Here is a 56,478-nt window from a genome sequence, read left to right on the forward strand (position 1 = left end):
ATAGAACAGCACACCTGAATAGGTGCCCGACGTCGGTGCGCTGAGCTTGACGGTCGCCGTGCCGTTCATGCTAACGCCGGAGGTATCGGCCAGATAAATGACGACACCCTCGCCGGAAATATTTGCATTCGAGCTCGCTTTGAAATCGCCTCCCTCAATGACGTATATCCCGGGCGAGAGGGTTACATTGCCGCTCAAGCTGAGCCCCTTGCAGTATGTTCCAGGTTGCAAGGTTGACTGATTGCCGTTTTGACAAGGGTTCGTGGCCGGCGGCGCCGGCAGGTCGGCAAAAGGATCAGCAGCGGGCAGCGCCTGAGTTATCAGGCTGGCGCAAACGGTCTTCACGACGTTGCTCAACGAAACACCGCCTGCCGATATCAGGCAATCGACATCAAGGCTTGCCGATCCCTGAAGTTTGATGGCGTCCGGAGCTATCGAATTCGACATGACGGAGCAGCCTGTCAGTTTTGTGGTCGAACTGCCGGAAAAGAGCGCCGCTTTCGAAGCGGAAGGATCGACCGTCAAAATGCAGGCTTTTGAAGCATCCGTAATAAGAGCCACCGCCCTTGCTTGTGCGCCAACTGCGTTTTGCGTGAATATCGACGTAAAGAACCGATCGAGGGTCTGATGAACGACCACCTCAACCGCCTTTTTTCCGACATTTGGACCGGCTGACGGAGGCGAGAAGACCTCTATTGTACCTGCTGACGGTCCCCAGCCGTTCGTGGTCGCTGACGCTGTCGCTGCGGAGACAATCTTTGGCGTGTCGGATCCCGAAACCTTTTCCAAAGCGCCAGCATAGGCGGCCGCATCCGCCACCGCTTGTAGCTTCAGGCTGCTGTAATACCAATAGGAAGTCTCGATACCGAGGCCCGCACCGCCGACGACAATCGGCAAAGACAGAGCAAAAATAGTAGCAACGTTGCCGCTCTCGCCGATCGGTCGCATAGCGCGGAAAAAACACCTAAAAATGCGGGCACGCCAGTCCATTTCCCTATTAAAGCAGGATTGCATAAAAGAATGACTAAGAATTTCCGTACATTTCTTGGCTGCGATCCATCCAGGCTTAACGGCCCGTTCCGCCGCTTCAACGCGGGCCTTTGGCGCCACAGGACCCTCGTTAGTCCTTCGGCCGGGTGCATGTCTTCATAGGAACAATTCTGGTTTCCGGGGTCATGCGCAAGAAAAGACCGCCGCGGCCGGTTTCGATTGGCAATGGGTTGCCGTTCCCTGCTATTCCCGCTTCAAATCAAAAAGCAGTGGACGTTCCAGTATGACCAATGTCGCCTTGACCGGGCTTGCCCGCGATCTTGCCAAGCGCGCCGCGGAAGGCCGCCCGGTGCGCATCGGCGTTATCGGTTCGGGCGAGATGGGCACCGACCTGGTGACGCAAGGCATGCTGATGCCGGGCATTTCGGTTTGCGCGATCTCGACGCGCCGCCCGCATACGGCGCGTGAGGCCATCCGCATTGCTTATGGCGACCAGGCGATGGCAGCCGAAGCGGACAGCGCTTCGAAGGTCAGCCAGGCGATCGAAAGCGGCAAGATCGCCGTCACCTCGAACGAAATGCTGGTCACCAATCCGCTTATCGATGTCGTCATCGATGCCACCGGCAAGCCCGGGGTCGCCGCCGATTTCGACCTGATGGCGATGCAGCACGGCAAGCACCTGGTGATGATGAATGTCGAGGCCGACGTTACCATCGGCTGCTATCTAAAGCAGCAGGCCGACCGGCTCGGCGTCGTCTATTCGGTCGGCGCCGGCGACGAGCCGTCGAGCTGCATGGAGCTGATCGAGTTCGCCTCGGCGCTCGGCTACACCATCGTCTCCGCCGGCAAGGGCAAGAACAACCCTCTCAACCACGACGCCGTTCCCGACGACTACCGCGAGGAGGCGCTGCGCCGCAACATGAATCCGCGCATGCTGGTCGAGTTCGTCGACGGCTCGAAAACCATGGTCGAGATGTGCGCCATTGCCAACGCCACCGGGCTGGTGCCCGACGTTCCCGGCATGCACGGCCCCAAGGCCGATCGCGACGAGCTGGTCAAGGTGCTGATCCCGCGCGAGCAGGGCGGCATTCTGTCGAAGAAGGGCGTCGTCGACTACACCGTCGGCAAGGGCGTGGCGCCCGGTGTCTTCGTCATCGTCGAGGCGACGCATCCGCGCATCATCGAGCGCATGGACGATCTGCATATCGGCCACGGTCCCTATTACAGCTTCTTCAGGCCCTACCATCTGACCTCGCTGGAAGTGCCGCTGACGGCCGCTCGCATCGCGCTTTACGGCAAGCCCGACATGGTGCCGCTGCCGCGGCCGGTGGCCGAGGTCTGCGCCGTGGCCAAGCGCGATCTGGCGGCAGGCGAGGTTTTCGATGCGATCGGCGAGACCTGCTACCGCTCCTGGACCATGACCGTCGAAGAAGCCCGCGCCCATCGCGCCGTGCCGGTCGGTCTGCTCGAAGGCGGCAAGGTGCTGAAACCGGTGAGGAAAGGCGAATTGCTCACCGCCGACAATGCCGCGCCCGACCCGACGACCAGGCTATTCGCCTTGCGCCGGCTGCAGGACGAGATGCTGTATGGGCGTGACGCTGTCGACCGGTGAGCTGTCGCGGTGCCTTTGGCCGGGCCCACTGGCATTGTCATTACAACTCTCTATATTGTATTGACGATGAAGGCGGAGGCGATCACATGAATCTTCAGATCAGGGACCCGCGCGCACGCGAACTGGCGCGAGAGCTTGCTGCCAAACGCAAGATTTCGATGACCGAAGCGGTCATCGAAGCGCTTGAATCCGAGTTGAAGCGGGAGAGCGGACGCATTCCCCTGGCTGAGCGGCTTGCTGCCATTGCCAACGACTTCAAGGCCAAGGCAGGCCAAGGTGGTCGGGCTGTGACGAAGGATGAGATCGATGAGATGTGGGGCCATTCCTGATGTTCATCGACACCTCCGTGGTTGTCGCGATTCTTTCAGGCGAAGAGGATGCCCGCGAGTTGAGTAACCGCATTGAGGCAGCGCCCGCGAGGATAACTTCGGCGTTGGTGGTGCTTGAAGCGGCGATGCGGCTTTCGACGATGCTTGCCGTGCCGCCGGTTGTCGCCGGAGATGCGATAGAGGCGTTTCTTCGCGAAGCCGAAATCGAAATTGTGCCGATCGACGCCAGCGATGCCAAGCTCGCGATCCAGGCGTTTTCAGACTACGGAAAGGGGCGCGGACATCCCGCCCAGCTCAACTTAGCCGACTGCCTTTCTTATGCCTGCGCAAAAAGTCATGGCTCCGCACTGCTCTACAAGGGCAACGACTTTTCGCATACCGACCTCGCGTAATCCGCAACCGGCTGTTACTTCCCCAGCTCTATCGACCGCAGCCGCGCCGCTTCCACCGCCTCGGTGAGCAGGCGCGTCAGCCGGTCCTCGCCCATCAGTACTGCAAGGGCCGCAGCCGTGGTGCCGTTGGGGCTGGTCACCTGCTGTCTGAGCACGCCCGGCTCCTCGCCGCTTTCGGCGGCCAGCGAGGCGGCGCCGTAGACCGTCTGCATTGCCAAGAGCTTGGCAGTCCTGGTCGGCAGGCCGGCCTTCTCGGCTGCCACCGTCAGCGCTTCGATGAAATGGAAGATATAAGCCGGCCCCGACCCGGAGACTGCCGTCACCGCGTCCATCAGGCCCTCGTCATCGATATCGGCCACTTGCCCGCCCGCCGAAAGCAGGTCGGCCACAAAACGCTTGGTGTCCTCGGAAACCAGCCTGTTGGAAAACACCACCATCATGCCCTTGCCGATTGCCGCCGGCGTGTTGGGCATGCAGCGCACGATCGGCGCGCGGTCGCCGAGAATGCCTTCGAACGTGGCGACCGGCGTCCCGGCGGCGATGCTGAGGAAAGTGGTTCGGCCATCGTTGAAGCGGATGTAGCCAGCCGTGACGTCGCGGATCACCTGTGGCTTGACCGCAAGGACGACGAGGGCCGGCACGGCGTTGGCCGGTATGGCGCCAGCATCCGCGCCGGCAGCGCAGCCCAGTGCTTCGGCACGCTTGCGCAACTCGGCATTGGGCTCGACCACGAACACCACCGCCGGAGCCAGCTTGCCGGCTTTCAGCCAGCCCGAGAGCATGGCGTAGCCCATATTGCCGCAACCGGCGAGAACAAGCCTGACCGTCATCGAAAGCCTCCCATATTGAGATGGCTTCCCCATAGACGTTCGCGGCAGGGCGGGGAAGCCCTGTTGGGACCGTGATCAGGCGGAAACCCCGACCTTGCGGTTGGGATGCGTATGTAGTCGCGCAGCCGCGCGGCGACCAAATTAACCTTTTATTTCCTATGCCTGTTTAGCATCGCTTAACCAGTGGCGGTCGCTACGTCCCAGCCCGAGGGGAAGGCTCCAGAAACCATGGCTTATAGGAAAAATCGTGAACACTGGAGGAACGAGCAGTCCTTGCTGTCGCTCGTCGAGGCGGTGCGCGGCGAGGACGAAGCATCGCTGGTTTTGCTAGAGGACCGCGCAGGCCCGTCATGGCGCGAGGATGCCGCCACACGCCATCGTCTTGCCCGCTCGCGCCGCGAAGCGTGTGCCAGTCCGATCCTGTTGGCAGCCGCCGGCATAAGCCAGCCCGATCCTGATGAGCCAAAGGCCGGCACCATACTGATGGAAGAGGCTGCAGCTGCCGATGGGTTTTTCGACCCCGCTGGCTCCCTTGGCGGCCCCGATGCCGGTTCCGCCGATCACGCAGCATACCGGGCAGCGCCGCCTCCCGCTCAGCCGGTCGAGGTCGCGCGTACCAAACGTCCTGGTCCGATCGGTGCCGTGTTGTCGGCGCTGAGCCGGCTCATGCCTGGCAGAGCGCCGGAGGAGATGGCGTCCGGTGAGACTTCCGCCGCGACAAATTCCACCGCAGCGATGCCACCTGCGTTCCACCCGCAGCCGCTCTATGCCGGTCGGGCACCTTATCCGCAGCAACCCACGCCGCCGCATTCGGCCCATACTCAGGCCTGGTCGAGGAAGGCAAATCAGGCCTCGGAAGCCGCCGATCAGCAAAGCCAGATCGAGGAAATCCGCGCCAGCCTGCGCGAATTCCGCGAGGTCGTTCGCGAGCTCACCGAAAACCGCGCGCGCCGCCGCTATTTCTGAGCGTCGAATAAAACATGCCGGTTTCGAGTTAACGGCATGGGACGGCGCATTGACGGGATTGCCCGGCTCGATTTTCGTGAAAATGCCGCGCTGCATGTCCGCCCGCAGCGCATGGTTCTGGGCAACGGCCTGCATAAAAGATATCTGGAGCGCGCCGCATGGATGTTTTAACGCGGCAGGCTTACGCGATAGGCGTCGAGGGTGGTTCATGGCTGAGTTGATTGACGGAAAAAGCGTCGCCGAAGACGTGGTGCGGCGGGTCAAGGCCCTGACCGCCGAACTGGCGGAAAAGGGCGGACGGCAGCCCGGTCTCGCCGTGGTCATCGTCGGCGAGGATCCGGCGAGCCAGGTCTATGTCGCCTCCAAATCCCGCACCGCCAAGGAATGCGGCTTCCATTCGGTTCAGCACACGCTGCCGGCCGAAACCTCCGAGCCGGACCTGTTGAAGATCATCGGCCAGCTCAACGCCGATCCGGCCATCAACGGCATCCTCGTGCAGCTTCCGCTTCCCGGCCATATCGATTCCGGCAAGATCATCCAGACCATCGCGCCGGAGAAGGATGTCGACGGCTTCCACTTCATCAATGTCGGCAAGCTCGGCACCGGCGAACTCGAGACCGCCTTCGTGCCTTGCACGCCGGCCGGCTCGATGCTGCTGATCGAACGCGTGCGCGGCAAGGACCTGTCCGGTCTCAATGCGGTCGTCGTCGGGCGTTCGAACATCGTCGGCAAACCGATGGCCAATCTTCTGCTTGCCGCCAACTGCACCGTCACCATCGCACACAGCCGGACCAGGGACCTGCCGGCGCTTGCCCGCACCGCCGATATTCTGGTCGCCGCCGTCGGCCGGTCTGAAATGGTCCGCGGCGACTGGGTCAAGCCTGGCGCCACTGTCATCGATGTCGGCATCAACCGCGTCGCCGCACCTGAAAAGGGCGAAGGCAAGACGCGCCTCGTCGGCGACGTCGCCTTTGCCGAAGCAGCGAAGGCGGCCGGCGCCATCACGCCGGTGCCTGGCGGCGTCGGACCGATGACCATTGCCATGCTGATGGCCAACACGCTAGCTTCCGCCTATCTCGCAGCCGGATTGAAACGGCCTTCCTTCTGACCAGAAAGCAGCGTCCTTGCCGAACCTCACTGTTCCCTTAGAACGGCCGGTCACCAATGATCCCGTTCAGGGCGGGCGGCAGTTCGGGTTTCTGTTGGTCGACAAGTTCTCCATGTTCTCGCTGGCCGCGGCAATCGACACGTTCCGGTCGGCGAACCGGCTGCTCGGCCGCGATTTCTATGGCTGGACTACGGTGTCGGCCGACGGCGACGCCGTCATGGCGTCCAACGGCCTGCCGCTCAAGATCGACTACGCGGTTGCCGATCTGCCGCCGGTCGATATCCTGTTCGTCTCGGTCGGGCTGACGACGGAATTTCCCGGCAAGAGCAAGGTGCTGGCAGCGCTGCGCAGTTGGGGCCGGCGCGGCAATGCGCTCGGCGCGCTTTCGGTCGGTTCCTATTTGCTTGCCGAAGCAGGCCAGCTCGATGGCTATCGCTGCACCATCCATTGGGAAAACCGCGCCGGCTTCCTCGAACGCTTTCCGGACATCAACTGCACCGGCAACGTCTTCGAGATCGACCGCAAGCGCTACACCTGCGCCGGCGGCACCACATCGATCGACCTGATGCTGGAGATCGTGCGCGGTGATTTCGGCTCGAGCCTCGCCAATGGCGTCGCCAACCAGTTCCAGCATGAGCGCATCCGCTCGGCCGGGGACCGCCAGCGCGTCGGCCCGGAACGCGACCTGACCGGCAAGTCGGAGAAGCTGCGCCGCATCGTCGAGCTGATGGCCGACCATCTCGACGAGCCGCTGTCGGCGGTGCAGCTCGCCAAGTCGGCGGGCCTGTCGGTGCGCCAGGTCGAGCGCCTGTTCCTGCGCCATCTCAGTGTGACGCCCGGGCGCTATTATATGCGGCTCAGGCTCGAGCGGGCGCGCGAATTGCTGCGCCAGACCAACATGCCGATCCTCGACGTGGCAATCGCCACCGGCTTCACCTCGCATTCCTATTTTGCCCAGAGCTACCGGCTGCAATTCGGCCGGCCGCCTTCCGAGGAACGCCGCACGGCCTATTGAGGGTTTGGCAGAGAGGCGACGCAGCTTCGTACTCCGTCCGGGCTTGTGTCGCGACCCGGCGTCAAATAGCTTTCCGGCGCCGAGCGGCGGCGACTGACGGGGGAGATTTTTGATGGCGGGATTTGTGCAGAGCGTCGCTGCGGCGGCCCTGTTGCTGCGGACGACGGGGTTCGGCTTCGCCGCCGATCGCGTCATCGTCATTCTCGATGCCTCCGGCTCGATGTGGGCGCAGATCGACGGCAAGCCCAAGCTCGAAATCGCCCGTCAATCACTGCGGAACGTGCTGCAATCGGTCCCGGCCGAGGAGGAAATAGGCTTCATGGCCTATGGCCATCGCGAGAAGGCCAGTTGCGACGACATCGAACTCATCGTGCCACCGCAGGCAGGCTCGGCAAGTGCGATCTCAGCCGCGGCCGACAGCTTGAAATTTCAGGGCAAGACGCCGCTGACCGCTGCGGTCAAGCAAGCGGCGGAAGCATTGAAATACACCGAGGACAAGGCGACGGTCGTTCTCATCACCGATGGCATCGAGACATGTAGCGGCGATCCCTGTGCGCTCGGCAAGGAACTGGAGGCTGCTGGCGTCGACTTCACCGTCAATGTCGTCGGCTTCGGCCTGACGGCGGCCGAGGGCAAGCAGGTCGGTTGCCTCGCCGACAATACCGGCGGCAAATATATCGAAGCGTCGGATGAAAACGCATTGCAGGACGCCCTCGTCGAGACCGTTGCGCCTCCGCCACCCGCCCCTGAACCGATTCCCGCCCCGCAGCCTGCTCCCCAGCCGGCGCCCGCCCAGCCGGCGGAGTCCAATTTCGTGCCCACCGTCGTGCTTGCCGAGGGTGGCGATCCCGTCACCGACGGCAACGCCTGGGAGATCTACAAGGCGAATTCCGACGGCACGCGCGGCGATCCCGTCACCACCGAATATGGCACCTACAAGGGCAATCTGGAGCCGGGCGACTATATCGTCGTCGCGCGTGCCGGCGAGGCCAGGGCCGAACAGAAGATCAAGATAGAGCCTGGCCAGGTCGCCAAACCGCACTTCAACCTGAATGCCGGCACGCTGGTCATCCACCCGCGGCCAAGCGAAGGAGCGGACGTTGATGACGGCGCGGCTGTCGTAATCGGCTATCCCGGCGTCGACACCCCGCCGACCTATTACGGTGACACGAAAGTCGTGCTGCCGGCCGGTGACCAGAAGGTGACGGTCACGATCGGCCAGGGCATGGTTATCGAGACGATCCCGCTTGCCGCCGGCAGGGTCATCGACAAGGACATCATCGTCGGCGTCGGGAGTATCGTCGCCAACGCCTATTATGCTGCCGGCGGCGACAAGGCCGAGGGTTCGGGCGTCGGCTTCAAAGTGCTCCAGGCGAAAAAGAACGTCGACGGAACCAGGCAGGAGGTGACTTATGCCTACGGTCCGGACAGCAAGTTCGATCTGCCGCCCGACGATTATGTAATGGTCGCGACGGTCGACCTTGCGGTGGCCGAGCAGCCGTTCAGCGTCAAGGTTGGCGACCATCAGGATCTGAAGATCGCGATGAACGCCGGCATGCTGACGATAACCGCGCCAGGGGCCTCGAAGATCGAGATATTCGAGGCCAGGAAGGCCATCGACGGAACCCGCAAGTCGGTCGGCTACGCCTACGACCAGAAGTATCAAGCCACCCTGTCGGCCGGCGACTACGCGGTGGTTTCGGAGAAATCGGACAACAGCTCGAGGGAAGGCACGGTAACGGTCAGGGCCGGCGCGCGAGCCGAGCTGACCGTTCAGTAGATCTAAGGGAGAGCGGCCACCAGCCGCTCTTCCATGGTCGAAAAGTCATGCCGTACCGAAGGCGCTGGCGCCATGGTCGGCGCGTCCCACCAACTGCCGGAACCCGGCGAAAAGCTCGCGGCCGAAGCCGAATTCATTGCCTATGAGGTCGCTGTCCGCGGGGCGGCGCAGTGCGAAATCGCCGGCTGGCACCAGTACCTCCAGCGTCCCGGCCTCGGCGTCGAGCCTGATGATATCGCCGTCATGGATCCTGGCGATAGGCCCGTCCTCCGCCGCTTCCGGCGTCACGTGGATCGCCGCTGGCACCTTGCCTGAAGCGCCCGACATGCGGCCGTCGGTGACCAACGCCACATGCTGGCCGCGGTCCTGCAGGATGCCGAGCACGGTGGTCAGCCTGTGCAATTCCGGCATGCCGTTGGCCTTCGGTCCCTGGAACCGAATGACGGCGATGAAGTCGCCGGTCAGCGACCCCGCCTTGAACGCCTCGTTCAGGCCTTGCTGGCTGTCGAACACCTTGGCCGGCGCCTCGATGACGCGCCGCTCCGGCTTGACCGCCGATGTCTTGATGACGGCGTGGCCGAGATTGCCCGAAAGCACTTTCAGACCGCCGCTCGGCTGGAACGCCTTCTTGAACGGCGCCAGCACCTTCTCGTCCCCGCTCTCGCGCGGCGAAGCCTCGCGCACGACGCCGCCGTCCGCACCGAGCTTGGCCTCGACCGCGTAGGGGCGCAGCCCTTCGCCCCACACCGTCTGCACATCCTCGTGCAGGATGCCTGCGTCGAGCAGTTCGCGGATCAGGAAGCCGAGCCCGCCGGCGGCGTGGAAGTGGTTCACATCGGCAAGGCCGTTCGGATAGACTCGCGCCAGCAGCGGCACGGCTTCCGAGATGTCGGAAATATCCTGCCAGGTAGTGGCGATGCCGGCCGCCGCTGCCATGGCGATCAGGTGGATGGTGTGGTTGGTCGAACCGCCGGTGGCGTGCAGGCCGACGATGCCGTTGACGATCGAGCGCTCGTCGATCATCCGTCCGACCGGCGTGTAGGCGTTGCCGAGCGCGGTGATCGCCAGCGCCCGCTTCGTCGCTTCCCTGGTCAGCGCGTCGCGCAGCGGCGTGCCGGGATTGACGAAGGAAGCGCCAGGCGTGTGCAGGCCCATGATCTCCATCAGCATCTGGTTGGAATTGGCGGTACCGTAGAAAGTGCAGGTTCCCGGCCCGTGATAGGATTTTGATTCGGCTTCGAGCAGTTCGGCCCGCCCGGCCTTGCCCTCGGCATAGAGCTGGCGGATCTTGGCCTTTTCGTCGTTCGGAATGCCGGTCGTCATGGGCCCGGCCGGGATGAAGACCGCCGGCAGATGGCCGAAGGTCAGCGCCGCGATCACCAGCCCGGGCACGATTTTGTCGCAGACGCCGAGATAGACGGCGGCATCGAACATGTTGTGCGACAGGCCGATTGCCGCGGCCATGGCGATCACGTCGCGCGAGAACAGCGACAGCTCCATTCCGGGCTGGCCCTGGGTGACGCCGTCACACATCGCCGGCACGCCGCCGGCCACCTGGGCGATGCCGCCGGCCTCGCGCGCCGCATCCTTGATCAGCGCCGGAAACGTCTCGAAAGGCTGATGTGCCGACAGCATATCGTTATAGGAGGTGATAATGCCGAGATTCGGCACCCGGTCCCCGCCAAGCGCTACCTTTTCGGAAGGGCTGCAGACGGCAAAGCCATGGGCCAGGTTGCCGCAGGACAGCACGGCCCGGTTGGCGGTGCGGTTCGAGGCTTCGGCGATGCGGCCGAGATAGGCCTCGCGACCGGGCTTGGAGCGCTCACGGATGCGCTGGGTGATGGCTTCGATATCGCGTCTTGCGGTCATGGCGGTCGGTCCTTTCAGGCGAGGTCCCGCAAACACCTTCCGGCTATTGCCGGGACCTGCAGCCAAGTTGAGATCAGGGTGCCCAGAAAACCTCTACGGGCTTTTGAGTGGCATCGAGCACGGCGCGAATGGGCTTTCGTGCTCCAGTTCCAAGCGCGGCCTCGAATGCGGTGCGTTTTTCCGCGCCCTCGATATGCAGCGCGATGAAGGCGGCATTGATGATCCGCGCCAGTGATAGCGTCAGCCGTGGCTCGCCGGCGCTTGCCGCGTGAACCGGAAGCACGATCTTTTGCGACGACGGATCGAGCAATCTTGCCAGGTTGTCGGCATCCGGAAAGAACGAGGCGGTGTGGCCATCAGTTCCCATGCCGAGCACAACAACGTCGAGTGGCCAGGGCAGCACTTGCAGCGCCTCACTGTCGGAGACCGCTGCACCCTCGATCGTTGCCGCGGCGTGGTAGAGCGGCACGAAATTCGCGGCGGCGGCCGCGTTCTGCAGCAGGTTGGCGGCAACCAGGCCGGCATTGGAGCGCGGCGATGAGGGCGGCACGAAGCGCTCGTCGACCAATGTTATCGTCACCTTTTCCCAGGCGATCGGAACGGTCGAAAGCGCCGCGAAGAATTTCGCCGGCGTCGTGCCGCCCGAGACCGCAAGCAGCGCCATGCCGCGCTCGGCGATCGCCTTTGAGAGACGGCCGGCGACGTGGCCGGCAAGCGCTGTCGCCAACTCCTGGCGTCCGGCAAATTCGTGCCAGTTGTAGGCGCCGCCTAATTGCTCTCGTGCCATGTCCGCCCGTCGCGTTCGATCAGCGCAATCGAGGCCGAGGGGCCCCATGTGCCGGCGGTGTAGCCTTGCGCCTCTTGCCTGCCGCTTTCCCAGGCGTCCTGGATCGGGTCGATCCATTTCCACGCCGCCTCGACCTCGTCGCGGCGCATGAACAGCGTCTGGTTGCCACGGATGACGTCCATGATCAGCCGCTCATAGGCATCGGGGGCGCGGCCGTCGAAGGATTGCGCAAAACTCATGTCGAGCGGAATCTGGCGCAGCCGCATGCCGCCCGGCCCCGGATCCTTGATCATGATGAACTGCTTGACGCCCTCGTCGGGCTGCAGCCTGATGACCAGCTGGTTGGCGGAGATCGGCCCGGCGCTCTCGCCGAAGATCGAATGCGGGATCGGCTTGAATTCGATGACGATCTCCGAAACGCGCGTCGCCAGCCGCTTGCCGGTCCGGAGATAGAACGGCACGCCCGCCCAGCGCCAGTTGCCGATCTCGGCTTTGAGCGCAACGAAAGTCTCGGTGTTGCTGTACTTGCCGAGCTCCTCGACATAGCCTTTCACCGGCCCGCCGGCCGAGGCGCCGGCACGGTATTGTCCGCGCACCGTGTGCTTCGGCGCTTCGTTGCCGTTGATGCGCTTCAGCGCCCGCAGCACCTTCAGCTTTTCGTCACGGACGGCATCGGCGTCCATCGACGACGGCGCCTCCATGGCGACGAGGCAGAGCAGTTGCAGCATGTGGTTCTGCACCATGTCGCGCAATGCGCCGGCCTTGTCGTAATAAGTGACGCGGTCTTCCAGGCCGACTGTCTCGGCCACGGTGATCTGCACATGATCGACATTGGCGGAATTCCAAAGCGGCTCGTAGAGCGCGTTGGCAAAGCGCAGCGCCATCAAATTCTGGACCGTCTCCTTGCCGAGATAGTGATCGATGCGGAAAATCTGGCTTTCATGGAAGTCGTCGCCGACCAGGTCGTTGAGCGCGCGCGCCGAAGCTAGATCGCGGCCGATCGGCTTTTCCAGCACGATGCGCGAATTCGGCGTGATCAGCCCGTGCTCCTTCAGCTTGTGCGAGATGTCGCCGAACAGTGCCGGCGCCACCGCCAGATAGAAAGCGCGGATGTGTTCGCTGTCGCCGATCGCCTTCTTCAGCCTGTCGAAGCCGGCACCTGTGGTTGCATCTGCCGGGACATAGGAAAGCCGTGCGAGGAACGTCTTCAGTTCCGTGGCGTCGATATCTTCCGGCTTCACGTGGTCGGCAATCGCCTGCCTGGCGAAAGACTGGAACTCCTCGTCTGTCATCTTCGAACGCGATGTGCCGATGATGCGCGTCGGCTCGGAAAACTGGTGGTCGCGCTGGCGGTAGTATAGCGACGGCAGAAGCTTGCGTTCCGACAGGTCGCCGGTGCCGCCGAAAATGATGAAGTCGAAAGGGTCGACGGGAATGATCTGGCTGGTCATGGTCTGTCCGCTCTGACGCCGGTCGCGATAACGCGGCTGATATAATCTAATCGATTTAAACTTGCCAGTGCCATTGCGTCACATCCGCGTGTGCTCTTGACACCGGCGCTGGCCGGCGGCTTGTCGGCAAGCGATGCTTCCGGGAGCGTTCGCAGGTGCAGCATAGAGCGGGATCAAGGCGAAAGCCAAAGGAGAAATCGGCAATGGACGCACATCTTTCGATGGCCTGGCCAAACGCGTCATCGATCGCTTTCAACGATGAGTGAGAAAAGCATGCGCCTCAAAAACAAGGTCGCCATCATCACTGGCGCTGCCTCGGGCTTTGGCGAGGGCATGGCCAGGCGCTTTGCCGAGGAGGGCGCGCGCGTAGTCGTCGCCGATCTGAACGCCAAGGGCGCAGAGCGCGTTGCCGGCGAGATCGGCGAAAAGGCGATCTGGACCCAGACCGACGTTTCGCTGCGGTCCGAATTCGACGACATGGTCCATGCCGCAATGAGCGCCTTCGGCCGCATCGACATCATGGTCAACAATGCCGGTTACACCCATCGCAACGGTGACATGCTGGAAGTCGACGAAGCGACCTTCGACCTGATCACATCAGTCAACATGAAGGCGATCTACCACGCAGCGCTTGCCGTGGTGCCGGTCATGGAACGGCAGGGCGGTGGCGTCATCCTGACGACGGCCTCCACGGCCGGTATCAGGCCGCGGCCCGGCCTCACCTGGTACAATGCATCGAAGGGCTGGGCGATCACCGCGACCAAATCGATGGCGGTGGAACTCGCGCCGAAGAACATCCGCGTCAACTGCCTCTGCCCAGTTGCCGGCGAGACCGGCATGCTCGCGAAATTCATGGGCGCCGACACACCCGAGATCCGCGAGAAGTTCCGCGCGTCGATCCCGCTCGGCCGGCTTTCGACGCCGCTCGACATAGCCAATGCCGCGCTTTGGCTCGCTTCGGACGAGGCGGCTTTCATCACCGGCGTGGCGCTGGAAGTCGACGGCGGGCGTTGTATTTGAACGGTCCGGTTATCCGGCGGAGGACCGGCTGATGGCGAGCGACCCGCAATCGCTCTGCCGGCCCTACGCCCCGGTTTTGACGTAGCTCTTGTAGATCCAGCCGCGCTTGCCGTTGTAGACGATCTGGCACCATTGCTTGCAGCTCATCACTTGCACCGATGTCTTGGCCGGCACGGTGAGAATGGCGGCCGCATTCTTTTTTGGGCCGGTGCGCATGGTGACGGATCTCAGGATGTGTCCGGTACCGGCAGTATTGGCTTTTCCGGATTTTGCCTTGGTGCTGTTGTCGTCTTCGCTCGCGGTCTGCGTCGGCAGTTGCGGCTTGGGCGTTGGGATGGCGGCGGTCTGCGCGCCATCGGGCCCGCTGTTTTTCGTCGAGCTGCCGGGAGCCGCGACCTTGGCAAACAATGCCGCAGCGTCGGGTTTTGCTGCCGGGTCGGCGAATGCCACCGAAGCAGACGATTTATCGGTCGCCTGCTCGGTCTGGCTTGCCAGCTGGTCGGATGCTGCCGTGGCGGCGGCCGATGCCGTCTTTGGCCCCGTCCAGCGCGGATCGTTGGGAGCCAGCGCTGGTATCTCGGCTTCCGCTGCGGCCACCGCTGGGGAAACCGCATCTGCCTTGCCCGTCGTCCGCGGCGCCGCAGCAAGCTTGGCAGGCATGATCTTCGTCGTCTTGACCGGGATGGTCGGAACGATCTGCTCAGGACTTGCGGCCGCTTGTCGCTCATTTGCCGGCAATGCCAGCCACAGTGCCACCGCGGCAACGCCGAGCAGTGCGGCCGTGCCAAGCGCGGCTATCACCAGATGCGCGTTCGACCGGACCCCGTGCCAGAACGTCGGCCGCATATCGTAACCGAATTGCATCGCAAGGCGCCGTCGTTCCGGCGCGCCGAAACTGAAGGGCTCTCTCACACTTGCCACCTCCATTTGCGGGCCGATGTTCTTACGACCCATGCCGGAGAGCCGGCATTTCGATCGGCATCGGTCCCAAACCAAAAGCGGGCAGGCCCGCAAAAATTCCCCGTTCAGCTGCCCACGAGCATCATCTTTCGCCCGCGATTGTGGCATCACTGCGCCCTTGGCTGGAATTCTGCGCCCTGGTTAAGGATTCTGCAACGTCTGGTTAAATCCTGTCCCGCAACGCGTACCAGTTGAGCGCAAGAAAGAGCAGTGGCGCGCGCAAACGCCGGCCGCCGGGGAAGGGTGGAATTTTCAGGTCCTCGATCAGCTTCAGCCGGTCGCGGTTGCCGGCGACCGTCTCGGCATAAAGCTTGCCGAAAAAGTTCGACAGCATGACGCCGTGGCCGGAATAACCGCCGATCGAGGTCACATTGGGCATCACTTCGCGCACGAACGGCTTTCTCGGCATGGTGATGCCGACATAGCCGCCCCAGCCATGGGTGATCTCGACGTCCTTCAGTGCCGGATAAATCTCGGCAATCTGCCGGCGGATGTGGATGTGGATGTCCTTGGGATCGTTGACCGCATAGATCTCGCGCCCGCCAAACAGCAGCCGCCCATCCTTCGATTTGCGGAAATAGCGCACGACGAAGCGCGAATCGTCGACCGCCTCGCCACCTGGCAACACTTTGGAATCGGCTCCCAGCGGTACCGTCGCGCCGATGAACGAGCCGATCGGCATGATATGCGCGGCACTCACCGGTTCGAGCGTGCCGCCATAGGCATTGACCCCGATCAGGCATTTAGCGGCGGCGATCGTGCCCTTCGGCGTCACAACCCTGACCTTGCCGCCGCCGGAGGTGATGCCGGTTGATGACGTCTGCTCGAATAGCTTTGCGCCGGCCTCTGCCGCCACCTTTGCGGTGCCGATGACCAGTTTCAGCGGATGGATGTGGCCGGTGCCGGTGTCGCGGGTGCCGCCGAAATAATGCGTCGAGCCCAGCCGCTCGGCTGTCTCTGCGGCATCCATGAATGAGATGTGCGGATAGCCGAAACGGCTCGCCACGATCTCGGCATGCGCCTTGTAGTCGTCGACATAGCGCTTCTTGTGCGCCACCGACATCTGGCCGGGCATATAGTCGATCTCGATCTGGTGCATCGCGGCGAAGTCGAGGAGATGCGCCTTGGCCTCTTCGGCCAGGTCGAACAGCGCCTTGGCGCGGGAAAAGCCGTATTCCGCTTCCAGTTCCTCTGCCCAGGCCCGTTGTCCGGTGCCGAGCTGGCCACCATTGCGGCCCGATGCGCCGTCACCGAAACGATGCGTTTCGATAAGCACGACATCCGCGCCTGTCTTGGCGAGATGAGCCGCCGCCGACAGACCGGTAAAGCCGCCGCCGACAATCACGACATCGCATGTCCGGTCGCCGTCGAGCGTCGGATATTCGGGCCTTGGCCCGGCCGTGTCTTCGTACCAGGAGCGGCCGGGGGAGATTGGGGATTGGTAAGTCATGATGCTCGGCTAGGGCAGTAGGGCAGTAGGTGTCTATTCAGCCGACAGCTTGCGGATCAGAAGCCGCAAGAGCTTTCCTACGCTCTCGCTGTGGGGCATCAATGACTCGACCGCCTCGCGAGAGGTAATTCCAACCCTTTGCGCGATTAAAAGGTGTGTCTCCAGTTCCTTGAGTGATCCCTGGGCGATCCTGAGAAACTGCTGGTAGGAAGCTCGGCTTTCTCGGCCGTAACCCTCGGCGATGTTGGCGGGCACCGACGTTGCTGCCCGACGCACCTGACTCGTCAGCCCGTAGATCTCGTTTTTCGGCCAAGTCCTTGTTACTTGGTAGATTGCAACTGTTAGGTCCATGGCTTGCTGCCAAACGATCAGATCCCTGTACGATGCGATCTTGTCCGTCATCCTTGCCCTACTGCCCTACTGCCATATTGCCCTACTCCCCTACTCCCCTACTCCCCTACTCCCCTACTCCCCTACTACACATTCAGCAGCAAATACTCCCTCTCCCACGGGCTGATCACTTCCATGAAGGTCTCGAATTCCGCTCGCTTGATCGCCGCATAGGTGGCGGCAAATGACTTGCCGAGCAGCGCGCCGAGTTCTTCGTCTGCCTCGAACAGGTCGACGGCTTCGAGCAGGCTGCGCGGCAGGTCGATCTGGTCCTCGTTGGCGGTCGTCAGAACCGGCGGCTCGGCCTTGATCTTGTTGGTCATGCCGATCAGTCCGCAGGCAAGCGATGCCGCCAGCGCCAGATAGGGGTTGGCGTCGGAGGAGGGGATGCGGTTTTCGACGCGCCGCGCCGCCGGGTCGGAGCGGGGCACACGGAAGGCCGTGGTACGGTTGTCGTAGCCCCATTTGTTGTTGACCGGCGCCGAGGCCGACTGCGTCAGCCGCCGGTAGGAATTGACATAGGGTGCAAACATTACCAGCGCGTTGGGCACATGTTTCTGCATGCCGCCGATGAAGTGGAAGAAGGCGTCGGTCTCCGAGCCGTCCTCCGCCGAAAAGACGTTCTTGCCGGTCTTCTTGTCGATGATCGACTGATGGATATGCATGGCCGAACCGGGCTGCCCTTGGATCGGCTTGGCCATAAACGTGGCGTAGATCTCGTGCTTGAGCGCCGCCTCGCGGATGGTTCGCTTGAACATGAACACCTGGTCGGCGAGCTCGATCGGATCGCCGTGACGCAGATTGATTTCGAGCTGGCCGGCGCCCTCCTCGTGGATCAGCGTGTCGATCTCCAGGCCCTGGCTTTCGGAGAAATGGTAGATGTCGTCGATCAATTCGTCGAATTCGTTAACCCCGGCAATCGAATAGCCGGCGCCGCCGCCGATCGGCCGCCCCGATCGACCTACTGGCGGGGTCAGCGGATAGTCCGGATCGGGGTTCTTGCGCACCAGGTAGAACTCGATCTCGGGTGCCACGACCGGCCTCAGCCCACGCTTGTCATAGGCGGCAAGCACGCGCTTCAGCACGTTGCGCGGCGTGAACTCGACCGAGCGGCCGTCCTGGTGGACGAGGTCGCAGATAACCGCCGCGGTAGGGTCCTCCTCCCACGGCACCACCGTCAGCGTCGAGAGGTCAGGCATCAGCTTGAGGTCGCCGTCGTCCTCCGGATAGTGGAAGCCGTTGCCGTCCTCCGGATAGCCGCCGGAAATCGTTGTCATGAACACCGCCGAAGGCAGCGCCAGCGAGGTGTTGGAGGTGAACTTCTTCGATGGCATCATCTTGCCGCGCGCAACCCCGGCCTGGTCGGGTGTGATGCATTCGATATCTTCGATGCCGCGCCATTCCAGCCAGGCGCTGACTTCCTTCCAGTTCTTGACGCCACGTTGGTTTTTCACGAAGGCAGGCGTGCGGGCGCGTCCTCCGCGGCTCGACGGACGGACTTCCTTTTTTGCAGGCGGCATCAATCACCAGATTTGTTGCAGATTGTGGAGTATAGCCGTTGCCGGCGACGAAAGGGAAGGGGAGCCGGCTGGCGTCCGCCTCGATTAACCGGGGGAACACAACGACTTCCGGATAAAAGCCTCCTGGTCTAGGGTCGGCCTCCCGCAACGCTGCAATTAATGGTCCCCATGCAACACAGCCGCAAACTGACGACGATCGGCTTCGACGCCGATGACACGCTGTGGCAGAACGAACAGTTCTTCCGCGTGACCGAGAAGCGCTTTGCCGCACTGCTCGCCGATCACGCCGAGGAGGACCGGATTTCAGCAAGATTGCTGGAGGCCGAGAAGCGCAACCTCGCGGTCTACGGCTTCGGCATCAAGGGGTTCACGCTGTCGATGATCGAGACGGCGATTGAGGTCACCAACGGCCAGGTGCGGGCCTCGACTATCGCCGAAATTCTCGCCGCGGGCCGCGAGATGCTCAGCCATCCGATCGAGCCGCTTCCGCATGCGCGCGAAACCGTGGAAAAGCTGGCCGGCGCCTACCGCCTGGTGCTGATCACCAAGGGCGACCTGTTCGACCAGGAACGCAAGCTCGCGCAATCCGGGCTGGGCGAGCTGTTTGATGCCGTCGAGATCGTCAGCGACAAGAGCGCGGCCACCTATAGCCGCATCTTCAGCCGCCACGGCGACGGCCCGGAAAAGGGTATGATGGTCGGCAACTCGCTCAAATCGGACGTCGTGCCGGCCATCGAAGCCGGCAGTTGGGGCATCCACGTTCCGCATGATCTGACCTGGGTGCTGGAACATGTCGAGCCGCCGGTCTCGGCACCACGCTTTCGCCAGATAGCCAATCTCGGTGAACTGCCGGGCTTGATCGAGCGTATCGGCGAGATTGATTGATCAGGTCTGCAGCCGAGGCATCACGGTAGGCGTCAATTGCGGCTAATTGCGATCAGCCGGTCGATCACCGGCTGCAGCCGTTCGGTGGTGATCGGCTTGACGACCACTGCATCGATGACGCTGGACAGGCCCAGGCTCTCCGGCGTGCCGGTCTTGACTGAAAGCAGGATCACCGACGGAAGCGATCTGCCTGACGCCCTTCGCAGTGCATCGATACCCGACAGCAAGGCGTCGCAGTCCCCATTCTCCGCACCGCCGTCGAGAACGACAGTCCCGGGAATCAGCGCGTGCAAGGCCTTTGCCGCGGTTTCGGGAGTTTCCGAGATCGGTTTGAGGCCGGACCGCTCCACGATTTTTGAAACCACGACGCGGTTGATCGGTGATTTTCCGACCACCAGCACCCGCGAGAAATCCGGGAGCATCCGCGTCTCCATGTCCCGGCTAACGAAAGGCAGCTGTTTTGCAGTCTCGATATCGCGATTCGCTGGGCACATGGCGGGGCAGGCCGTTGTTCAATGTTTCAATGCAGGGTTGAAACTCGAGAGGTAATTGGCGTGAGATCACTGCTCATGTCAAGCTCAAATGGCGTATCAGGAGAATATCGCAAGAAACATTAAAATTAAAATTAAGTGCTTTTCTTTGCCGCCGCCCGAAGAAGAAGTTGCCACCACAACCGGGCAGGCTCAGCTAAGTTTGGCTTTGCAGCGCGAACGCACCAACTCGCAGCCGTAGCCGGGTTGACGTAAGGTTGGACGAAGGCGAGTCAGGCCTGTCGCGAGCTTGTCGTATCGCCTCGCCGAACTACCCTTCCTCGTTGGCTAAGCACGTCTCTTTGACCGACGGGAGATGACGATGGAACTCGTGACTCACAAGAAATTCAAAAATGGCCGGTTGATGCCATGGGGAAAGGGTACGATCGTTACCGGCGCAAAGGGGTTTATCTACCTTTCCGGAAACACCGCGACGGCCGAGGACTACGATCCGATCGGCAAAAGCGGCGGCGCCGCCATTGGCGATGCAGCGGCACAGTGGCGCGCAATTCTCACCAATATCAAATCAGATCTGGAGGAGCTTGGCAGTGCGCTCGAGCATCTCATCCGGCTGACCTTCTTTGTTAAGGGGCCATTTCCAGATGGCGGCGTGCTGAGCTCGCCCAATTTTCGCTTGGACGTCTTGGACGAATTCTTTGCCGTGCACTGCCCGAAGCACTGCAGCTACAACAACCCGCCGCCCTCGGAAGTTATTGGCGTTGCAGCGCTTGCGCAGCCTGATCTTGTCATTGAAATCGTTGCATTAGCGGCTCTGCCGGATTAGGCAAAGCCGCGGCCTGCAAGGTGCGATAGCATGCGCTCAAAAGAGGCGCGGTGCTATCGAGTTTGTCTGTCGTGGCTCCGCTGTGTGACGATGACCGGGATCAGCAGATCGCCCCAGTTGCCGTCGCCGCCATGGTGTCGTGCCGAGCGCACCAGTTCGACCGAGACGCCTGCCTCGACCGCCTTCATCACCGACTGATTGAGCCTGTGCAGATCGTTCGCCAGCATGCGGATGGTCGCCTGCTGGTCGACATTCATGCTGGTGGCCTGCTCTTCGGCCCGTTCCTTGACGCGGCTTATCGAAGCCATTGGTCTTCTCCCTGTGTTGCCATGACTGTTGTGTTGCCATGCCCGTTTGGGCGTTCCCTCTGTTTGTCTGCTATTCCGCCGCCGGCCTGAATTGGGCGCGCTCGGTCGATCCCTGCATGGCCGTGGTCGAAGACTGGCCACCGGTGATCGCCATCGAGACGGCATCGAAATAGCCGGTGCCGACCTCGCGCTGGTGCTTGCTGGCGGTATAGCCATTGGCTTCCGCGGCGAATTCCGCCTGCTGCAGTTCCGAATAGGCGGCCATCTGCCGCTCCTTGTAGCCGCGGGCGAGCTCGAACATGCCGAAGTTGAGCTGGTGGAAACCTGCCAGCGTAATGAACTGGAACTTGTAACCCATGGCGCCGAGTTCCTTCTGGAAGTTCGCAATCGTCGCGTCGTCGAGATTCTTCTTCCAGTTGAAAGACGGCGAGCAATTATAGGCAAGCAGCTTGCCCGGATGGTGCTTGCGCACACCCTCGGCAAACGTCCTGGCCTGCGCCAGATCGGGCTTGGAAGTCTCGCACCAGATCAGGTCCGCATAGGGCGCATAGGCGACGGCGCGGGCGATGCAGGGCTCGATGCCGTTGCTGACATGGTAGAAGCCCTCCGCCGTGCGGCCGGCGCCATAATCGACGAAGGGCCGGTCGCATTCGTCGATGTCGGAGGTCAAGAGCTTTGCCGCTTCAGCGTCGGTGCGCGCCACGACCAGCGTCGGCGTGCCCATGACGTCGGCGGCAAGCCGCGCGGCGTTGAGGTTGCGGATGTGTGCGGCGGTCGGGATCAGTACCTTGCCGCCGAGATGACCGCATTTCTTTTCCGAAGCCAGCTGGTCCTCGTAATGGACGCCGGCCGCACCCGCCTCGATGAACGCCTTCATGATCTCGAAGGCGTTGAGCGGCCCGCCGAAGCCGGCTTCCGCGTCGGCGACGATCGGCGCGAACCAGGTGTCGACCGACAGCCCGTTGCCTTCCGAAGTCTCGATCTGGTCGGCGCGCTGTAAGGTGCGGTTTATGCGCTTGACCAGTTCGGGCGCGGCATTTGCGGGATAAAGCGACTGGTCCGGGTACATGGCGGAAGCGGTGTTGGCATCGGCGGCGACCTGCCATCCTGACAGATAGATCGCTTTCAGCCCGGCCCGCACCTGCTGCATCGCCTGGTTGCCCGACATGGCACCCAGCGCGTTGACGAAATCCTCTTCATGGATGAGCTGCCACAGCCGGTTTGCCCCCATTTCGGCGAGGCTCTGCCGGATCTGCACCGAGCCGCGCAGCCGCTTCACGTCGTCCGGCGAATAGGGCCTTTCGATGCCATCAAAGCGGCCTTGCGGCGCCGACGGGACGAGGTTGTAAAAGTCGGTCATTGATCACTCCAGGCGGTTTTGATGCCGGTTTAGGAAGGCGTCGCAGAGGGAAAATATGTGCGCCATATGTGTGACACCATTTACACGTCGGCACGACGCAAGCGAGGTAAACCTCCTGATCAGTCATAAAATAAGGGAAAACCTGTGTTGTGTTTGACTGATGAGAGCTGTAAATCTGTCATGATTGTAAAGGCAGCCATGCCATCGGCGGATGTAAATTTCTGTCAAGGAAACTCGATTGGCCGACCACAAAATCTTTGCCGGGCCGCGCATTCGTCGCATCCGCAACGCCAAGGGGCTGACCCAGACGGCGATGGCCGAAGGGCTCGGCATCTCGCCGTCCTATCTCAATCTCATCGAGCGCAACCAGCGGCCGCTGACGGTGCAACTGATCCTGAGGCTGGCATCCGTCTACAAGGTTGACCCGCACGAACTGCAGGGCGAGGCGCGGGGATCGGTCGCCGATTTGAAGGAAGTGTTTTCAGATCCGTTGCTGGCCGGCGAACTGCCGGGCGACCAGGAACTCATCGAGCTTGCCGAGGCGGCGCCCAACGCTTCCGCCGCTGTGATAAAACTGTTTCGCGCCTATCGCGAGCAGGCCGAGCGATTGTCGGATCTCAACGAGCTGCTCGCGCGTGAGGGCAAGGCCACCGCACTCTCCGGTGCCCGGCTGCCGATCGACGAGGTGCATGAGATTTTCGAACGCCGGCCGAACCATTTTGCCGCGCTCGAAGAGGAAGCCGAGGCATTCACGTCGGTGCTCGATCCTGGCGACGATCTGTTCAGTGCGTTGAAGGTTTGGCTGCGGCGTGAATTCGGCATCGTCGTTAAGGTACTGCCGGTCGCTACCATGCCCAACTGGCGGCGTCGCTATGACCGTCACTCGCAACGCCTGTTCCTGTCCGAGCGCCTGTCGCCATTCGATCAGCTGCGCGAGGTGGCTATGGAGGCCTGCCTGATCCGCATGAGCGTCGCTGTCGCCGCCGAGATCCAGGCGCTGAAGCTGACCACGGACGAAGCCCGCCGGCTGGCGCGTTTCGAGCTCGGCCGCTATGCCGCGCACGCTCTGATGATGCCCTATCAGCCTTTTCACGCCGCTGCGGTCCGCACCCGCTACGATATAGACATGTTGCGGTCGCGCTTCGGCGTTTCCTTCGAGCAGGCGGCGAACCGGCTGACCACGCTGCAGCGGCCGGGTGCGTCGGGTGTGCCGTTCTTCATGCTCGAGGTCGACAGTGCCGGCAATCGGTTCCGCAAGGCGGGCAGCCACGGCTTTCCGCAAAGCCGCTTCGGCGGCGGCTGTCCGAAGCTGCCGGTCCATGCCGCCTTCGCCCAGCCCGGCCAGATCCTGGTCGAGGCAGTGGAAATGCCCGACGGCGCGGCGTTCCTCTGCATGGCCCGCACGCTCGAAGGGCCGCAGGGCTCGTTTGCCGAGCGCCCGCGGCGCACCGCGCTGCTGCTCGGCTGCGACATCGGTTTTCGCGACGAGGTCGTCTATGGAGCGGCATTGCCGGGGCCGGCCGCCATCGGCAAGACCGGACAGAGCGCCGCTGCGCTGGCGACGCCGGTCGGCCCTGCCTGCCGGCTGTGCGAACGCATCGGCTGCCTCGCCCGCGCCGAGCCACCCGTTACACGCCCGCTCGGCCTCGACGAGATGGTCACGGGACTGTCGGCGTTCGATTTCCAGTGATTCGGCTCCAGCAATATTGCGGCTGAATCTTCGACCAAAGGACCTCATCTGTTCCTGCGGCGGCAACCAGTAAGCTGGTTCGCGGTTGCCGGCCAAAATATTGGTTCAGCCAAAATATTGATTCAGCCGAATATTGATTCAGCATTGACGGTACGGTATCAAAAAAAGAACTGCGCAACGGTCGGGGGATCAATGATGGGCAGGACAGTTTTTTGGCTTGGCTTGGCGCTCGCGTTTTCGGCCGATCCCGCATTGGCTGAAAAGTCCTCGGATTTCTTCAATTCCTATCAACACTACAATGATGCCGGCAAGGCGTTCCTGGACAAGATCGATCCGAAGACCGGCGCGATAAATCTTGCCGAAGGCATCCATCTCGACCTCAAGGACAAGTTCTATTTTCTGGACAAGAAGGACACGCTCTCCGTCCTCACCGAAGCCTGGGGCAATCCGCCCGACTCTGGTTCCGATGCCCTCGGCATGATCTTTCCAGTCTCCCATGATCCCATTGCCGACAACAATTGGGGGATAGAGCTGCGCTGGGAAAAGATCGGTTACGTCGACGACAGCGACGCCGCGTCCATCGATTACAATGAACTGCTGCGCAACATGCAGTCAGACACTCTGTCCGGCAACGATCAGAGGGTAAAGGATGGCTATGCGCCCATTACGCTGATCGGCTGGGCGTCGCCGCCCGTTTATGATGCGGCCCACAAGCGCCTGCACTGGGCCAAGGAGCTGCAATTTGGCAACGATGCCGCCCATACGCTCAACTACGACGTCCGTTTCCTTGGCAGGGAGGGCGTCTTCGTGATGAGCTATATCGCGACGGTGGAACAATTGCCGGAGATAAGGCAAAGCCTGGATGAAGTGCTTGGCCTCGCGGACTTCAATACCGGCAAGACATACGCCGATTTCGTGCCGGGCGTCGATACGGTTGCGGCGATTGGCGTCGGTGGCCTGATTGCCGGCAAGCTGGCGGCGAAAGCAGGTTTTTTGCTCGTGGCGCTGATCGCGCTGAAAAAGTTTGGCCTGCTCCTGCTGATTCCGCTGGCCGGTCTCTGGCGTTTTATCCGCGGCAACAAGAGCACCTCGTAACGCATCATCGACAGGTCGCCTCGGATCATCGCCGGGCGAGGGGCGAGGCGCCCTCATCAGTGCGCCAAACGGAACATCGAACTGGATCACGCCCGGCCTTCTGCTTTGCGTTACGCGAATTAGGCACGTCTCTGTCGTCCATTGCACATCGTGCTGCTCCGAATTCGCCGACAGTCGTACCCATGACCGATACCGCATCATCTCCGGTTGCCGCTTCGCCGATCGTGTCGCCGCAAGGGGAACGCGTCGGCTTCCTGCTGGTATTCCTGTCGGCGTTGATGTGGAGCTTCGGCGGCAGCATTGCGCGCTTCATCGACAACGCCGACAGCTGGACGGTGGTGTTCTGGCGCTCGGTCTGGGCCGCCGCCTTCCTGCTCTGCTTCATGGTCTGGCGCGACGGCTGGCGTGGCACGCTGAAGCTGTTTCGCGGCATGGGCCTGGCCGGCCTTGCGGTGGCGTTCTGCTTCGCCACGGCGTCGACCTCTTTCGTCGTGGCGCTTGCCTATACCACGGTCGCCAACATCCTGTTGATGCAGGCCGGCGTGCCGCTTCTGGCGGCGCTGTTTGCCTGGGCGCTGTTTCGCGAACGGGTGGCGGTGGCGACCTGGGTGGCGATCGCCGCCGTCATTGTCGGCGTCGCCATCATGGTGTCGGAATCGCTCGATGGCGCGGTGTCGCCGATCGGCGACGGGCTGGCGCTGCTCATCGCTGTCATGTTCTCGATCGCCACCGTCATCACGCGCCGCTTTGCCCATGTGCGCATGACGCCAGCGACCTGCCTCGGCACGATGCTGGCGGCCGCCTTTGCGGCATCGCAGGCGTCGGCGCTGGGCGTCTCCAGTCACGATATGGGCTTCCTCTTTGCCTTTGGCGTGATCAATCTGGGACTCGGTCTCGCCTTCTTCGCCACCGGAGCCCGGCTTGTTCCGGCCGCCGTCGCGGCGCTGCTCGGCACGTTCGAACCGATCCTTGGCCCGATCTGGGTCTGGCTCATCCATTCCGAGGTGCCGTCGGCGCGCACCATCGTCGGCGGTGCGGTCGTGGTCACCGCGCTGCTCGTCCATATCGGGCTCGAGTTCAAGCGTCAGACGCGGCCCGCGCGAGCGGGCGTCACCGGTGTGCCGTCACCTAATTGATGCAGTGCGCGCGTCAAAGCGAGATGAACCATTGACAACGTTGCAGCCGCGCGGGCAGGCTGCGATCACGGCAACAACAAGACAGGCGTATCTTGCCAAGTCTCCATGCCGGCCGCATCGAGGCCGGACAATATCGTCGTCTCCCTGCCCGCGCCGTAGCGAAAGCTTCCGACGGCGTCGGAACACCACCAACGCCACGCCAGGTCTTCGCTGTCGGCTCGCCGCCGAACGATAATGGCGCCGGCAATTCGCGCTTGTCGCCTGCCTGCAAGCCCAATACCTTGAAGCAAATGCCCAGCCGCGCGGACGCCGCGACGAGCTGGCGACGGAACACTCATCAAAGGAGAATAGCATGACCCGCAAAGCGCTCTGGCTTTCGGCGACTTCGGCGTTTCTGGCAGTTTTCACCTTGGGCGCGCATGCCGAGGATCGCGTCGTCAACGTCTTCAACTGGTCGGACTATATCGACAGTTCGATCATCGACGACTTCACCAAGGAAACCGGCATCAAGGTCGTCTACGACACTTTCGATTCCAACGAGATCCTGGAAACGAAACTGCTCGCCGGCGGCAGCGGCTACGATGTCGTCGTGCCCAGCGGCAATTTCCTTGCACGCCAGATCCAGGCGGGTGTGTTCCAGAAGCTCGACAAGTCGAAACTGCCGAACATTTCAAATATGTGGGACACGGTCATGGAACGGACCGCCAAATATGATCGCGGCAACGAATATTCGATCAACTACATGTGGGGTACGGTTGGCATCGGCTACAACATCAAGAAGGTGCAGGCAGCGCTCGGCACCGACAAGATCGACAGCTGGGACGTGTTCTTCAATCCCGAAAGCCTGGCCAAATTGAAGGACTGCGGCGTCTATGTGCTGGATTCGCCGGCCGACATCATACCGGCGGCACTGAAATATCTGGGCCTCGATCCAAACAGCACGTCGCCCGATGAGATTGCCAAGGCCGAAGAAACCTTGCTGAAGGTCCGGCCCTATATCCGCAAGTTCCACTCTTCCGAATACATCAACGCCCTTGCCAATGGCGACATCTGCCTGGCGGTCGGCTGGTCGGGTGACGTCTTCCAGGCCCGCAACCGCGCCGACGAAGCCAAGCAGGGCGTCGAGATCGGCTACTCCGTGCCGAAGGAAGGTGCCCAGATGTGGTTCGACCAGATGGCGATCCCGGCCGATGCGCCGCATGTCGCCGAAGCCCATGAGTTCCTGAACTACATGATGAAGCCCGAAGTGATCGCCAAATCGTCGAACTATGTGCTCTATGCCAACGGCAACAAGGCTTCGCAGCAGTTCATCGACAAGGCGATCCTGGAAGATCCGGCGATCTATCCGGATGCAGCCACCTTGCAGAAGCTCTACACCGTATCGCCTTACGATCCCAAGACCCAGCGCATCATCACTCGCACCTGGACCAAGATCGTCACCGGCCAATAGCAATCTGACCAGGCCCGGCAGCCGTTGCCGGGCCGCTTTCTCATGGGGCAAGCAGCAGGACGGAGTGGGACATGAAATCGCTTGGCAGCATCCGCAGGGATTTTGCGCCATGGAACGATCCGAACGCCAAGCCATACATCCAGTTCGACAACGTCACCAAGAAATTCGGTGAGTTCACAGCGGTCAACAACCTGTCGCTGACCATTTTCGAGCGCGAATTCTTTGCCTTGCTCGGGGCCTCAGGCTGCGGGAAATCGACGCTGCTCAGGATGCTCGCCGGCTTCGAGGAGCCGACCGCCGGCCGCATCCTGCTCGATGGCCAGGACCTGCGCGGCATTCCGCCCTACCGGCGGCCGGTCAACATGATGTTCCAGTCCTACGCCTTGTTTCCGCACATGACGGTCGAGAACAACATCGCCTTCGGCCTCAAGCAGGAAGGCATGGCCAAGGCCGACATCGACAAGCGCGTCGCCGAGATGCTGAAGCTGGTCAAGCTCGAGCAGTTCGCCAAGCGCAAACCGCACCAATTGTCGGGTGGCCAGCGCCAGCGCGTCGCGCTCGCGCGCTCGGTGGCCAAGCGGCCGAAAGTCCTGCTGCTCGACGAGCCGCTTGGTGCGCTGGACAAGAAGCTGCGCGAGGAAACCCAGTTCGAGCTGATGGACCTGCAGCAGAACCTCGGCCTCACCTTCGTCGTCGTCACCCATGATCAGGAAGAGGCGATGACGATGGCCGACCGCATCGCCATCATCGACAAGGGCGAGGTGATGCAGGTGGCGACGCCGGCGGAGGTCTACGAGGCGCCGGGTTCCCGCTTCGTCGCCGGCTTCGTCGGCAATGTGAATATGTTCGACGGCAAGATCGCGGCTGGCGAGGCCGGCAGCGCGAGCATCGATGCCGGCAACGGCATCACCATCCGGACCGAAAATGCCGGCAGTGCCGCCGCCGGAACATCCGTCACCTTCGCCATCAGGCCGGAGAAGATCAAGGTGTCCTCCACGAAACCGGCCGGTGCCGTCAACGCCATCGAGGGCGAGGTCTACGACATAGCCTATCTCGGCGACATGACCGTCTATCACGTCAGGCTGGACGACGGTCAGGTGGTGCGGGCGAGCACCATGAACGCGGCACGCCTCACCGAGGACCCATTGACCTGGAACGACCGCGCCTGGGTTTCTTTCCGCCCCGACGCCGGCGTCGTCCTGACACGGTAGGGACTGATCATGTCCGCTGTCACCGCCGCAACAAGCTCTCCGGCAAGCGCTGCCGGCAAATCCGGCTTGGTCAGGCTGGGAGCGGCCTTCGTTAGCCGGCTCGTCATCATCGTCCCCTACCTCTGGCTGCTGTTCTTCTTTCTCGTGCCTTTCATCATCGTCTTCAAGATTTCGCTGTCGCAGACTGCGATCGCCATGCCGCCCTACACGCCGGTGCTCGATTTCCGCAGCGGCATTTCCGGGTTTATCTCGGAATTCGGCGCGCTGAATTTCGACAACTATACCTGGCTGACGCAGGATGCGCTTTACTTCAATGCCTATGTGACGAGCGTCATCGTCGCCGCCATCTCGACGGTCCTGACATTGCTGGTCGGCTATCCCATAGCCTATGGCATGGCGCGCGCCCCGGCGACGATTCGCCCGACCTTGCTGATGCTGGTGATCCTGCCGTTCTGGACCTCGTTCCTGATCCGTGTCTACGCCTGGATCGGCATCCTCAAGCCCGAGGGCCTGCTCAACCAGCTGCTGCTCGCCACCGGCATCATCAGCCAGCCGCTGATCATCCTCAACACCTATACGGCGATCTTCATCGGCATCGTTTACTCCTATCTGCCGTTCATGGTGCTGCCGCTCTATTCGTCCTTGGAGAAAATGGACCATACGCTGATCGAGGCCGCCAAGGATCTCGGCTGTCCGCCGACCAGCGCCTTCTGGAAGATCACCTTTCCGCTGTCGCTGCCCGGCGTCATCGCCGGCTGCCTGCTGGTGTTCATTCCAGCCGTAGGCGAGTTCGTCATTCCCGACCTGCTCGGCGGCTCGCAGACGCTGATGATCGGCAGGACGCTGTGGAACGAGTTCTTCGCCAACCGCGACTGGCCGGTGTCGTCCGCCGTTGCCGTCATCTTGCTGCTGCTGCTGATCGTGCCGATCATGCTCTTCCAGCGAGCCCAGGCGCGCGCCCAGGAGCAGGACCAATGAACGCGACCTGGAGCCGCTTCAACATCATTTCGATCGTGCTCGGCTTTGCCTTTCTTTACCTGCCGATCGTCCTGCTCGTTGTGTTCTCTTTCAACGAATCGAAGCTGGTCACCGTCTGGGGTGGCTTCTCGACGAAATGGTACGTGTCGCTGTTCCACAACCGGGGTCTGATGGACGCCACCTGGGTGACGGCCCGCGTCGGCGTCATCTCGGCAAGCGTGGCGACCGTGCTTGGCACGCTGGCGGCGCTCACCTTGACACGCTACACGCGCTTTCGCGGCCGGCTTCTGTTTTCCGGCATGGTGTTTGCGCCGCTGGTCATGCCGGAAGTCATCACCGGCCTGTCGCTGCTGCTGCTCTTCGTCGCCGTCGGCCTCGACCGCGGCTTTCTGACGGTGACGCTTGCCCACACCACGCTAACCATGTGCTTCGTTGCGGTGGTGGTTCAGTCGCGCCTGATCACGTTCGATCGTTCGCTGGAAGAGGCCGCGATGGACCTCGGTGCGCCACCGGTGAAGACCTTCTTCCAGATCACGCTGCCGGTTATCATGCCGGCTATCGTCTCCGGCTGGATGCTGGCCTTCACGCTGTCGCTCGATGATTTGGTTATTGCCAGCTTCACCTCGGGACCCGGCGCCACGACGCTGCCGATGAAGATCTACAGCCAGGTCCGCCTTGGCGTGACGCCGGAAATCAACGCAGCGTGCACCATCCTGATCGCGGTCGTCGCAGTTGGCGTGATCATCGCTTCGCTCGCAAACAAACGCCGCGAGGTGCAGCGCCAGCGCGACGAGCAGGCCGCGCAGCGAGGTTGAAGGCTCGCTACTCTCCCGAAACGCCGCGGCTTATCGGCGAGATGAACGGCGTGCTCCACGTGCCGCCGACGAAGAACGACGACTGCTTGGGCGGCTGGCCATTCGTCTGCGTGGCAGCCTGGCTCGGCTGGACGATGCCGCCGGACAGCGCCAGCCCGCGTCCGGCATAGGATGCGATGCCGGAAAGCCAGATCTTGTATTGCGCGGAATTCACCTCGGCCTTGTCGATACGCGCCACGCCGTTCGAAATGCTCGCCTTGAGCTCGGCCCCGTCGATCGGCAGCGTTCCGTCCGAGACGTCGTCCAGCGCGAAGAATCCGCCCTGTTCGGTGTGCTTGAGGAACGCCGGCAGGTTAAGCCGGCTCAGCGCACCCGCGCCGAACGTCGCGGACAGCGAGCCATTGGCGTTTTCGAAAATCGAGTCCCAGGTTCTGCCAGGCCCCTTGAGGATGACCGAAACGGTTCCAGTGCCGATCGGCACCAGCCGCGTCATCCCGGCCGCGGTGCCGAAAGCGCCGCCGTCGATATCGGAAGCAAGCAGCCGGATCTCGACTTCCGTGCCGGCGGGCTTGCGGTCGAAACGGACGCTGCTCTGGACGTTGCCGCCAAAGGCGGATGCATCCGAGATGTCGAAGGCGGCAAGGCCGTTCTTGACCTGGGCAGTGGCAGCGACGTCGGCAAGCTGGATGGCGCCGGCGGTGGCATGCGCCGCCGACAGCCTGAGATCGAGATTGATCCGGTCGGCGAAGCTTGTGTCGATTTCGCCCGGGCCGGTGCCGCCGGCGGATGGTACCGGCGTAAAGGCGGAGAGAAATGATCTGAGGTCGAGCGTATCGAAGGCAAGTGTGCCGGAGATCACCGGCAGTGCCTCACCATAGGTGAAGTCCAGCGCACCCATTCCCGGGTTGTTGTCGAGGGTCAGGGCCGTGTTTTCAAATTTGACGCGCCCGGCCGTCGCCGTGATCTTGCTTGAAACCGAGATCGAGCCGATTGCGGCACCGGGCGCGATGCCGGCCTGCGACCATTCGAGCACGCGTCGGAGCGAAGGTGCGGCGAATTTTGCCTGGCCGTCGAAATAGCCGTTCTCCGACATGCTGGCGCGGCCGTCGAACGAAAAACTGGCCGGTGCCGCCTTGAAGGAAAATGTAGCCGGTGCTGTGCCGCCACCAAACAGCACGAGCGGGTTCGGCGATGCGGCGTCGATGGCAACACTTTCGCCGCGCCATATCCCGGTCGCCGACAGCGTCGCATTGCTGTTCATCGCGGCCCAGTTCGCCTGGCCGCTCAGGCTGCTCAATATCTCCTGGTCCTTGCCGCCGATGGCAGCCACTACGCGGCCGTCCCTGAACTCGACTGTGCCGAACGGATCTGTCGGCAGCTTGCCGAGATCCGGCTTGGCGGGATTTGTGTTGATCACCGCGCGGGCAGCATCGATCGAACGCGTAATGCGCCCGCCGCTGGGAATCGCAGGCAGGAAAAACCCGCTCGCGGTACGCTGAACCCGGATCGTCGGTCGTACCAGCCGCGCCGTCGAAAACATCACATCGCCACGCAGCGCCGCCATCGCTGAGAGGTCGACCTCGACCCGTTCGGCCCAGACCACGGGCGGCGCATCCGTCTCTGTCCATTGCGACAGCGTCACGTCGCTCAGGATCGCCCGGAAATTCGGCCAGACCTCGATACGCGGCGCGCCGTCGATGGTGACCCGGAAACCGCTCCACGCGCTCATTTCCCACGCGATACGGTCGCGTACGATGCGGGTCGAGGCGATCAACGGCAAGGCTGCGACAACCAGCGCGATGACGATGACGGCTGCGCCGATCGCCCATATTCCGCGTCGGATCAAAGGTGATGGCATATCGCCCCGTATGCTTCCATTCCGACAAAATCGCCCGACGGGTGTAACCGACGGCTGACGCATTTCAAGTCTTTATGGCCCGGCGATGGCATTTGCGCACACCCTGACCGGCGCGGTCCAACAAAATCTTGCTCTGCTGCATCGCGATATGCATAAGCGATGCCAATGCATGTCGCCCAAAGTGCGCAGCGGTTTTGGGATAAACGACATGCATAAAGACAAAAGTTTAAAGCGCGTCGCGTGAATCTCTTCAAACGTGACGTGCTTTAAGGAGGAACAATGATGGCTGACGACGCACCGCTCTGGATCCCGACGCAAGAGCAGATCGACGCAGCGCCGATGACCGCCTTCATGAACGCCGCGGCGAACATGGCCGGCAAGGTTTTCTCCTCCTATGCCGACCTGCATCGCTGGTCGATCGATGATCGCGAGACCTTCTGGAGCCTGGTCTGGGACTTTTGTGGCATCGTCGGCGACAAGGGCGAACGCGTGCTGGTCGATGGCAACAAGATGCCCGGCGCGACCTTCTTTCCTGAGGCAAAGCTGAATTTCGCCGAGAATCTCCTCAAGAAAACCGGGCTTGGCGACGCAATCGTCTTTCGCGGCGAGGACAAGGTCGAGCGGCGGCTGTCCTGGAACGAGCTGCATGCGCTGACCTCGCGGCTGCAGCGGCTTTTCCTGTCGCTCAAGGTGAAGAAGGGCGACCGCATCGCCGCGATGATGCCCAACATGCCGGAGACCGTTGCTGCGATGCTGGCGGCCGCCTCGATCGGCGCGGTCTGGTCGTCCTGCTCCCCAGATTTCGGCGAGCAGGGGGTTCTCGACCGGTTCGGCCAGATCGAGCCTGTCGTGTTCATCGCGCCGGACGGCTACTGGTACAATGGCAAGGCGATCGAAGTCGCCGACAAGATCGCGGCCGTGGCGGGCAAGCTCGCCACCGTCCGCAAAGTCCTCATTGTCGACTATCTCGGCACCTCGCTCGACGTCGCCGCGACCATCGGCAAGGCGGCTGCGCTGGAAGAGGCGCTGTCACCCTTTGCCGCAAGGCCTGTCGCCTACGAAAGGCTGCCGTTTTCGCATCCGCTGTACATCCTGTTTTCATCGGGCACGACCGGCATTCCCAAATGCATTGTCCATTCGGCCGGCGGAACGCTGATCCAGCACGTCAAGGAAGAACGGCTGCATGCCGGCCTGCTCGACGGCGACCGCTTCTTCTACTTCACCACCTGCGGCTGGATGATGTGGAACTGGCTGGTGTCGGGCTTGGCATCGGGCACCACCTTGCTGCTCTACGACGGCTCGCCGTTCTACCCGGACGGCAATGCGCTGTTCGACTTCGCCGATGCCGAAAAGATGACCTATTTCGGCACCTCGGCCAAATTCATCGATTCCGTGCGCAAGGCCGGCCTGAAGCCGATCCGCACGCATGATCTTTCCAGCGTGCGCACCATCTCATCGACCGGCTCGCCGCTATCGCCGGAAGATTTCCGCTTCGTCTATGAAGGCATCAAGAAGGACGTGCATCTGGCTTCGATTTCCGGCGGCACCGATATCGTCTCCTGCTTCGTGCTCGGCGTGCCGATCGAACCGGTATGGACCGGCGAGATCCAAGGGCCCGGGCTCGGCCTTGCCGTCGATGTCTGGGACGATGACGGCCGCCCGCTCCGCCAGGAGAAGGGCGAGCTCGTCTGCACCAAGACGTTTCCGGCGATGCCGATCGGCTTCTGGAACGACCCTGACGGCAGGAAATACAAGGCCGCCTATTTCGAACGTTTCGACGATGTCTGGTGCCACGGCGATTTCGCCGAATGGACCGTCCATGGTGGCCTGATCATCCATGGCCGTTCCGACGCCACGCTCAATCCGGGCGGTGTCAGGATCGGCACGGCGGAGATCTACAATCAGGTCGAGCAGATGCCGGAAATCCTCGAAGCGCTGTGCATCGGCCAGGATTTCGACAATGACGTGCGTGTCGTGCTGTTCGTGCGGCTGGCGGCCGGCGTTGAGCTCGATGCCGAGCTGGAAAAGCGCATCCGCGCGAAAATCCGCACCGGGGCGAGCCCGCGCCACGTGCCGGCCAAGATCGTCGCCGTCAGCGATATTCCGCGAACCAAATCGGGCAAGATCACCGAGCTCGCGGTACGCGACATGGTGCACGGCCGCGCCATCAAGAACAAGGAAGCGCTCGCCAATCCCGAAGCGCTCGAGCTGTTCCGCAACCTGCCGCAGCTTGCCGACTGACCCTGGGATCCAAGGTGGGAGCCGTTTTGAGGTCAGGTATAGTTAACAAATTATCTCTTCGGAATTTACCTAGATTTCATGAGTGGTACACATTGGTAAATTTTCCGGCGTGCCGGTAAGGATTTGTTAAGGCCCGGCATCAATAGTCGTGCGTAACTTGAGGGAGAAATCCCGTTCCTCTTAGCCCCGAGAGGATCTGATTCGCTCAAGCCCCGTTGTGACAGCAATTCCAATTTCTCAAGGCGTCCTGTTGGACGCCTTTTTTCTTTGCGCAACCATAGCTAACCGGCGAGCACGCGGGTCGAGGGAAAGGCGACTTCGACCAGGGTTCCCTCGCCGGGCGTCGAGTTGATGGTGAACCGGGCCCGGTTCGCTTCGACCATCGCCTTGGTCAGCGGCAGCCCAAGACCCGTGCCGTCGCCACGGCCGCGCTTCAGCGCATTGATCTGCTTGAACGGCTTCAGCGCCTGCTCGATCTCGGACTGGCTCATGCCGATGCCGGTATCGCGCACGCGCATGACGACATCGCCGGAGAGCTCGTAAGCCGTCGACACGATCACCTGGCCGCCAGCCTGCGTGTAGCGGACGGCGTTCGACAGGATGTTGAGCGCGATCTGCCGCACGCTGCGCAGATCGGCCACCACTTCCGGCAGCCGCGAGGCGAAGCTGGAGCGGATGATGACGCGTTCCCGGTTGGCTTGCGGCTGCATCATCGCCACGGTTTCGGCCAGCGTGTCGTTAAGCGACACCGCCTCATAGGCCATCTCCTGCTGGCCGGCCTCGATTTTCGAAATGTCGAGCAGGTCGTTGACCAGATCGAGCACGTGGTTGCCCGAACGGTTGATGTCGCGCAGATAGTCGCGATAGCGGTCATTGGCCACCGGCCCGAATTTCTCGTCGACCATCAGCTCGGAAAAGCCGATTATGGCGTTGAGCGGCGTGCGGATCTCGTGGCTGATGCGGGCCAGAAAATCGGTCTTCTGCGACGAGGCGCGTTCGGCGACCGCGCGCGCCTGGGTCAAGTCCTCTTCGGCCCGCTTCCACTGGGTGATATCGCGCACCACCGCACAGAAGCCGCTGTCGTTGGGCAGCCTGCCGATGGTCATGAACAGCGGAATGAAACGCCCCTGCGCCTCGCGCCCGATCACCTCGCGGCCATCGTTCATCACGCTTGCAACGCCGGGCTCCGACAACCCCTCGAGATAGTCACGCGCCGCGCGCTGGCTTTCGATCGCAAACAGCGAGACGAACGGTTTGCCGGTCACCTCGTCGCTGTCGAAGCCGAACAGCGCTTCCGCCGGACGGCTAATTGAACGGATCGTTCCGTTACGGCCGATCAGCACGACGCCGTCGGTGGCGGTGTCGATGATGGTGCGCATTTCGGCAATGCGTGCCTTGAGCTCGGAAACATCCGGCTGCGTTTGGTCTTCGGCGGCGCCATGCGGAATGGCTGCTGCTTCGTCGTCGCCGGAACGGCGTACGACCAGCATCAGCGCCTTGCCGTTACCCCAGGGCACGGAGCGCAAAATCGCGTCGATCGGAAATTCCTGACCGTCGCGCGTCTTCAGCCGCAGAGCGCGGTCGCCGCCGTCGGAACTGCCGTCGTCGGCATAAGGGTCGGCAAACAGCGCGCCGAGCCCGCCGGCCTCGTCCAGGGCATTGAGCGTCGCATAGCCGGTCAAGCCGAGGAATTCGTCGTTCGCGTAATGCAGCTGGTCGCCGGAATGGATAAGCACCGGCACTGGCAGCTTGCCGAGGATCGAGGTATCCGGCCCCTTGTTGTCCTCTCCGGCAAACGCCGACGGCACGAAGCCGTCGAGTTTGAGCGGTGGTGCCTGCAGCCGCGCGATGGGCGGCACCTGGCCGGCAACGTCGGCTGCGGCTGCGCTGTCCTCGGACCAATCCTCGCTGTCCTCGGCGTCACGGAAATCTTCGGCCGTCATGCTGTCGTCGTCGCCATCCCGCGGCGCTTCGGCGACGATCGTTCGACGGTTCGTGCTGGGCTCAATGCCTTCCTGCGCTTCGTCGCTGGGTTCGCGGTCGGCATAGTCGAGCAGCGATCCGGAAACAGGGCGTGTGACGGGTTCGCCGGCTTGCGCCTCTGCTTCCGCCTCATCGGGCTGCTCGCCGTCGAGCCGGGCGAGATCCTTCTGGTCTTCGGCATCGGCCTCGGGCGGTTCGGCGGCAGCCGCCCCGCTTTCCGGACCTTGCGCCGGCATCTCACCCTTGTCCGCCAGCCCGGCTTCTTTCAGCTTTGGCTCGTCGGCCTTGCCGGCTGCCTCGACTTTCTCAACCGGCTTCTGCTTTCCGGCGCTGGGCTGTTCTTCGGCCGGGGTGCTGTCCCTCTTGAGACGCTCGCCAATCTCGCGAAACGCGCTGCGTTCCAGCGTCGACAGGCCCTTGTCGTTGGCCGGCTGCCGGTGCTCGGCCAGCCGGATCACCTTGTCGGCAAAGCGCCGCTCGGGTTTTGGCACGATGGTCAATGCCGGCACTTCGCCCCTGAACGGATCGGCGGGTTTAGGTGTCTCGGGGAGAGGTTCGACGGCTTTCGGCCCGATGGTCGCGGCAGGTTTCTCCTCGGCGACAAGGGCCATGCCGACGGCATCCGGATCGACCACCGCATCGCCGCTCCTGGCCACGCCGAAACCGCGAAAACCTTCGAAAACCCGGCTGCGGCTGTAAACCGGGAGCGCCGCCAGATCGACGGGTATCTTCAGATCGGTGCCGGCGACCGGCCACAGCACGGAGCGGCCGGACCAGGTGTCGCGCCGTTCGAGCAGGCCGGCAATCTCGCCAGAAGCATCGAGGCCATAGGCGGCCGAAACATCCTCGAAACGGCGGCCGATCACGTCGGCGGCAGGCTTGCCGACGAGCTCGGCAAATTCCGGCGACAGGGCGCTGAAATGGCCCTCCGCGTCGGTACGCCAGACGAAACGCATGGGCGCGGCGGTGCGATCGATCGCCGAAGCGCGGTGTTCGGCCGGCGAGGCGGCTTTGGTGGCTTTTGCGGCGCTTTCCGGCGAAGTATCCGGGCTGGCTGGGGTCTCGACTTCGCCGGACACAGCTGCCCCGGGCGAGATCTGCGTGTCGTCGCCGGCATTGAAGTACCAATGGTCATGCTGCGTCGGCGTTTCGCTAGCCGTGCGGTGATCGCCGGCCGCGTCGGCAGGTTCGTGCTCCGCCGATGCCGAGGTTCCTTCCATCGCTGCAAGGTCGATCTCCGCCGCGCCGGTGCTGGTGATTGGCTGCTCGTTGTCCTGGTTCGTTGGCTGGGGAAGATCGCCACCGCTCGGTGCCGCTGCCCCCTCGGTTTCCCCGCCGGCGCGCTCGCCATCGGGGGCCTCGCCGTCAAGCCGGTCCTCGTCGATCACCACCAGCAGGTGCCGCTCTTCCGTCAGCCGGGCAAGGCCCGCGGGATAGGAGCTGGACCCACCCGGAACCAGGCGCTTGACGATGCGGTCGCTCTCGTTCGCCACGTCGGCGACAAGTGCGGCCAGCGTCTCAGGCCGGATGCCGAGCGCCGAAAAGCCGTCCGATGCGGCGTCGATATTGCCCTTGGCATCGACAAAGGCGATGTAGTGGCCGTCTTCGGTAAAGCCACCGATGGCGCGGTCGGCGATCTCGGCGGCGCTGCGCGAGCCGGTCTGCGCCGCCGGCAGCGCCAGCATGATTGCTTCCTCGCCATCGGGCATGGTCACTGCGCTGGCCAGGAAGCCGACCGCGCGGCTGGTCAGGCCAGTCGCCAGCCGGACCGTGATGGCACGGTCGCGGCCGATCTGCGGAAAACCGCTGGTTGCCATGATCTGGCGCCTGGCGATCAGCGGCAAACCTGCCGAGGCGCCGATGATCGCGCCGATGTCGGGATAGCCGAATACCGCTGCGCCGGGGCCGTTGGCCCAGATCACCTGCTCGAGATCTGCCGACAGAATAGCGATCGCGTCGCCTGCGGCGAAGCGCAGGCGGACGGCGTCGAGCACGGCGACATCGAGGAAGGAGTAGTTTTCAGCCGGCATGCGCTTGGCGACCCTCACAGAGCGGGCAATTTGCGGTTAACGCTTTGTTAATAAAAGCCGACGGCGCGAAGGTCCACAAGTCATAGCGTGCAACCAGCGGAATCTCTAGGCGCGTGGTTAACGCCGCGAACCAAATATTTTATGGTGCGATGCAACAAACATGTTGCAATGCACAAAATTTGCCTTTATATTGCCATGATAGATGAACGAGACGGCATTTTGTCAAAGCCGCTGCCGCTGAAAAGGATGGAAAATGTCCAGGACCAAGACTGCTGAAACGATTGAAAACGTTGAATTCCCGAGCTTCGACGCTTCCAAGGCCACCGACCAGATCCGCGCCTTCGCCGAAAAGGGCGTCGAGCAGTCGAAAGAGGCCTATGCAAAGCTGAAGACCGGCGCCGAGGAGACCCAGAAGGCGCTGGAGTCGACCTATGAGACCGCCAAGACCGTTTCCAGCGACCTGTCGCTCAAGACCATCGCCGCCTTGCGTGCCAATGCCGAAGCCGGCTTCTCGCATTTCGAAGCCCTGATCGGCGCCAAGTCGCTGTCGGAAGTCGTCGAGCTGCAGACAGCATTCGTGCGCAAACAGGTCGAATTGACCGTCGAGCAGGCCAAGGACTTCCAGGCGGTTGCTGTCAAGGCGGCCGAGGACGTATCCAAGCCGATCAAGACCGCCTTCGAAAAGGCCGTGAAAGAAATCAAGATCGCCTAATATTTGCGCACAGTTTGACGATGCATCAAAAGGTCGCATTTCGTCAGACAAATAGATGTGCGATATAATTGTTTCAAACGAATACCCGGCGGGTGGAACCTCCTCCCTCTGCTCACCGGGGTGACCAGCCAGCACCTCCTCCCGCTGGCTCGTAACAGGAAAGGCCGGCACCTCCTCCCGCCGGCCTTTTCTTTGTCCGGCGAAAAATGACGCGATGCCGGAGCGATCTTTTGCTTTGCCAAAAGCCTTGAATTAAACTCCGATAGCCCGTATGGACGCATCGCCGAACGACAGAGCGGGTCCCGGAGAATGAACGTTCCGTCTGGATCTCGCTCGGGCAAGCGTGCCGTTGTAGCTCAGATGGTTAGAGCGCCGGATTGTGGATCCGGAGGTCGCTGGTTCGATCCCAGCCAACGGTACCATTCAGCTTTCAGCCAGGTTTCTGACCAATAGCGCCGAGCGTTCACTACGATCCCGTAGCGCTCACCCACGGTCCCGCGCCTGACGCGCGCCGCGCAGGTGGTCCACGAGGGCCCTCAGCTTCGGCGCGATATTCCGTCTGCTGGGGAAATAAAGATAGAAACCCGCAAACGGCGGAAAATAGCCCTCGAGGATTGGCACGAGCTCGCCGCGGTCGAGCCAGGGGCGGAATGTATCGGCCATGCCGAACGTGATCCCGGCGCCCGCAACGGCCAGCCGGATCATCAGCCACATGTCGTTGGTCGTGATCTCGGGCGCGACTGCCACGTCGAACTCGCGCCCATCCTCGCCGAACTCCCAGCGATAGGGCGAAACTCCCGGCGCCGGCCGCCAGCCGATACAGCGATGAGCCACAAGCTCACGCGGATGGGCGGGTGCTCCGAACTTTTCGAGATAGCGCGGGGCGCAGACGGCCATCTGTCGCTGATCGCCCGATACCGGCACGGCAATCATGTCCTGCTCGATCAGTTCGCCGAGCCTCACTCCCGCATCATAGCCTTCGGCAACGATGTCGAATTCCTCGTCGGTGACCACAATATCCAGATGCACCTCGGGAAATCTTGCTGCAAAGGACGCCAGCAACGGTCCTGACAGAAGGGCCTCGGCGATCGACGAAACCGCGATCCGCAGGCGGCCGCGCGGGCGGTCCAGCAACTCAGTGGTGGCTTCGATTGCCGCGTTCACGTCGGCGATCGCCGGTGCGACGCTCGCCAGCAGGCGCTCGCCCGCTTCGGTCAGGTTGACGCTGCGTGTCGTGCGCTGCAGCAATGCGATGCCAAGGCGCTGTTCAAGCCTGAGGATGCTCTGGCTGACCGCTGAGCGCGTCACGCCCAACCGGTCTGCCGCAGCGCGAAAATTGCGTTCCTCGGCCACGGCGACGAAGACGGCAATTGCATTGAGATCGATGTCCCATTGGTTAGTCAAACTTACCATCGAGGTTAACGGCAGGCGGGTTATCGCGACAATGCCATGGCTCTATCTCTGTCGCAACGGCAAGAAGGCTTGATCCTCCCGATCCAAGCCGAAGCCGACCGACAAGGAGATATCCCATGACATCACTCCCTTCCTCCTGGGACCTGGATGGAAAAGTCGCCCTCGTGACCGGCGCGGCACGCGGCATCGGCCGCTGCACGGCGGAACTGCTGCGGGCGCGGGGCGCCCGGATCGTGGCAAGCGATCTCAGCGACAGCGTACGCGAATTGGAAGCCGAGGATGTGGCGACCCTGGTCGGCGATGTCGCCGACGAGGATCTGGCCAGACGCTCGGTCGAACTCGCCGCGAAGCGCTTCGGTCGACTCGACATCGTCGTGAACAATGCCGGTCGCACGCTCAACAAACCACTGACTGAGACCTCGGTCGAAGACTATGACCGCATCCTGCAGATCAACGCGCGCGGCAGCTTCGTCACTGCCCGTGCCGCAGTGGAATTGATGGCCGCCGGCGGTAGCGGCGCGATCGTCAATGTCTCGTCGATCTCGGCCGTCGCGGCCTTCGAGACGCAGGCGGCCTATGCCTCCTCCAAGGCGGCTGTCGCACAGCTGACCAAGGTGATCGCGATCGAATACGGGCGCATGGGCATTCGCTGCAACGCCGTTGCCCCTGGCGTGATCGAAACCGACATCATGGAAGGCGTGGTGGAGAATGGCCGGGAGATGCTGCGCAGCTTCGGCGGCGCGCATCCAATCGGCCGGATCGGCCAGCCGCAAGAAGTTGCCGAGGCCATCGCCTTTCTTGCCTCGCCGGCATCCAGCTTCATCACCGGGGCCTTGCTTCTGGTCGATGGCGGCTACACCGCCCAGTGAGCCCCCCAATAGGGCCGGCGCGCCGCGGGAGCTCACCCGCACCCAATCCCTTCACATCGTGAAAATAATCATAGAACCAAAAGGATCATCTCGATGACGATGAACAGAGTTGTTCTGATCACCGGTGCCTCCAGCGGCATCGGCGCTGGCATTGCCCGCGAGCTTGGCGCGGCAGGTGCGAAGCTGATGCTCGGCGCACGCCGCACCGACCGCCTTGAAGCGCTTGCGGCCGAAATCGAGGCAGGTGGTGGAACGGTTCGCGTGCGAGCGCTCGACGTCACCAGGAGGGCGGATGTCGCAGCATTCGCCGATGCCGCCCGGACCGAATGGGGCCAGGTCGATGTCATCGTCAACAATGCGGGCGTCATGCCGCTGTCGGTCATGGCAGCCATGAAGGTCGACGAGTGGGAGCTGATGGTGGACGTCAACATCAAGGGTGTTCTGTACGGCATCGCGGCGGTGCTGCCTGAGATGACGGCACGCGGCTCCGGGCATATCATCAATATCGGTTCCATCGGCGCACTGGCCGTCTCGCCCACGGCTGCCGTTTATTGCGCAACGAAATACGCTGTCCGCGCGATTTCCGATGGGCTCCGCCAGGAGAGTGACGATATCCGCGTAACCTGCATTCATCCTGGCGTGGTGGAAAGCGAGCTGGCGAACACGATCTCCGACGAAGCCGCTGCCGCCGCCATGAAAACCTGGCGTGCTATTGCCCTGCAACCCGATGCCATCGCCAGGGCAGTGCGCTACGCAATCGAACAGCCCGACGATGTCGACGTCAACGAGATCGTCGTGCGTCCGACGAAGGCGGCGCATTGATGCGATCCACTTTGGCCGCAGTGCTTACGCGTATTGCCGTTGCTGTAGCTCCAACCGGCCTGACCCTTCCTGCAACTCCAATCCTTGCGGAGGAACAACTGACGCACCAAGATCATCCCTATGTCGGAATGTGGGTCACCGAGGATCGCCATATCAGGCACGAACTCCTGCCGAACGGCCGTTATGACGAAGCGCGCGGTGACCGCGAGAGCGCCTACCGGGGACGCTATGAAGTGCACGGCAGCCACATAGAATACTGGGACGATACGGGCTTCACCGCGGATGGTGAGTTCGTCGAAGGCGTCCTCTATCATGCCGGCATGATCCTTTACCGCCAGCGGTAGAGAGCCACCCTAGACAAGCACTTCAGGGTTCCACAAGACGCTATTGCACGCCTTGCATGAGACGCTCGGCAGCTTGCACTGCAAGGCCCGTCACACCACATATCTCCCAGCAAGCGCGGCGGAAAGAAGCAGGACCGCGACATTGCAAATGGTTGTCACTATATAGCGGCGGCTTTGACGGCTCGCCTCTTACATGGTGCCGGCGAGAGCGCGGTAAATGTGCTAGTCATTGCGACATCTATTGTGATCTAAAACGGCTTGAAAACCGAAAAAAAGCAAATAGAAACAATAGCGCGGGTCGAACGAGTTTCGTCGAGAGAATCAGTCCTCAAGAACTAGAACGTGCTCCTTGAACCCTCCATTCCCTTCAGCTCTGTGGACCTCGGACAAGTTCGGCTTGCCGGGCGAAGCCGACTCGGCTCGAATGGCAGCACGCATCTTTTCGAAGATGCCGACGTTTATGATTACCAACCGGCATAGCCGCTAGGGAAACAGCAGTATGAGTGAACACGCGATCGAGTTCTTGCGCGGGTGGATCGGCGAAAAAGTCCACTGCCAGCCCTCGCCAGCCAGAATCGAGAAGCAGGCCGAGACCCTCGCCAGGGAATGTGCGGCCAAGGCTGCCGAAGCCGGCATACCCCTGGAGGATATCCAGGAAGAGGTCGGCGACATTCAGGAGCTCATTGCTTCGAGGCTCGAAGAGGCGGCCGAGGCCGATCAGGACGAGCGGAATTCCAACAAGCCTGCCGGCTGACGGATCGCATCCGGCAAAACCTGCCGGGCGAACATTGCCTGTCTGATGCAGTTGCGCGGTCTTATCGCCGCGCAGCCTTGCCAAATCTCTCCTCGGGCCATGCTTCCGGCAACGCCGGCACGAAATTGCCGTCGCGCCCGGTCATGTCTTCATTGGCGACCAGAGCATTGAGGATTGCTTCTTCCACGCTCTGAACGACGGCGTCGAAGAACGGGTTGATGTCGGCATCCGGTATATAGCCGGCGCTGACCAGCTTGCCGGCCGCGCCGCGCGCCGCGTCGGCATTGGCCGTGCTGAAGGCCAGAAAGATATCGCCGGATGAATTGTATCCATAGCCGCCGGTCAGCGCGACGCCGAGCGGCACGCGTTTCGCCAGCCGTTTCAACTGGTGCGGCATGAATGGCGCATCGGTGGCGACGATCGCGATGATCGAGCTCTTTTCCGCTCGCGGCGTGTTGTCCCGGGTCGCCGGTTCGGCGAGTTCCGCTCCGGCTCTGATGCCACGGATCACGAGGTTTCGCCGTGCACCGAAATTCGACTGGACGAAGCAGCCGATCGTGAAACGCTCTCCATTCCAGTCGACGCTGCGCGAGGATGTGCCGGACCCTGCCTTGAAGCCGAAGGTGATCATGCCTGCGCCGCCGCCGACGCTGCCCTCTTCGATCGGCCCGCTTTCAGCCGTTTCGAGCGCGGAAAACACGTGCTCGAAGCTCACATGGTGGCCGTTGATATCGTTCAGGAAGCCGTCGTAAGTCTCGCCCGCCACCGGCAGCGCCCAGGCGCTGTCGAGCGATTGCGGCAGCACCGTCTGCATCCAGCGCAGCGTTGCGTCGCGGCTGACGCCGCAGGAATGCGTGTTGGTGATGGTGATGGGAAGATTGAACGCTCCGAGCTCCTCTATCAGATGCGAGCCGGTCAGTTCGCCATTGCCATTGGCGCTGAACATCCCGGCAAACGCCGGGACGGCCAACTCGTCTCTGGGCCGTGGCAGGATCGCGGTCACGCCGGTGCGTACCGGACCCTTGCCGACGACGAGCGGCCCATCCCCTGAGATCAGCGTGGTATAGCCGACCGTCACGCCGGGCACATCGGTGATGGCATTGAAGCGGCCTGGCGTGCCATCGAATGGGATCGCGAAGGCGCGGGCGCGCAGTTTGCCCGAGGGCGTCGCGAGATGCGGGTCGGTCATTTTTTCCTCAGAAAAGCGAACCTTGGCCGCCCGGCGCCTTGAGCTTGGCCGCGGGCTTGGCAACCGTCTTCGGCCGCGCCGTGCCACTGATGGCGACTGCATCGGCGGTGCCGTCGGCGAACTCCAGCGAAAGCGCCATTCCCGACGCCACTTCCGCCGCATGCTTGACCACCGCGCCGTCCGCATCCTTGACCAGCGCGAAGCCTCGCGCCAGCACGGCCTTGTGCGAGAGCGTCGCCAGCAGCCGGTCTGCCTGCGTCAGTTTTCCACGCAGACGGTCCAGCCGCCGCGAAATTGCCTGGTCCTGCCGCCGCGTCAGTGCCAGCAGTGCATCGCCTTGCAGTTTCTGCCGTCTTGCGATCGGCGCCGGTGACAGTCTGGTCGCCGTGCGTGAAAACCGCGCTCGACGCTCGCGCACGATGGCGAAGAACGCCGCTTGCGCACGGGCGAGGTCGCGACGGGTCAGCGTGCGGGCTTCGTTCATGCGCCGCGACAAAGTCGCCGGCGTCAGCCGCTGCCCCAGAAGCCTGGCTCGCTTGCGCTCGACGCTGACCGACAGCGCCCGGCCGAGCCGGCTCGTCGCCTCGTCGAAGCGCCGCCGCGGCAGCGCCAGCAACTGGTCGGGCGAGGGCAGCGCCCGGGCGGCCGCGCGTGCCGCCTGCCGCTTGCGTTCGAAATTGCGGGACAGTGCGGTCTTCAACCGCGCGCCAAGGCCGGCAAGCGTCGCTTCGAGGTCGACCTTGACCGGCACGGCGATCTCGGCGGCGCCTGTCGGCGTCGGCGCCCGCACATCCGCCGCCAGATCGATCAATGTCCAGTCGGTCTCGTGGCCGACCGCAGAAATCACCGGAATGCCCGAAGCGGCGACGGCCCGGGCAAGCGCTTCGTCGTTGAACCCCCACAGGTCCTCCAGGCTGCCGCCGCCGCGCGCCACGATCAACAGATCGGGCCGCGCGATGGCGCCGTCCCATGGCAGTGCGTTGAAGCCGTTGACGGCAGCCGTCACTTCCGCACCCGCCGTCTCGCCCTGCACCCGCACCGGCCAGACGAGCACGTGCAGTGGAAACCGATCCTTGATGCGGTGGATGATGTCGCGGATGACGGCGCCTGTCGGCGAGGTGACGACGCCGATGACGCAGGGCATGAACGGCAGACGCCGCTTGCGCGACGCGTCGAACAGGCCTTCGGCCTGCAGCCGGCGCTTGCGCTCGTCCAGCAGCGCCATCAGCGCACCGGCACCGGCCGGCTCGAGATTGTCGATAACGATCTGGTAGTTCGACTTTCCGGGATAGGTGGTGAGCCGGCCGGTGGCGATCACCTCCATGCCTTCCTCTGGACGGAATTTCAGCCGGCTCATCGTGGTCTTCCACACCACGGCGTCGAGCCGCGCGCGATCGTCCTTCAGGCAGAAATAGGCATGGCCGGAGGAATGCGGTCCGCGATAGCCGGAAATCTCGCCGCGCACCCGTACATTGCCGAAGACGTCCTCGACCGTACGCTTCAGCGCGCCGGAAATTTCGCTCACCGTATATTCGGTGGCGTTGGTGCGTGATTCGGATGCTGCGTCGCTCATCGGCCGATTGGGGGACGATTGCTGGCCGGCGTCAAGGCGGCCGTGTTCGATGTCCGCCCCAATCGCGCGATCACCAGCCCGGCAGAATCTGGTTCGGCTTGGTCCGCTTCATCTTGGCGAAGGCGAGGGCGGCGAAATCGAACGTGCCGGTCTCCTCGCCGAGTGGCACGGAAATATTGTCGAGGCTCTCCGAAATGTGGCGCGCAAGCGCGTCGACGATCTCCGGCCGCGAGGTCTGACCGCGCATGATGCCGATGCGGCAATCGGGCAGGGCGCCGAAACCGTCGGCCTCGCCCAGCACCCGCATGCCGGGCCGCAGGGCGCATTCCGGCAGCACCGAGATCGCCAGACCGGAAAGCACCGCGGCTGCGATGACGGTGGCAGAGAAGCTGGTGAACAGGATGCGATAGTCGCGGCTCTGCTGATCGAGCACGTCGGCGGCGGCCCGCCGCCAGATGCAGTTCGGCCGGCCGAAGGCCATCGGCAGGATCGGCTGCTCATGCGTCGCATGGTTGGCCGAGGTAACCCACAGCAGCGGTTCGCGCCGCACCACTTCCGACTGGCCACGCGCGTCGTTGTGCGTCACCAGCGCCAGGTCGAGATTGCCGCGCTTGATGTGTTCGACCAGTCCCGGCGTCGGTTCGCAGATAACGGTCAGTTCGACATGCGGGTTGGAACGGGCAAACCGCGCCATGATCTCTGGCAGGAAGCGATCGGCATAATCGTCCGGCGTGCCGATGCGGATGGTGCCTTCGAGCCGGCGGTCGTCGAAGGCGGCCAGTGTTTCCTTGTTGAGATAGAGCAGCCGCCTTGCGTAGGAGAGCAGTCTGTCGCCTTCCTCGGTCAGCCTGTTGGTGCGGCCGTCTTTTTCGAACAGCGGCTTGCCGATCCGTTCCTCCAGCCGCCGCATCTGCATCGACACCGCAGACTGGGTCCGATGCACCGCTTCCGCCGCGCGGGTAAAGCTGCCGGTGTCGACAATCGAGATGAAGGTCTGCAACTGATCGAGATCGAGCGGCGCTTTCATTGGCCTAATCCATCATTGATGCTGATGCTAAAGATTAGAAACATTCGTTGGATTAATCAATCGGGCCATGGCAAATTCCGATTGTCCACATGAAGGCATGTGAATCGAAGCCGGAACGGCCGCTGTCGCCAGCGCCCGATCGACCGGTTTCGCCCGTTCGAATGTGAAGGAGACCGACATGGCTACGTTTGATTTCGCTACCGAGACCTCGCGCATCACCTCGCGTCCGGCCGTTGCGACGCGCGTGGCCAATGCCGCTGCCAATGTTTACCGCGCCTGGAGAAACCGCCGCGCCTTTTATCGCCTCGGCGAGATGTCGGATGCCGAACTCGCCGACATCGGCCTGACCCGCGCCGACCTGCACGTCGCTGTCGGTGTACCCTTTGGCCGCGATCCGACAGAAAGGCTTCGCGTCATCGCGGTCGAGCGCGCCGAAACGATCGAGGATATTGCCTGCAAGGTCGTGTGATCGCGTGGTTTCGCCGTTCGGGCGCGTTGAACCTTTTTGAGGCACGACGCCACTAAGTTACGCAGGCTCCCCACTCCCTGCCGGATCCCCCCGGCCAGCCTGCGCGCTGCCCGGTCCTCCCAGGACCGGGCTTTCTTTTTTGGGCGGCACTGATGATTGGTTGCCGGTGTCTGGTCTAGCGCCGGCCCATGCCCTGCTTGAACTGGTCGAAGATCGACTCCATGCCTTTCTGGTAGTCGTCGCGCTGCTGGGCGCCTGTCTCGAACATCTTGCCGAACAGGTCGTCAAACGGATTTCTCGGCCTGCCGCTCGGATTGGCCTGCGGCTGCGGCGCCTGGGGTTGCTGCGGCGCCTGACGCGGCTGAGACTGCGGTGCGCCACCGCCGAACATGTCCTGCAGTACTTTGCCGAGCGGATTGTCACCATAAGGGTTCTGTGTTTGCTGGGGTTGGTTCTGCGGCTGCTGCGGCTGTGGTGCACCGCCGCCGAACATATCCTGCAGCACCTTGCCCAGCGGGTTGTCGCCGTAAGGGCTCTGCGTCTGTTGCGGCTGCTGCCCGCCGAACATGTCCTGCAGCACCTTGCCGAGCGGGTTATCCGTGGGGCCTGCAGGCTGAGGGGCCGGCGCCTGGCCGCCGCCGCCCGCCTGCCGCATCATCTGCTCGATGAGCTCGCCGAGCGGATTGCCGCCGCCTGCCGCATGCATCTGCCCGCCTAACTGGTTGGTGGTCTGCTTGAATAGCCCGCCCATCATCATCGAGGCGATTGCCGGCAGCATCTGCTGCAGGACCTGCTGGCTGACGCCGCTCGCCTGCGCGGCCTGGCTGGCGACGGCCCGCGACAGGTCCTTCGAGCCGAACAAATGGCCGAGAATGCCCTTGCCTTCATCGAGGCCCTGCGGCGAGAAGGCCCGGCTTGCATCCTCGAAATATTTGGCGTGCTGGCCGCTGGCCATCGCCGTCATGAAGGAGCCGAGCCCATAAGGGTCCGCCGTGTTGCGCTTCAGCCCCTGCGAAAAGGCCGGCAGCAGCGCCGCGACCGCCGCCTGCGTCTGCTGCTGCGAAAGCCCGAACTGCTGGGCCAGCGCCTGCATGCCGTTGCCGTTCTGGGCCTGTGCCAGAATATCGAACAAGGAAGGCATTGTTTTCTCCTCCGGGAAAATCCTCGTTGGAGAAGCCTAATTCGTTTCCATCACTGATTGAAGCGAATTTGCCGGACCATCGGCCAAGCGGATAGCGAAGCGTTAATACGCGTATTCCATGAACACCGGCTCGATCGAGCCGCCCCAGCGTGTGTGGTAGGCCGAGAGCATCTCTTCGGCGCTGGTGGTGCCACGCGCGACGACCTCGTCCAGCGTGTTGAGGAACGAGGTCTCGTCATAGCCGTCGCGGTTCTTGCGGCCGCGGTTCTTCAGTCCCATGCGCGAGATGACGAGCACGTCGCGGGCTATCTCGCGCAGTGTCGTGTTGCGGAAGGGCGCCGAAATGCCCTGTTCGGGCACCGCGTTGCGCATCGCCAGCACCTCGTCATAACTCCAGCTCGAGGTCAGCGCCTCGGCCGCGTCGAGCGCAGCCGCATCATAGAGCAGCCCGACCCAGAAGGCCGGCAGCGCGCAGATGCGCCGCCACGGCCCGCCATCGGCGCCGCGCATTTCGAGAAAGCGCTTCAACCGCACGTCCGGGAACAGCGTCGACAGATGGTTCGCCCAGTCGCCCATCGTCGGGAGCCCGTCCGGCAGTTCGTTGCGGGCGGCGCCCGCCATGAACTGGCGGAAGGTGATGTGCGTCATGTCATGGTACTGGCCGTCGCGGATGACGAAATACATCGGCACGTCGAGCGCCCATTCGACATAATCGGCAAAGCCGAAATCGGGCGAGAAGCAGAATTCGAGCAGGCCGGAGCGCTGATTGTCGGTGTCGCGCCAGATCTCGCCGCGCCAGCTCTGCAAGCCGTTCGGCCGGCTTTCGGTGAAGGGCGAGTTGGCAAACAGCGCCGTCGACAGCGGCTGCAATTTCAGCGACACTTGCATCTTGCGGCGCATGTCGGCTTCGCTTTCGAAGTCGAGGTTCACCTGGATCGTGCAGGTCCGGTACATCATGTCGAGACCTTTGGTGCCGACCTTGGGCATGTAGCGGGTCATGATCTCGTAGCGCGATTTCGGCATCTTCGGCGTCTCGGCCAGCGACCATTTCGGGCTGCCGCCAAGGCCGAGAAAACGAATGCCCATCGGTTCGGCGATCTCGCGCACCTGCGCCAGATGCGCATTGCCTTCGCGGCAGGTCTGGTGGATCGTCTCCAGCGGCGCGCCGGACAGTTCGAACTGGCCGCCGGGCTCCAGCGAGATCGCGCCTTGGCCGGTCGGCTCGACCAGTCCGATGATGCGGCCGGCATCCATGATCGGGTCCCAGCCGAGTTTGTCCTGCATGCCTTCGAGGATGGCGCGGATGCCGCGCTCGCCGCCGTAGGGCACCGGGGCATTGCCGTCAACATAGAACGGGAATTTCTCGTGCTCGGTGCCGATGCGCCATTTGTCGCGCGGCTTGTTGCCTTCGGCCAGGTGCTCGACGAGTTCGTCGACGCCTTCGATCGGCCGGAAATCGGTAGTATCGCGCGCCATAATAGCCCTCCGCACATGGCCCCGAAAACCGGCTTCGATTTTCGGAAAGGATCATGTGCCCAATCAATATGTTACAGCGTCCTTTGCGCGCCCGAAAGGACGCGCGGCCACTGCCGGCGCTAGATGGACGAAATGTCAGTAGCCGATCAAGCGAAAAATCCTGAGCCAGAGGGTAACTGGAATTGATCACCAATCCCCGATTGTCGCCTGGATCAGCGCCAGTGCCGCTACGGCCGCCGTGTCCGCCCGCAGGATGCGCGGCCCAAGCGGAATGGCGGTAACGAAGGGCAGGGCTCTCAGCATCCTGCGCTCCTCGTCGGAAAAGCCGCCCTCCGGCCCGACCAGCAGGCCGAGCTTGTTCTCCCGCACCGCCTGCAATGCCGGCAGGGGACTGTTGGTCGATGCATCCTCGTCGCAGAAGATCAGCCGCCGCTCACGGTCCCAGTTGCTGAGCAGGCGCTCGAATTTTTCCGCTTCGCGCAGCTCCGGCACCGCCAATATGCCGCATTGTTCGGCCGCCTCGACGACATTGGCGCGCAGGCGCTCGATGCCGGGCTTTGCCACCTGCGTATGCTGGGTGATGACCGGCTGCAGGATGCCAGCGCCCATCTCGACCGCCTTTTGCACGAGGTAGTCGAGCCGCCCCTGCTTCAGCGGCGCGAAACAGTAGACGAGATCGGGCAACGGCGGCTGCGGCCGCTGCAATGCCAGCAACTTCAGGCGCAACGCCTTCTTCGATTTTGCCGCGATCGCCGCCGACCATTCGCCGTCGCGGCCGTTGAAGACCAGAATTTCGGCGCCTTCGCCGAGCCGCAGCACGTGCGAGAGATAATGGCTCTGCTGCGGGCCGATGTCGAACTCGATGTCCGGTCCAAGCCCGTCCGGCACGAACAGCCGCTGCATCTTGTAATTGGCGCGCATCGCCGAGGAATGCGGCAACGTCACCCTCGGCGTCAAGCCTCGGCGGAAGGATGCCAGACAGGCTCGTAGCCTTTCTGCAGCACCGAAACAGTTGTCGCTGGCGTGAGCAGGCGGATTGGACTGTCGGTAAAACCGCCGAACCCCACCGGTTCGCCATAACCGCCGAAACTCCAGGGCAGCGCGGCGCCGTCAAACAGGACGTACGCCCTGTTTCCTGACGAGATCATCGTGCCGTCCGGCAAGTCCGCAAGCGCTTCCGGTTCCAGTCTCGGCGCCCGCCCGCCCGATGCCACGCGCTCCTTGTGCAGGCGCTTGTCGAGTTGCGGCGCGCGTGGCTCGGCAATGCCGAAGGCGTCGCCGAAACGCCGGACAAAATCCCTGGCCCGCTCGCGCCGGCAGAAGAAGCAGGGCCGGTGCCCGGCGGCAAGTGCCGTCACCTCGTCGAGGAAAAACAGTTCGGTCCAGCCGGCCTTGCCGCCAGCCCGGTTGCGCCCCATCGGCTCGCGCCGCACGTTATGGAATTCGCAGACGCAGATGATCCAGGCTTGCAGCGCCCAGCGCTTCTTCAACAGCGTTCTCGTCTCGGGGTCGTGAATGATGCCGCGATTGCCCATGAACAGGCCGCGCTCCGGCACGGCATGGATGGCGCCGAACGGGTCGACCCGGTTTTGCAGTGGCATAGGCGTTCCCTGTTGGCTGCAATGCTGGCGCCATGATATCGCTCGTTGCATCAATTTCATGTCAGCAGGTTTCGATGCGGGTCTTGGTTGTCCAGAACTTCGACAATGAGGGCCTTGGCCAGATCGGCGCGGCTCTTGTCGAGGCGGGCGTCGATATCGACCTGCGCCGTCCCTACTGCGGCGACGCGCTGCCGCAAGATAGCGGCGGGCATGACGCCATGGTAGTGCTCGGCGGCGCCCAGAATGCGCTGGACGACGAGCTCTGTCCTTATTTTCCGGGCCTGCTCGACCTGACGCGCGACTTTGCCGAGAGGGATCGCGCGGTGCTTGGTATCTGCCTCGGCAGCCAGTTGGTCACGCGCGCCTTTGGCGGCGAGAACCAGATCGGCGGCGCGTCGGAGTTCGGCTGGCACGAGGTCGCGCTCACCGCGGCGGCGCAGGCCGATCCGGTGCTCGCCGCTTTGCCCGCAAAATTCCCGATCTTCGAATGGCACGACGACACCTTTGTCTTGCCTAAGACTGCCGTGCGGCTGGCCGGCAATGCCGTCGCCGAGAACCAGGCGTTCCGTATCGGCCGCGCCGTCTACGGCTTCCAGTTCCATTTCGAGGCCGACAGTCCGATGGTGCGCGACTGGAGCACCTCCTTCGCACCGCTGATCGCCGAGCGGCATCCTGAATGGGCGGGCCGGCTCGACGATGAAATGGCCCGCAACGGACCGCAAGCCGATGCCGCCGGCCTGGCCATCGCCCGCGCCTGGGTGGCGACGATCTGACGGCTCATATAGTCAGCGTATTTGGCGACGTTGCATATTTGGCACGCGGCGGCAAATCCGCCGGGGATAACGCGTTTCATCCTTGGCCTGTGTCTGTCCGCCAGCCTAAAAGGCGCCCGCTCTGCATCTTGCGTGCAACCGCGATGAACCTTTCCTGTGACCCGCGCGACACACCGCCGATACAGAACATGCCTAGAAGCGCGAAACCGTCAGACATTTGCGACGTATTTTGCGTTTCAACGCATTGGTAACCCGCTCGTGCATAGATGCAGAAAGCTCAACAAGAGATGACGTCCGTGAAAGCAGCCTTTTTGTCCTTTGCCATGTTGTCGGCCATCGTCTTGTGCGGCCTCGGCATTTATTCCGCCGACGCAGCCAACAACCATAATGCCGTCGACGGCTACGGCGTCACCGCCGCGCTTCGCTAGACCCTCTGCACATAACCTCACGCCTTACCTACGCCCGCTCACCCGTGACTGTCAGGATATGCTTGTCAGCGCCGTCTACCACGAGCGCGGTGAGGTTTCCCGACTGCCAGGCGAGGGTGTCGACATTGACGCGGTTGCCGGTGATCTCGGGCTTGGGCACCGGCGTATGGCCGTGCACCACGATCTTCGGATGAAGACCGGTGTGATCGTGGAAGACCTCGCGGATCCAGATCAGGTCCTGCCGGGTCTGGCTTTCCAGCGCAACGCCGGGCCGGATGCCGGCATGGCAGAAGAAGAAGTCGCCGAACGTCACTGAGAAGGGCAGCGAGCGCAGGAACTCGACATGGTTCTGCGGCACCGCCTCGACCAGTGCGGCGTGCCCTTGCCGCAATGCCGCATCGGCGCGGCCAAACCAGGCGCTGCTCCCACCGAGTGAGACACCATACGATAGCGCCGTCTGGATGCCGCCATAGCGCATGAACAGCCCGTCCGGATCGGGGACATCGAGAAAATCGAGAAAGCCGAGATCATGATTTCCGGCGAGCATCAGGTGACGCGGATCGCGTTTCTGCGCGTCGATCAGGAAATCGATGACGCCCCTGGAGTCCGGGCCCCGGTCGACATAGTCGCCGAGATGGATCACGCGCCAATCGGCCGACGGCCTTTGACCGAGCTCCGCCTCGATCCGCCGGTGCATGGCGGTCAGCAGGTCGAGCCGGCCGTGCACATCGCCGATCGCGTAGAGACGCATGCCTTGCGGTCCGCGCGCCTCGTAGAAACTGATGCCGGGCTCCGTCAATGCCTGCGTCGCCTCCGTGATCATGCCGTCACGTGACTTTAGCGCCGAAGCTGATCCTTGCCCATGTCGGTGACCAGACGCTTTCCGCACAGAGCCAGCGTTATGTCCATCTCCTTGCGGATGATTTCCAGCGCCTTGGTAACCCCTTCCTTGCCGAGTGCGCCGAGGCCGTACAGGAAAGGCCGGCCGATATAGGTGCCCTTGGCGCCGAGGCACAGCGCCTTGAGCACGTCCTGGCCGGAGCGGATGCCGCCGTCCATATGCACCTCGATCGCGTCGCCGACGGCGTCGGCGATCTCTTCGAGCGCCATGATCGACGACGAGGCGCCGTCGAGCTGGCGGCCGCCATGGTTGGATACGATGATCGCGTCGGCGCCTGTCCTGGCCGCCATCAGCGCATCTTCCCTGTCGAGTATGCCTTTCAGGATCAGCTTGCCGCCCCAGCGCTCCTTGATCCAGGCGACGTCCTTCCACGACAGATGCGGATCGAACTGCTCCTTCGTCCACGACGATAGCGAGGCGAGGTCGCCGACGCCCTTGGCATGGCCGACGATGTTGCGGAAGCTCCGGCGCTTGGTGCCGGCCATGCCGGCGCACCAGCGCGGCCTTGTCGCCATCTGCCAGAGGTGCTTCGGCGTCATTCGCGGCGGCGCCGAAAGCCCGTTGCGGATATCCTTGTGGCGCTGACCGAGGATCTGCAGGTCGAGCGTCAGCACCAGCGCCGAACATTTCGCCGCTTTTGCGCGGTCGATCAAATCGAAGACGAAGTCCTTGTCGCGCAGCACATAGAGCTGGAACCAGAACGGCTTCCTGGTCACCGACGCGACATCCTCGATCGAGCAGATGCTCATTGTCGACAGCGTGAACGGCACACCGAATTCTTCCGCCGCCTGGGCCGCCAGCATCTCGCCGTCCGGATGCTGCATGCCGGTCATGCCGGTCGGCGCCAGCGCCACCGGCATCGTCACCTTCTCGCCGATCATGGTCGATTCCAGCGAGCGGTTGTCCATGTCGACCAGCACGCGCTGGCGGAACTTGATCTTCTGGAAATCTTCCTCGTTGGCCCGGTAGGTGCTTTCGGTCCAGGCGCCGGAATCGGCATAGTCGAAGAACATCTTCGGCACGCGGCGGCGCGCCAGGTCCTTGAGGTCGGCGATGGTGAGAATGCTGCTCATGGATCTTTTTCCGCTGGTTCTTCGCTGGTTCGTCGTTGAATTTTCTGGGCGGTGCCTACGGCTGTTTTCTTGCCGGCTCACCGCCACCGGGCTCGGAGCGTTGCCTGAGCCTCAGCCGCGACACGCGCTGCCAGTCGCCGCTGCGCTCGGCCTCGGCCATCGATCGTTCGACGTAGGAGATGTGGTCCATCGCCGCCTGCCGCGCCGCGGCTGCATCGCCGGCCTTGACCGCCGTGTAGATTGCCCGGTGCTGCGAAAGCAGCGCCTCGCGCGCGCCCGGCACGCTGAACACCAGCCGCCGGTTCTGGAACACGCCTTCCGACAGCAGCCGATAACAGGAGCGCAGCGTGTGCAGCAGGATGATGTTGTGCGCGCATTCGCAGATCGCGTGATGGAACTCGATGTCGATTTCCGCCTCGTCGTCGAAATTGCCGGTCCGGTGCGCCTCGTCCATACGTGCCATGATGCGGTCGAGCAGCGCCAGATCGTCCGATGTGGCACGCCGCGCCGCATATTCCGCCGCCACCGCCTCGATCTCGCGGCGGTACTCCAGATAGTCGGTCACCGCCTTGCGATGCATCGAGATCAGGTCGGTCACCGGCTTGGTGAACAGCTGGCCGATGACATCGGCGACATGGGTGCCGCCGCCTGGCCGTGTGGTCAATAGCCCGCGCCCTTCCAAGGCTTTCAAGGCATCGCGCAGGATCGGCCGCGACACCTCGAACTGGCGCGCCAGTTCGCGCTCGCCCGGCAGCCGGTCGCCGGTGCGCAGGACGCCTTCGAGGACCAGGCTCTCGATCTGCTGCACCACCTCGTCGGCGGTGCGCGAATGCTCGATCCGGGAGAAAATGTCGCTCAAACGGGATGCCTGGGGGTTGAACCGATGTCGCGCAAGATAAAGCCGGCGTCGCCAACTGGTCAAATTATTTATCCAATTCGCCGGGGCCGGGTCCGTTTCACAGCCGCGGCTTCATATCAGCTTGAGCTAAACTGGGCGTTTGCGCCCTCTGGAGATTGCCTCTAGAGCAACCAGGAAAAGTGTGAAACGGTTTTCCGTCCGGAATTGCGCGGAATCAAAGAGATAGAGCGG

52 protein-coding genes and 1 tRNA gene are annotated in these 56,478 nt (G+C 62.8%); 28 read left to right on the forward strand and 25 right to left on the reverse strand.

Features of this window, described 5'->3' with window-relative positions:
- The coding region (locus tag NKI67_RS28455) for a pilus assembly protein TadG-related protein (RefSeq protein ID WP_352648088.1) at positions 1 to 1,110 on the reverse strand (1,110 nt) is incomplete at its 3' end.
- A 163-nt stretch (positions 1,111 to 1,273) separates the two neighbouring features.
- Here NKI67_RS28455 and NKI67_RS28460 point away from each other — a divergent pair.
- From NKI67_RS28460 to NKI67_RS28470, 3 genes are all read left to right on the forward strand, one after another.
- Positions 1,274 to 2,602 carry an NAD(P)H-dependent oxidoreductase gene (locus NKI67_RS28460; RefSeq protein WP_023677426.1) on the forward strand — a complete coding sequence of 443 codons (1,329 nt, stop codon included), beginning with the start codon at positions 1,274 to 1,276 and terminating at the stop codon, positions 2,600 to 2,602.
- 86 nt (positions 2,603 to 2,688) lie between these two features.
- Positions 2,689 to 2,931: a type II toxin-antitoxin system VapB family antitoxin gene (locus NKI67_RS28465; protein ID WP_023677427.1), complete on the forward strand. Its 243-nt coding sequence runs from the start codon at positions 2,689 to 2,691 to the stop codon at positions 2,929 to 2,931.
- A complete protein-coding gene (locus tag NKI67_RS28470; protein WP_023677428.1) occupies positions 2,931 to 3,323 on the forward strand; it encodes a type II toxin-antitoxin system VapC family toxin in 393 nt (130 codons plus the stop codon). Before NKI67_RS28465 ends, NKI67_RS28470 begins: the two co-directional genes overlap by 1 nt.
- Positions 3,324 to 3,337: 14 nt before the next feature.
- Here NKI67_RS28470 and proC read toward each other — a convergent pair whose 3' ends face one another.
- Positions 3,338 to 4,153 (reverse strand): pyrroline-5-carboxylate reductase, encoded by an 816-nt coding sequence (gene proC / locus NKI67_RS28475; protein WP_023677429.1) that lies wholly within the window; start codon positions 4,151 to 4,153, stop codon positions 3,338 to 3,340.
- A gap of 228 nt (positions 4,154 to 4,381) precedes the next feature.
- Here proC and NKI67_RS28480 point away from each other — a divergent pair, with 228 nt between their 5' ends.
- From NKI67_RS28480 to NKI67_RS28500, 5 genes are all read left to right on the forward strand, one after another.
- The gene (locus NKI67_RS28480; protein WP_156937359.1) at positions 4,382 to 5,119 is read left to right on the forward strand and encodes a hypothetical protein; all 738 of its coding nucleotides are present in this window, start codon (positions 4,382 to 4,384) and stop codon (positions 5,117 to 5,119) included.
- A gap of 36 nt (positions 5,120 to 5,155) precedes the next feature.
- Positions 5,156 to 5,290: a hypothetical protein gene (locus NKI67_RS28485; RefSeq protein ID WP_023677431.1), complete on the forward strand. Its 135-nt coding sequence runs from the start codon at positions 5,156 to 5,158 to the stop codon at positions 5,288 to 5,290.
- A 37-nt stretch (positions 5,291 to 5,327) separates the two neighbouring features.
- A complete protein-coding gene (gene folD / locus NKI67_RS28490) occupies positions 5,328 to 6,227 on the forward strand; it encodes a bifunctional methylenetetrahydrofolate dehydrogenase/methenyltetrahydrofolate cyclohydrolase FolD (RefSeq protein ID WP_023677432.1) in 900 nt (299 codons plus the stop codon).
- Between the two features lie 16 nt (positions 6,228 to 6,243).
- Positions 6,244 to 7,242, forward strand: a complete 999-nt coding sequence (locus NKI67_RS28495; RefSeq protein WP_023677433.1) for a GlxA family transcriptional regulator — start codon at positions 6,244 to 6,246, stop codon at positions 7,240 to 7,242.
- Between the two features lie 112 nt (positions 7,243 to 7,354).
- Complete coding sequence (locus NKI67_RS28500) at positions 7,355 to 9,022, forward strand: vWA domain-containing protein (protein ID WP_023677434.1); 1,668 nt, start codon at positions 7,355 to 7,357, stop codon at positions 9,020 to 9,022.
- 45 nt (positions 9,023 to 9,067) lie between these two features.
- Here the strand turns inward: NKI67_RS28500 and edd are convergent, their stop codons facing one another.
- The 3 genes from edd to zwf all read right to left on the reverse strand — a co-directional run bounded on the left by edd (position 9,068) and on the right by zwf (position 13,129).
- Positions 9,068 to 10,891: a phosphogluconate dehydratase gene (gene edd / locus NKI67_RS28505; protein WP_023677435.1), complete on the reverse strand. Its 1,824-nt coding sequence runs from the start codon at positions 10,889 to 10,891 to the stop codon at positions 9,068 to 9,070.
- A gap of 73 nt (positions 10,892 to 10,964) precedes the next feature.
- Positions 10,965 to 11,678 (reverse strand): 6-phosphogluconolactonase, encoded by a 714-nt coding sequence (gene pgl / locus NKI67_RS28510; RefSeq protein WP_023677436.1) that lies wholly within the window; start codon positions 11,676 to 11,678, stop codon positions 10,965 to 10,967.
- The gene (gene zwf, locus NKI67_RS28515; protein ID WP_023677437.1) at positions 11,660 to 13,129 is read right to left on the reverse strand and encodes a glucose-6-phosphate dehydrogenase; all 1,470 of its coding nucleotides are present in this window, start codon (positions 13,127 to 13,129) and stop codon (positions 11,660 to 11,662) included. The genes pgl and zwf overlap by 19 nt, the downstream gene beginning before the upstream one ends.
- 273 nt (positions 13,130 to 13,402) lie before the next feature.
- Between zwf and NKI67_RS28520 the strand changes: the two genes are divergently transcribed.
- On the forward strand, positions 13,403 to 14,149 hold the full coding sequence (locus NKI67_RS28520; protein WP_023677438.1) for an SDR family oxidoreductase: 747 nt from the start codon (positions 13,403 to 13,405) through the stop codon (positions 14,147 to 14,149).
- A 63-nt stretch (positions 14,150 to 14,212) separates the two neighbouring features.
- Here the strand turns inward: NKI67_RS28520 and NKI67_RS28525 are convergent, their stop codons facing one another.
- The 4 genes from NKI67_RS28525 to NKI67_RS28540 all read right to left on the reverse strand — a co-directional run bounded on the left by NKI67_RS28525 (position 14,213) and on the right by NKI67_RS28540 (position 18,469).
- Complete coding sequence (locus NKI67_RS28525; RefSeq protein ID WP_245274727.1) at positions 14,213 to 15,013, reverse strand: SH3 domain-containing protein; 801 nt, start codon at positions 15,011 to 15,013, stop codon at positions 14,213 to 14,215.
- A gap of 259 nt (positions 15,014 to 15,272) precedes the next feature.
- Complete coding sequence (locus NKI67_RS28530; RefSeq protein ID WP_023677440.1) at positions 15,273 to 16,559, reverse strand: NAD(P)/FAD-dependent oxidoreductase; 1,287 nt, start codon at positions 16,557 to 16,559, stop codon at positions 15,273 to 15,275.
- A gap of 33 nt (positions 16,560 to 16,592) precedes the next feature.
- Positions 16,593 to 16,961 (reverse strand): four helix bundle protein, encoded by a 369-nt coding sequence (locus tag NKI67_RS28535; protein ID WP_352648093.1) that lies wholly within the window; start codon positions 16,959 to 16,961, stop codon positions 16,593 to 16,595.
- Positions 16,962 to 17,035: 74 nt separating this feature from the next.
- The gene (locus NKI67_RS28540) at positions 17,036 to 18,469 is read right to left on the reverse strand and encodes a glutamine synthetase family protein (protein ID WP_023677442.1); all 1,434 of its coding nucleotides are present in this window, start codon (positions 18,467 to 18,469) and stop codon (positions 17,036 to 17,038) included.
- Positions 18,470 to 18,637: 168 nt separating this feature from the next.
- Here NKI67_RS28540 and NKI67_RS28545 point away from each other — a divergent pair, with 168 nt between their 5' ends.
- Positions 18,638 to 19,354: an HAD family hydrolase gene (locus tag NKI67_RS28545; protein ID WP_023677443.1), complete on the forward strand. Its 717-nt coding sequence runs from the start codon at positions 18,638 to 18,640 to the stop codon at positions 19,352 to 19,354.
- Between the two features lie 32 nt (positions 19,355 to 19,386).
- Here the strand turns inward: NKI67_RS28545 and NKI67_RS28550 are convergent, their stop codons facing one another.
- A complete protein-coding gene (locus tag NKI67_RS28550; protein WP_245274728.1) occupies positions 19,387 to 19,776 on the reverse strand; it encodes an ANTAR domain-containing protein in 390 nt (129 codons plus the stop codon).
- 430 nt (positions 19,777 to 20,206) lie between these two features.
- Here NKI67_RS28550 and NKI67_RS28555 point away from each other — a divergent pair, with 430 nt between their 5' ends.
- On the forward strand, positions 20,207 to 20,668 hold the full coding sequence (locus NKI67_RS28555; RefSeq protein ID WP_023677445.1) for a RidA family protein: 462 nt from the start codon (positions 20,207 to 20,209) through the stop codon (positions 20,666 to 20,668).
- 53 nt (positions 20,669 to 20,721) lie between these two features.
- Here the strand turns inward: NKI67_RS28555 and NKI67_RS28560 are convergent, their stop codons facing one another.
- Both NKI67_RS28560 and aceA read right to left on the reverse strand, forming a co-directional pair.
- Entirely contained in the window at positions 20,722 to 20,976 is a 255-nt protein-coding gene (locus NKI67_RS28560) for an SMc00767 family acetate metabolism repressor (RefSeq protein WP_023677446.1), read from the reverse strand.
- A gap of 70 nt (positions 20,977 to 21,046) precedes the next feature.
- Entirely contained in the window at positions 21,047 to 22,336 is a 1,290-nt protein-coding gene (gene aceA / locus NKI67_RS28565; protein ID WP_023677447.1) for an isocitrate lyase, read from the reverse strand.
- 238 nt (positions 22,337 to 22,574) lie between these two features.
- Between aceA and NKI67_RS28570 the strand changes: the two genes are divergently transcribed.
- The 7 genes from NKI67_RS28570 (at position 22,575) to NKI67_RS28600 (ending at position 30,711) form a co-directional block, all read left to right on the forward strand.
- Entirely contained in the window at positions 22,575 to 24,026 is a 1,452-nt protein-coding gene (locus tag NKI67_RS28570; protein ID WP_023677448.1) for a helix-turn-helix domain-containing protein, read from the forward strand.
- Positions 24,027 to 24,143: 117 nt separating this feature from the next.
- Positions 24,144 to 25,121: a DUF2167 domain-containing protein gene (locus NKI67_RS28575; protein WP_156937360.1), complete on the forward strand. Its 978-nt coding sequence runs from the start codon at positions 24,144 to 24,146 to the stop codon at positions 25,119 to 25,121.
- Between the two features lie 182 nt (positions 25,122 to 25,303).
- Entirely contained in the window at positions 25,304 to 26,257 is a 954-nt protein-coding gene (locus NKI67_RS28580; protein ID WP_023677450.1) for a DMT family transporter, read from the forward strand.
- Positions 26,258 to 26,609: 352 nt separating this feature from the next.
- The gene (locus NKI67_RS28585; protein WP_023677451.1) at positions 26,610 to 27,707 is read left to right on the forward strand and encodes a polyamine ABC transporter substrate-binding protein; all 1,098 of its coding nucleotides are present in this window, start codon (positions 26,610 to 26,612) and stop codon (positions 27,705 to 27,707) included.
- A 71-nt stretch (positions 27,708 to 27,778) separates the two neighbouring features.
- On the forward strand, positions 27,779 to 28,918 hold the full coding sequence (locus NKI67_RS28590; RefSeq protein ID WP_023677452.1) for an ABC transporter ATP-binding protein: 1,140 nt from the start codon (positions 27,779 to 27,781) through the stop codon (positions 28,916 to 28,918).
- Positions 28,919 to 28,927: 9 nt separating this feature from the next.
- On the forward strand, positions 28,928 to 29,896 hold the full coding sequence (locus NKI67_RS28595; RefSeq protein WP_031211982.1) for an ABC transporter permease subunit: 969 nt from the start codon (positions 28,928 to 28,930) through the stop codon (positions 29,894 to 29,896).
- Positions 29,893 to 30,711, forward strand: coding sequence for an ABC transporter permease (locus tag NKI67_RS28600; protein ID WP_023677454.1), 819 nt, complete (start codon positions 29,893 to 29,895; stop codon positions 30,709 to 30,711). The genes NKI67_RS28595 and NKI67_RS28600 overlap by 4 nt, the downstream gene beginning before the upstream one ends.
- 7 nt (positions 30,712 to 30,718) lie before the next feature.
- Here the strand turns inward: NKI67_RS28600 and NKI67_RS28605 are convergent, their stop codons facing one another.
- Entirely contained in the window at positions 30,719 to 32,569 is a 1,851-nt protein-coding gene (locus NKI67_RS28605) for an AsmA family protein (protein ID WP_023677455.1), read from the reverse strand.
- Between the two features lie 282 nt (positions 32,570 to 32,851).
- Between NKI67_RS28605 and NKI67_RS28610 the strand changes: the two genes are divergently transcribed.
- Positions 32,852 to 34,810 (forward strand): acetoacetate--CoA ligase, encoded by a 1,959-nt coding sequence (locus tag NKI67_RS28610; protein ID WP_023677456.1) that lies wholly within the window; start codon positions 32,852 to 32,854, stop codon positions 34,808 to 34,810.
- A gap of 281 nt (positions 34,811 to 35,091) precedes the next feature.
- Here the strand turns inward: NKI67_RS28610 and NKI67_RS28615 are convergent, their stop codons facing one another.
- The gene (locus tag NKI67_RS28615) at positions 35,092 to 38,823 is read right to left on the reverse strand and encodes a PAS domain S-box protein (protein WP_023677457.1); all 3,732 of its coding nucleotides are present in this window, start codon (positions 38,821 to 38,823) and stop codon (positions 35,092 to 35,094) included.
- A gap of 253 nt (positions 38,824 to 39,076) precedes the next feature.
- Between NKI67_RS28615 and NKI67_RS28620 the strand changes: the two genes are divergently transcribed.
- Positions 39,077 to 39,535, forward strand: coding sequence for a phasin (locus NKI67_RS28620; protein ID WP_023677458.1), 459 nt, complete (start codon positions 39,077 to 39,079; stop codon positions 39,533 to 39,535).
- Between the two features lie 345 nt (positions 39,536 to 39,880).
- Positions 39,881 to 39,957: transfer RNA gene (locus tag NKI67_RS28625), tRNA-His, on the forward strand.
- A gap of 61 nt (positions 39,958 to 40,018) precedes the next feature.
- Here the strand turns inward: NKI67_RS28625 and NKI67_RS28630 are convergent.
- Positions 40,019 to 40,939 carry a LysR family transcriptional regulator gene (locus tag NKI67_RS28630; RefSeq protein ID WP_352648096.1) on the reverse strand — a complete coding sequence of 307 codons (921 nt, stop codon included), beginning with the start codon at positions 40,937 to 40,939 and terminating at the stop codon, positions 40,019 to 40,021.
- Positions 40,940 to 41,064: 125 nt separating this feature from the next.
- Here NKI67_RS28630 and NKI67_RS28635 point away from each other — a divergent pair, with 125 nt between their 5' ends.
- The 4 genes from NKI67_RS28635 (at position 41,065) to NKI67_RS28650 (ending at position 43,737) form a co-directional block, all read left to right on the forward strand.
- The gene (locus NKI67_RS28635) at positions 41,065 to 41,817 is read left to right on the forward strand and encodes an SDR family NAD(P)-dependent oxidoreductase (protein WP_023677460.1); all 753 of its coding nucleotides are present in this window, start codon (positions 41,065 to 41,067) and stop codon (positions 41,815 to 41,817) included.
- 93 nt (positions 41,818 to 41,910) lie between these two features.
- Positions 41,911 to 42,639, forward strand: a complete 729-nt coding sequence (locus NKI67_RS28640) for an SDR family oxidoreductase (protein ID WP_023677461.1) — start codon at positions 41,911 to 41,913, stop codon at positions 42,637 to 42,639.
- Positions 42,639 to 42,983: an Atu4866 domain-containing protein gene (locus NKI67_RS28645; protein ID WP_084641182.1), complete on the forward strand. Its 345-nt coding sequence runs from the start codon at positions 42,639 to 42,641 to the stop codon at positions 42,981 to 42,983. The genes NKI67_RS28640 and NKI67_RS28645 overlap by 1 nt, the downstream gene beginning before the upstream one ends.
- A 499-nt stretch (positions 42,984 to 43,482) precedes the next feature.
- Positions 43,483 to 43,737: a DUF768 domain-containing protein gene (locus NKI67_RS28650; protein WP_023677464.1), complete on the forward strand. Its 255-nt coding sequence runs from the start codon at positions 43,483 to 43,485 to the stop codon at positions 43,735 to 43,737.
- Between the two features lie 61 nt (positions 43,738 to 43,798).
- Here NKI67_RS28650 and NKI67_RS28655 read toward each other — a convergent pair whose 3' ends face one another.
- The 3 genes from NKI67_RS28655 to NKI67_RS28665 all read right to left on the reverse strand — a co-directional run bounded on the left by NKI67_RS28655 (position 43,799) and on the right by NKI67_RS28665 (position 47,526).
- The gene (locus NKI67_RS28655) at positions 43,799 to 44,926 is read right to left on the reverse strand and encodes a DmpA family aminopeptidase (RefSeq protein ID WP_023677465.1); all 1,128 of its coding nucleotides are present in this window, start codon (positions 44,924 to 44,926) and stop codon (positions 43,799 to 43,801) included.
- A 7-nt stretch (positions 44,927 to 44,933) separates the two neighbouring features.
- On the reverse strand, positions 44,934 to 46,499 hold the full coding sequence (gene xseA, locus NKI67_RS28660) for an exodeoxyribonuclease VII large subunit (RefSeq protein ID WP_352634642.1): 1,566 nt from the start codon (positions 46,497 to 46,499) through the stop codon (positions 44,934 to 44,936).
- A gap of 70 nt (positions 46,500 to 46,569) precedes the next feature.
- The gene (locus NKI67_RS28665; RefSeq protein ID WP_023680469.1) at positions 46,570 to 47,526 is read right to left on the reverse strand and encodes a LysR substrate-binding domain-containing protein; all 957 of its coding nucleotides are present in this window, start codon (positions 47,524 to 47,526) and stop codon (positions 46,570 to 46,572) included.
- Between the two features lie 178 nt (positions 47,527 to 47,704).
- Here NKI67_RS28665 and NKI67_RS28670 point away from each other — a divergent pair, with 178 nt between their 5' ends.
- On the forward strand, positions 47,705 to 47,995 hold the full coding sequence (locus tag NKI67_RS28670) for a DUF1127 domain-containing protein (RefSeq protein WP_031213160.1): 291 nt from the start codon (positions 47,705 to 47,707) through the stop codon (positions 47,993 to 47,995).
- Between the two features lie 175 nt (positions 47,996 to 48,170).
- Here the strand turns inward: NKI67_RS28670 and NKI67_RS28675 are convergent, their stop codons facing one another.
- The 4 genes from NKI67_RS28675 to NKI67_RS28690 all read right to left on the reverse strand — a co-directional run bounded on the left by NKI67_RS28675 (position 48,171) and on the right by NKI67_RS28690 (position 52,213).
- Positions 48,171 to 49,136, reverse strand: coding sequence for a DUF937 domain-containing protein (locus NKI67_RS28675; RefSeq protein WP_023680467.1), 966 nt, complete (start codon positions 49,134 to 49,136; stop codon positions 48,171 to 48,173).
- Positions 49,137 to 49,238: 102 nt separating this feature from the next.
- Complete coding sequence (locus NKI67_RS28680) at positions 49,239 to 50,612, reverse strand: glutamate--cysteine ligase (protein ID WP_023680466.1); 1,374 nt, start codon at positions 50,610 to 50,612, stop codon at positions 49,239 to 49,241.
- A 186-nt stretch (positions 50,613 to 50,798) separates the two neighbouring features.
- Entirely contained in the window at positions 50,799 to 51,533 is a 735-nt protein-coding gene (locus NKI67_RS28685; protein ID WP_023680465.1) for a 16S rRNA (uracil(1498)-N(3))-methyltransferase, read from the reverse strand.
- 32 nt (positions 51,534 to 51,565) lie between these two features.
- Positions 51,566 to 52,213 (reverse strand): hypothetical protein, encoded by a 648-nt coding sequence (locus NKI67_RS28690; protein ID WP_023680464.1) that lies wholly within the window; start codon positions 52,211 to 52,213, stop codon positions 51,566 to 51,568.
- A gap of 74 nt (positions 52,214 to 52,287) precedes the next feature.
- On the opposite strand from NKI67_RS28690, the gene NKI67_RS28695 reads away from it, so the two are divergent.
- Positions 52,288 to 52,986, forward strand: a complete 699-nt coding sequence (locus NKI67_RS28695) for a type 1 glutamine amidotransferase (protein WP_023680463.1) — start codon at positions 52,288 to 52,290, stop codon at positions 52,984 to 52,986.
- Positions 52,987 to 53,282: 296 nt separating this feature from the next.
- Positions 53,283 to 53,414: a hypothetical protein gene (locus NKI67_RS28700; RefSeq protein ID WP_280952144.1), complete on the forward strand. Its 132-nt coding sequence runs from the start codon at positions 53,283 to 53,285 to the stop codon at positions 53,412 to 53,414.
- A 28-nt stretch (positions 53,415 to 53,442) separates the two neighbouring features.
- On the opposite strand, the gene NKI67_RS28705 is transcribed toward NKI67_RS28700, so the two are convergent.
- Genes NKI67_RS28705 through NKI67_RS28715 form a run of 3 tightly spaced genes read right to left on the reverse strand, consistent with a single transcriptional unit; the run spans position 53,443 to position 56,247 of the window.
- Positions 53,443 to 54,213 (reverse strand): metallophosphoesterase family protein, encoded by a 771-nt coding sequence (locus tag NKI67_RS28705; RefSeq protein ID WP_031213158.1) that lies wholly within the window; start codon positions 54,211 to 54,213, stop codon positions 53,443 to 53,445.
- 38 nt (positions 54,214 to 54,251) lie between these two features.
- Positions 54,252 to 55,388: an alpha-hydroxy acid oxidase gene (locus tag NKI67_RS28710; RefSeq protein WP_023680460.1), complete on the reverse strand. Its 1,137-nt coding sequence runs from the start codon at positions 55,386 to 55,388 to the stop codon at positions 54,252 to 54,254.
- Between the two features lie 55 nt (positions 55,389 to 55,443).
- The gene (locus tag NKI67_RS28715) at positions 55,444 to 56,247 is read right to left on the reverse strand and encodes an FCD domain-containing protein (protein WP_023680459.1); all 804 of its coding nucleotides are present in this window, start codon (positions 56,245 to 56,247) and stop codon (positions 55,444 to 55,446) included.
- Positions 56,248 to 56,478 lie beyond the last annotated feature (231 nt).

Origin of the sequence: Mesorhizobium sp. M0408 (assembly GCF_040321495.1) — a bacterium.
Lineage (GTDB): Bacteria > Pseudomonadota > Alphaproteobacteria > Rhizobiales > Rhizobiaceae > Mesorhizobium.

Bases quoted from the DNA above. Each gene is read 5' to 3' on its own strand.
- NKI67_RS28690 (WP_023680464.1), bottom strand. From the start codon at position 52,213: ATGCCACTGCAAAACCGGGTCGACCCGTTCGGCGCCATCCATGCCGTG.
- NKI67_RS28590 (WP_023677452.1), top strand. From the start codon at position 27,779: ATGAAATCGCTTGGCAGCATCCGCAGGGATTTTGCGCCATGGAACGAT.
- NKI67_RS28525 (WP_245274727.1), bottom strand. From the start codon at position 15,013: ATGCAATTCGGTTACGATATGCGGCCGACGTTCTGGCACGGGGTCCGG.
- NKI67_RS28520 (WP_023677438.1), top strand. From the start codon at position 13,403: ATGCGCCTCAAAAACAAGGTCGCCATCATCACTGGCGCTGCCTCGGGC.
- folD (WP_023677432.1), top strand. From the start codon at position 5,328: ATGGCTGAGTTGATTGACGGAAAAAGCGTCGCCGAAGACGTGGTGCGG.
- NKI67_RS28585 (WP_023677451.1), top strand. From the start codon at position 26,610: ATGACCCGCAAAGCGCTCTGGCTTTCGGCGACTTCGGCGTTTCTGGCA.
- NKI67_RS28605 (WP_023677455.1), bottom strand. From the start codon at position 32,569: ATGCCATCACCTTTGATCCGACGCGGAATATGGGCGATCGGCGCAGCC.
- NKI67_RS28615 (WP_023677457.1), bottom strand. From the start codon at position 38,823: ATGCCGGCTGAAAACTACTCCTTCCTCGATGTCGCCGTGCTCGACGCC.
- pgl (WP_023677436.1), bottom strand. From the start codon at position 11,678: ATGGCACGAGAGCAATTAGGCGGCGCCTACAACTGGCACGAATTTGCC.
- NKI67_RS28670 (WP_031213160.1), top strand. From the start codon at position 47,705: ATGGCTACGTTTGATTTCGCTACCGAGACCTCGCGCATCACCTCGCGT.
- NKI67_RS28560 (WP_023677446.1), bottom strand. From the start codon at position 20,976: ATGGCTTCGATAAGCCGCGTCAAGGAACGGGCCGAAGAGCAGGCCACC.
- NKI67_RS28635 (WP_023677460.1), top strand. From the start codon at position 41,065: ATGACATCACTCCCTTCCTCCTGGGACCTGGATGGAAAAGTCGCCCTC.
- NKI67_RS28680 (WP_023680466.1), bottom strand. From the start codon at position 50,612: ATGGCGCGCGATACTACCGATTTCCGGCCGATCGAAGGCGTCGACGAA.
- edd (WP_023677435.1), bottom strand. From the start codon at position 10,891: ATGACCGCAAGACGCGATATCGAAGCCATCACCCAGCGCATCCGTGAG.
- NKI67_RS28530 (WP_023677440.1), bottom strand. From the start codon at position 16,559: ATGACTTACCAATCCCCAATCTCCCCCGGCCGCTCCTGGTACGAAGAC.
- NKI67_RS28695 (WP_023680463.1), top strand. From the start codon at position 52,288: ATGCGGGTCTTGGTTGTCCAGAACTTCGACAATGAGGGCCTTGGCCAG.
- NKI67_RS28540 (WP_023677442.1), bottom strand. From the start codon at position 18,469: ATGCCGCCTGCAAAAAAGGAAGTCCGTCCGTCGAGCCGCGGAGGACGC.
- xseA (WP_352634642.1), bottom strand. From the start codon at position 46,499: ATGAGCGACGCAGCATCCGAATCACGCACCAACGCCACCGAATATACG.
- NKI67_RS28535 (WP_352648093.1), bottom strand. From the start codon at position 16,961: ATGACGGACAAGATCGCATCGTACAGGGATCTGATCGTTTGGCAGCAA.
- NKI67_RS28595 (WP_031211982.1), top strand. From the start codon at position 28,928: ATGTCCGCTGTCACCGCCGCAACAAGCTCTCCGGCAAGCGCTGCCGGC.
- NKI67_RS28550 (WP_245274728.1), bottom strand. From the start codon at position 19,776: ATGCTCCCGGATTTCTCGCGGGTGCTGGTGGTCGGAAAATCACCGATC.
- NKI67_RS28645 (WP_084641182.1), top strand. From the start codon at position 42,639: ATGCGATCCACTTTGGCCGCAGTGCTTACGCGTATTGCCGTTGCTGTA.
- NKI67_RS28665 (WP_023680469.1), bottom strand. From the start codon at position 47,526: ATGAAAGCGCCGCTCGATCTCGATCAGTTGCAGACCTTCATCTCGATT.
- NKI67_RS28485 (WP_023677431.1), top strand. From the start codon at position 5,156: ATGGGACGGCGCATTGACGGGATTGCCCGGCTCGATTTTCGTGAAAAT.
- NKI67_RS28500 (WP_023677434.1), top strand. From the start codon at position 7,355: ATGGCGGGATTTGTGCAGAGCGTCGCTGCGGCGGCCCTGTTGCTGCGG.
- NKI67_RS28655 (WP_023677465.1), bottom strand. From the start codon at position 44,926: ATGACCGACCCGCATCTCGCGACGCCCTCGGGCAAACTGCGCGCCCGC.
- NKI67_RS28470 (WP_023677428.1), top strand. From the start codon at position 2,931: ATGTTCATCGACACCTCCGTGGTTGTCGCGATTCTTTCAGGCGAAGAG.
- zwf (WP_023677437.1), bottom strand. From the start codon at position 13,129: ATGACCAGCCAGATCATTCCCGTCGACCCTTTCGACTTCATCATTTTC.
- NKI67_RS28640 (WP_023677461.1), top strand. From the start codon at position 41,911: ATGACGATGAACAGAGTTGTTCTGATCACCGGTGCCTCCAGCGGCATC.
- NKI67_RS28650 (WP_023677464.1), top strand. From the start codon at position 43,483: ATGAGTGAACACGCGATCGAGTTCTTGCGCGGGTGGATCGGCGAAAAA.
- NKI67_RS28545 (WP_023677443.1), top strand. From the start codon at position 18,638: ATGCAACACAGCCGCAAACTGACGACGATCGGCTTCGACGCCGATGAC.
- NKI67_RS28610 (WP_023677456.1), top strand. From the start codon at position 32,852: ATGGCTGACGACGCACCGCTCTGGATCCCGACGCAAGAGCAGATCGAC.
- NKI67_RS28465 (WP_023677427.1), top strand. From the start codon at position 2,689: ATGAATCTTCAGATCAGGGACCCGCGCGCACGCGAACTGGCGCGAGAG.
- NKI67_RS28480 (WP_156937359.1), top strand. From the start codon at position 4,382: ATGGCTTATAGGAAAAATCGTGAACACTGGAGGAACGAGCAGTCCTTG.
- proC (WP_023677429.1), bottom strand. From the start codon at position 4,153: ATGACGGTCAGGCTTGTTCTCGCCGGTTGCGGCAATATGGGCTACGCC.
- NKI67_RS28710 (WP_023680460.1), bottom strand. From the start codon at position 55,388: ATGAGCAGCATTCTCACCATCGCCGACCTCAAGGACCTGGCGCGCCGC.
- NKI67_RS28555 (WP_023677445.1), top strand. From the start codon at position 20,207: ATGGAACTCGTGACTCACAAGAAATTCAAAAATGGCCGGTTGATGCCA.
- NKI67_RS28600 (WP_023677454.1), top strand. From the start codon at position 29,893: ATGAACGCGACCTGGAGCCGCTTCAACATCATTTCGATCGTGCTCGGC.
- NKI67_RS28685 (WP_023680465.1), bottom strand. From the start codon at position 51,533: ATGCGCGCCAATTACAAGATGCAGCGGCTGTTCGTGCCGGACGGGCTT.
- NKI67_RS28460 (WP_023677426.1), top strand. From the start codon at position 1,274: ATGACCAATGTCGCCTTGACCGGGCTTGCCCGCGATCTTGCCAAGCGC.
- aceA (WP_023677447.1), bottom strand. From the start codon at position 22,336: ATGACCGACTTTTACAACCTCGTCCCGTCGGCGCCGCAAGGCCGCTTT.
- NKI67_RS28675 (WP_023680467.1), bottom strand. From the start codon at position 49,136: ATGCCTTCCTTGTTCGATATTCTGGCACAGGCCCAGAACGGCAACGGC.
- NKI67_RS28580 (WP_023677450.1), top strand. From the start codon at position 25,304: ATGACCGATACCGCATCATCTCCGGTTGCCGCTTCGCCGATCGTGTCG.
- NKI67_RS28620 (WP_023677458.1), top strand. From the start codon at position 39,077: ATGTCCAGGACCAAGACTGCTGAAACGATTGAAAACGTTGAATTCCCG.